Origin of the sequence: Variovorax sp. MHTC-1 (assembly GCF_003984645.1) — a bacterium.
Lineage (GTDB): Bacteria > Pseudomonadota > Gammaproteobacteria > Burkholderiales > Burkholderiaceae_C > Variovorax.
Genome location: NZ_RWKI01000010.1, coordinates 1 through 53,625, shown reverse-complemented (window position 1 = coordinate 53,625; position 53,625 = coordinate 1). Strand labels below are relative to the sequence as shown.

The window sequence follows — 53,625 nt, the reverse complement described above, 5'->3', positions numbered from 1 at the left end:
TGGCAGCGCCTGGGCTACCCCTTCGCCTCGCTGACGCCTTCGTACGCCAGCGCGATCGGCGCTTCGGGCGACCGGCCCGCGGCGCTTGCGGAACTGATGGGCATCCTGGTCAACGACGGCGCGCGGCTGCCGGTGCAGCGCGTCGGCGCGCTGCACTTCGCACGCGATACGCCCTACGAGAGCCGGCTCGAGCAGCGCGGCCCCGCCCTGCAGGTGCTGCCGCCCGAGGTGGCCGCGACAGCACGCCGCGCGCTGTTCTCGGTGGTGCGAGAAGGCACGGCGCGGCGCCTCAAGAGTACGTTCGTGGACGGCGACGGCCGCGCAATCGAGGTCGGCGGCAAGACCGGCACCGGCGACCACCGCTACGAACTCAGGGGACGCGGTGGCCAGGTGATCGCCGAGCGCAAGATCGGCCGCTCGGCCACCTTCGTCTTCATGATCGGCGACCGCTACTACGGGACGATCCTGGCGTACGTGCGCGAGCCGCACGCCGCGCGCTATCGCTTCACGAGCGCGCTGCCGGTGCAGCTGCTGAAGTCGCTGGGGCCGCAGTTGCTGCCGGTGCTCCAGCGCAACGGATGCGGCGAGAACGGGCGCTCATGATTTCCTGAGGTGGCGGCTCTGGTCGTAGGTGGGCTGCGGCGGCAGATCGGCCAGGTGCCGCGTGTCCGCCCAGTCGACGATCTCGATGCGTTCCGGCGTCGCGGCATCGGCCATGCGGATGCGGTTGAAGCCCGCATTGGGAATTTCGCTGCGGCGCGGCCCGTTCAGGCCCAGCCCGCGCGCGGTGCGCCAGACCATGTCGAGCACACCGCCATGCGTGACCACCAGCACCTTCTGCCCCGCATGGGCGGTTGCGATGCCGCCCAGCGCCTCGATGATGCGCGCATGGAACTGGCGCGCCGACTCGCCTTCGGGCATCGCATGGTCTTCGCGGAACTGGAGCCAGTCCTCCCAGGCGCGCGGATGCAGGCTCTGGATCTCGTCGGCACGCATGCCTTCGACGATGCCGAAGTGCTGCTCTCGCAGCGCGACCGATGTGATGACGTCGAGTTCGAGCTGGCGCGCAGCCGGCGCCGCCGTCTGCTGCGCGCGCATCAGGTCGCTGCTGATCAGGTGCTGCACCGGTTCGCCTGCGAGCCGCAGCCCGAGCCGGCGCGCCTGCTCGTGTCCAGTGTCGTTGAGGGGAACGTCGATGTGGCCTTGAAAGCGGAGTTCGCGGTTCCAGTCGGTTTCGCCGTGGCGGATCAGGATGATTTCGGTGGGCATGGTCTGGCCTCTATTGTCCTCGCAGCAGATGTCAGCAATTCGGCAGCCGCCTCATTGCCTCGTATCGCGGAGAATCCGGCGATGTCCCGTCTTGTCCTGTTGCCCGGCCTCGCCTGTGACGAGCGCCTCTGGGAGGCGCAGCTGCCTGCCCTGCCCGCCGCGCTCGACGTGCATGTGAGCGATGCCCACATGCGCCACGATCGCATCGAAACCATGGCCGAGGCCATGCTGCGCGAGCATGCCGGCCCGCTGATCCTCTGCGGCGCCTCGATGGGCGGCATGATCGCGATGGAGGCCGCGCGACAGGCGCCGGAACGCATCGCAGGGCTCGCGCTGCTCGGCACCAATGCGCGGCCGGAAACGCCCGACATGTACGCGCTGCGCGAATCGGCGATCGAGCTCTTCGAGCAGGGCGAGGCGCGCGACGTGATCGAGTTCAACGCGGGCTTCGCCTTTCATCCGACACAGGCCGGCGACAGGGCGCTGGTGCGGCGCTATGTCGAACTGGTACTCGACGCCGGCGCGCAGCAATTGATCCGCCAGAACCGCGCGCTGATGGAGCGCCCCGATGCGCGCTCGCATCTGGCTTCGCTGCACTGCCCGGTGCTCGTGGTCTGCGGCGACGGCGACCGGCTCACACCGCCGGAATGCTCGCAAGAGATAGCGCAGATCGTGCCGCATGCCGAGCTCGTGTGGGTGGCGGACTGCGGCCATATGCTGACGATGGAGAAGCCCGCCTTCGTCAACGCTGCGCTGATTCCGTGGCTCGAGCGCTTGCTGCCGGCAAAGGCCTAGCTCAACTGCCCGCCGCTTTCGCGCACGTCCTCGCGCACTGCGAGCGCGGTGGCGATCGCGATGCGCAGCGCCGCGACGATGGTATCGAGCGCCATGCTCGGTGCGGCCGGAAAACGCGCCGCCTGTTCGGGCAGATAGGGAATGTGGATGAAGCCGCCGCGCATGCCCGGCACCGGCCGTGTCGCGATACGGTGCATGAGGCCGAAGAAAAGGTGGTTGCAGACGAAGGTGCCCGCCGTGTTCGAGACCGCGGCCGGGATGCCTGTGGCGCGCAGGTCGCGCACGATCGCCTTGATCGGCAGGCTCGAGAAATAAGCGGCCGGCGCGCCCGCCACCACCGGAACGTCGATCGGCTGGCAGCCTGCGTTGTCGCAGATGCGCCCGTCGTCGACGTTGATCGCGATGCGCTCCGGCGTGATCTCGCTGCGGCCGCCGGCCTGGCCGATGCCGAACACCAGCTGCGGCTGCAGTTCGTCGATGGCGGCATCGAGCTCGGCGAGCGCTGCGCCGAACACGCAGGAGATGCGGCGCGCATGCACCGCGGCGCCTTCGCAGCGCCAGCCGTCGAGCGCGCGCACCGCTTCCCACGAAGGATTGAGCGCTTCCTTGTCGAAGGGCTCGAAGCCGGTCAGCAGTACGTTCACGGCGCGTGACGATGCTCAGGCCGTGGCGGCGACCGCAATGCCCTCGGCCGCGAGGCGCTCGCGGATGCGCTTCGCGAATTCCAGCGCATGTGCGCCGTCGCCGTGCAGGCACACCGTCTGCGCATTGACGCCGACCACCGTGCCGTCGATGGCGGTCACCTTGTGGTCGCGCACCAGGGAGAGCGTCTGCGCCAGCGACTGCTCTTCGTCCTCGATCAAGGCGCCGGGGCGGCTGCGCGGCACCAGGCTGCCATCGGGCATGTAGCCGCGATCGGCGAACACCTCCTCCACCGGCTTGAGGCCGGCGCGTTCGGCGGCGCTGATCATGCCGCTGCCCGCGAGTCCGAAGAAGCGCAGGCCGGGATCGAAGCGCCGCACCGCCTCGCAGATCGCCTCGGCCAGCACCGGCTCCTTCACCGCCTGGTTGTAGAGCGCGCCATGCGGCTTGACGTGCGCCAGCGTGCCGCCTTCGGCCTTGACGATCGCCGCCAGCGCGCCGACCTGATAGAGCACGCCGGCAACGATTTCTTCGGGCGGCAGATTCATTTCGCTGCGGCCGAAATTCTCGCGGTCGGGGAAGCTCGGGTGCGCGCCGATCGCCACGCCGTTGGCGATGGCCCAGCGCACGCACTGGCGCATGGTCTTGGCATCGCCCGCATGCCAGCCGCAAGCGATGTTGGCCGAGCTCACGAGGCGAAGCAGCGCTTCGTCGTTGTCGCAGCCTTCGCCGAGGTCGGCGTTGAGGTCAATCTGCATGGCTTTCTCCTTAGAGGGAATTTTGCGCTGTCGTGCGCCAGCCTGCAGACGCCAGGGCTTGCGCCACCTGCGCCAGGTAGCGCTGCTGCTCGGCCCAGGCTTCCAGCGCCGCGGCCGCATCGACCTGCGCGAGCCGCAGCCGGCCGTTGAGCGGCGCCCGTGCGAGCTTCCAGAGGTCGGCCCGGATGACGACGCCGATGCGCGGGTAGCCGCCGGTGGTCTGCGCATCGCCCATGAGGATGATCGGCTGCCCCGAGGGCGGCACCTGGATCGTGCCGGGAATCACCGCCGAGGACAGCATGTCGGCGCTGCGCTTGCGCTTGAGCTCCGGTCCCTCGAGCCGATTGCCCATGCGGTTGCTCTGCGACGTGGTGCGCCAGGGCTCGCCCCACAACAGCTCGCGCGAGGCCATGGTGAACTGCTCGAATTCGGGGCCGGGCATGACGCGCAACAGCAGCGCGCCGTCGTCCTCGTGCTCCCACTCGGGCGCGCGCAAGCCGAAGGCGCGCCGCGCCAACTGCGCCGCATCCAGCGCCGGCAGACCCAGGGGCAGCTGGTCGCCCTTCTTCAGCGCGCGGCCCAGATGACCGCCGAAGCCGGCCTTCAGATCGGTACTGCGCGAGCCGATGACCAGCGGCACGTCGATGCCGCCTGCAATCGCCAGCCAGCTGCGCAGCCCTTTCTTGGAACTCCACTGGTTGGCACTTCCGAGCTTGAGCACCTGGCCGGCCGCCACCGGGATGCTCCAGCAGGGCCAAAGCGGCGCGCCGTCGAGCCGGGCGCCGAAGTCGTCGCCGGCCAGGGCGATGCGAGTGGGCGACTCGAAGCGGATCTCGCAGCCCCCCATCGTGAGCTCCAGGCCGGCCGCGCCGTCGTCGTTGCCGACCAGCCGGTTGGCCAGCGTGAGGGCCAGCGCATCGAGCGCGCCGCCCGGGCAGATGCCCTGCTGGCGATGGCCATAGCGGCCCAGGTCCTGCACCGAGGCCAGCATGCCGGGGCGCAGGATCGCGATGCCGCCGCTCGCCGACATCAAACCTCGACGCTTTCCACGAAGAAGCGCACGCGGTCGCCGGGGCGCAGCAGGGTCGGCTCGTCCGCACGCGGATCGAAGAGCTCGAGCGAGGTTCGGCCGATCAGTTGCCAGCCGCCGGGCGAGACCAGCGGATAGATGCCCGTCTGCTCGCCGCCGATGCCGACCGAACGGGCCGGCACCGCCACACGCGGTTCGGCGCGCCGCGGCGTCGCCAGTTCGGGCGCAAGCCCGCCCAGGAACGCAAAGCCGGGCAGGAAGCCGAGGAGGTAGACCACGTACTCGCCGGCACTGTGGCGCCGCACGACCTCGGCCGGCGTCAAACCGGTGTGCGCAGCCACGTCGGCGAGGTCGGGGCCGGCCTCGCCGCCATAGGCGACCGGAATCTCGATCTCGCGCCCCTGGATCGAGGTCGCAGCCAGTTGCGGCCACGCGGAAAGCACCTGCATCTCGAGTTCGGCGGCATCGATCTGCTCCGGATCGAACAGCAGGCTCAGGTTGTTCATGCCGGGCAGGACTTCATGGACGCCGCGCCACTGCAGCGCTTCGATCGCCAGTGCCCAGATCTGTTGCTGCTGTGCCAGCGTCGCCGGTGCGGGGAGTTCGCACAGCAGTGCGGCATCACCCAGCGCGTGGAGACGGGGCAGCATCATTCGCGGCCGAGACTCCGCACCTTGGCCATCAGGCTGTCCTGGACGTTGGGCGAAACGAACTTGTCGACCTCGCCGCCGAGCATCGCGATCTCGCGCACGAAGGTGCTCGAGATGAACTGGTATTTGTCGCTCGGCGTCAGGAACACCGTTTCCACATCCGGCATCAGGGAGCGGTTCATGCCGGCGAGCTGGAACTCGTAGTCGAAGTCGGTCACCGCGCGCAGGCCGCGGACCATGGCCTTGCCGCCGCGCGCGACGACGAAATCGCGCAGAAGTCCCGAGAAGCTTTCGACGGTGACTTGGTCGCTGTACGGCTGAACCGCCGTGCGCGCCATGTCCATGCGTTCCTCCAGCGTGAACAAGGCCTTCTTGTGATGGCCGGCCGCCACCGCGACGATCACCTTGGCAAATAGCTGGGTCGCTCGGCGCACCACGTCTTCATGACCGAGCGTCATGGGGTCGAAGGTGCCGGGATATACCGCGATCACGTTGCTGGACATGGTGGCTTCCTCCTCGTGCAGTTGATGCGGCCTGATCCGGCGGATTATGCAGTGCTGTCAGTCGCAAGTATCAAGAGATGCGCATGCACCGCGCCGGCCTTGAGATAGCGATAGGCCGCGAGCCCCAGCGCGGCCAGCTCCTCGTCGCTCCAGCGGCGAGCGGCTTCGAGGTAGACCACGCCATCCGGCCGCAGCGCGCGTGCCGCGGCGCGCAGCGCGGGCTCGTAGAGCGCGGCGTTCTCGAAGGGCGGATCGAGGAAGACCGCGTGCATGCTGCCGGCCGGCGTACGTTCGAGCAGCGTGACGCCGTTGCCGCGCTCGATGCGCACCGCTTCGGCTGCCAGCTTGCCCTTCAGGGCCTGCAGTTGCGCCACCAGCGCCGCGTCCTGCTCGCACAGCAGCACCGAAGCGGCGCCGCGCGATGCGGCTTCGAGACCCAGCGCGCCGGTGCCGGCGAAGGCGTCGATGCAATGCCAGCCCGGCAGCTCGCCGCCGCCGGCGCCCGCCAGGCTCGCAAGCCAGTTGAACAGCGTTTCGCGCACGCGATCGGGCGTGGGACGCAGGCCGGGCTTGTCGGCCACGGCAAGGCGCGTGCGCCGCCATTGGCCGCCGATGATGCGGATGACATGAGGCGCCTTCGCGAGCTTGGGCGAGGCTGCGGGAGTGGTTCGGGGTGTCGCTTTCACGCGCAGAGCTTAACGGCTGCCGCGCATGCGCTCCACGCCTTCAGTGCTTGCCGCCCACCACCACCGTCACCATCCGCTCGGGCTGCAGCTTGCGCGCGAATGCGGCCTTGACGTCGGCCGCGGTGACCGCGTTCATACGCGCAGTCCAGGTATCGAGATAGTCGAGCGGCAGGTCGTTCCACGCGATGTTGGACACGTTGCCGAGCAGCTTGCGGTTGCTGTCGAGCAAGAGCGGGAAGCCGCCGATCAGGTTGTCCTTGGCAGCCTTGAGTTCGGCCGCGGTCGGCCCCTCGGCGACGAACTTGGCGACCACCTCGCGCGCGACCTTCACCGCGTCCGCGGCCTGGTCGGGCCGGGTCTGGAAGCCGATGCGAAAGGCGCCCGCATGCAGCCCTGGCGAGAATCCGCTGTACACACTGTAGGCCAGGCCGCGCTTCTCGCGCACTTCTTCAGTCAGGCGCGAAACGAAGCCGCCGCCGCCGAGCACGTAGTTGCCGAGCGTGAGCGCGAAATGGTCCGGATCGCTGCGCGCGTAGCCGGGCTGGCCGATCCACACGTGCGCCTGTGCCGAATCGAAGGGCAGCCGTTCGTCCTTCGCCGCGGCGAGCGGCGCGACCTGCGGCACGGGCGGCAATGCGGCGCAGTCGCCAGGCTGCGTTGCCGCGGGCAGGCGCGACAGCAGCGTGGTCGCGATAGCGTCCGCCTGCGCGCGCGTGACCGCGCCGACGATGCTGAGCTTGGCGCGGCAGGGCAGGATGAACTGCTCGTAGCGCTGGCGCATGGTGGCGACGTCGATCCGCGCCAGCGTGGCCTCGGTCGTGTCCTGGCCATAGGGATGCGCGCCGTAGACCGCTTGCGAGAAGGCGCGGCCGGCGATGGTCGCGGGCTTGGTGTTGGCTTCGCGGATCGACGCGTTGAGCTGTTCGCGCTCGCGCTTCCACACGTCTTCGGGAAAGGCCGGTTCGCCGATTTCGCGCGAAGCCAGCTGCACCGCCTTGTCGAGCAGCGCCGGCTCGGACAGCGTGCGCAGCGAAAAGCTCATGCGGTCGGAGCCCGCGCTGGCATCGAAGTTCGCGCCCAGATCGGCCCAGGCTTCGCCCAGCGCGTTCTCGTCCATCGCCGGGTCGCTGCCACTGGCACGAATACCCTTCTCGACCATGCCGGCCGTGACGCCGGCCAAGCCGGCCTGCGCCGGCGGATCGCGCCGGCTGCCGGCGTCGAAATCGATCTGCACGTCGACAATCGGCAAGGCGTTGGTGGCCACGAGGTAGATCTTCGCGCCGTTCGGGAGCGTCCAGTGCTCGATCGGAATGGCGGCATGGGCGATGGCGCCGACGAGAACCGCTGCGCCCGCCAGCACGGCACGCACCAGGGTCTGTTTCTTGAGAGTCAGCATGAAGCGAGGCCTTTCAGCGCAGGTCGCCGGCCGGCGCTGCAAAGCCGCGCGGGCGGCGGTTCATCTCGTTCGGCAACGGCCGCAATGCGGCGGCGGTCAGCTGGTCGTCGCCGAAGTACTTGGCAGCCACCGCCTGCACCTCCTCGGCAGTGATGGCCTGCAGCCGCGCGATGATGCGTGCGCTGGCGTCCATCGGCAGGCCCTGGATCCAGTTGCTGCCGAGCTCGCGCGCCTGGGCCATCACCGAATCGAGCTTGTAGGTTTCGCTCGCCACCCATTGGGTCTTGACGCGCGCCAGCTCGGCCGCGCCGATGCCCTCGCGCGCGATCAGCGCCACCTGCGCGCGCAGCGCGGCCTCGACAGCTTCCGCGCTCTTGCCCGCGGCAGGCACGCCGTCGAGCACGAAAAGTTGCGGGCCGCGGCCGACGAAGCCCGCGTACGCGCCGGCCGAGTCCGCCACGCGGTCCGGGCCCTGGGTCAGCGCGCGGTCGAGCCGGGCGCCGGGATAGCCGTCGAGCACGGCGGACAGCACCACCAGCGCATAGGGATCGCTGGCGGCGTCGAACTGGTCGGTGGCCGGTATCTGCGGCACACGAAAGGCGAGCGTGACATAGGCTTGCTCGGCCGGCGCCTTGAACTCGATGCGGCGGATCCCGCGCTGGGTCGGCTCGATGCGCGGCTTGCGCTCGGGCACCGCGCGGGCCGGGATGCGGCCGTAGTACTTCTCGGCCATGGCGCGCACTTTCTCGACGTCGACATCGCCCGCCACCACCACGGCTGCGTTCGCCGGCACGTACCAGCGCTGGAAGAAGGCACGTGCGTCGGCCGGCGTCATGGCGTCGAGATCGCTCATCCAGCCGACGATGGGCCTGTGGTAGGGCGAGGCGATGAAGACGGCGGCGTTCTGCTGCTCGCCGAGCAGGGCGCGCGGCTGGTCGTCGGTGCGCAGGCGGCGCTCTTCTTTGACGACCTCGATCTCGCGCTTGAATTCGTCGTCGGGCCACTGGTTGTTCGCGAAGCGGTCGGACTCCAGCTTCATCACCTGCTCCAGCTTGTCCGCCGGGATCTGCTGGTAGTAGCCGGTGTAGTCGCGCGTGGTGAAAGCGTTCTCGCGCCCGCCGAGCGCGGCGACGCGGCGCGAGAAGTCGCCGGCCTTCAGTTCCTTGGTGCCCTTGAACATCATATGTTCGAGCACGTGCGCGACGCCCGAGGTACCGTCGACTTCGTCGATCGAGCCGACACGCACCCAGAGCATCTGCACCGCGGTCGGCGCACGCCGGTCGGGCTTGACGATCAGGGTCATGCCGTTGGCGAGGGTGAACTGCCGGGCTTGGGCGGGAGCGGAGGCGGCCGGCGGGGTTTGCTGCGCCAGTGCAGGCAGGATCGGCAGCGCGAACAGCACCGAGGCCAGCACCGCACCAAACGCAGCACGGCGTGGCGAGGGGTGTTTCATAGAATGGGTCGGATTGTAAAAACCCCCCAATGTTCAGTTTCTTCAAGAAAAAGCCGCCGGCCGAGAGCCCTGCCCCGGCACCTGCGGCTTCGCCGGCCCCGCCGGCGCCGCCGGCCGCCGAGCCGCCGCTGCCCGCCAAGTCGGTCTTTTCACCCTCGAGTTGGTTTGGCGCCAAGCCGCCGGCCGCCGAGCCGCTGCCTGCCCCTGTGGCCGTGCCTGCACCGCCGCCAGGCGAAGCGCCGCCGGCCGAAGCCGAGCAACGCAGCGGCTGGCTCGGCAAGCTCAAGACCGGCCTGCGCAAGACCGGCAACAGCATCACCGCAGCCTTCGTCAACGCGCAGATCGACGATGCGCTCTACGAGGAGCTCGAAGCCGCACTGCTGATGGCCGACACCGGCGTCAAGGCCACCGAGCACTTGCTGGAAGACCTGCGCCGCCGCGTCAAGAGCAACATGGCGACCGAGGCCTCGCAGGTGAAGCTGCTCCTGGCCGACGCCATCGCGGACCTGCTGAGGCCGCTGGAGAAGCCGTTGGTGATCGGCGAGTTCACGCCGACCGTGATCATGGTGGCCGGCGTCAACGGGGCGGGAAAGACCACCTCGATCGGCAAGCTCACCAAGCACCTGGCCAACGAAGGCGCCTCGGTGCTGCTGGCCGCGGCCGACACCTTCAGGGCGGCGGCGCGCGAGCAATTGCTGGTCTGGGCTGACCGCAACACGGTCGAAATCGTGAGCCAGGAGGGCGGCGATCCGGCGGCCGTGAGCTTCGACGCGGTCAACGCCGGCAAAGCGCGCGGCAAGGACGTGGTGCTCGTCGATACCGCCGGCCGGCTGCCGACACAGCTGCATCTGATGGACGAGCTGAAGAAGATCAAGCGCGTCGTCAACCGGGCCGACGCGAGCGCGCCGCACGAGGTGCTGCTGGTGATCGACGGCAACACCGGGCAGAACGCGCTGGCCCAGGTCAAGGCTTTCGACGAGACGCTGGGCCTGACGGGCCTGGTCATCACCAAGCTGGACGGCACGGCCAAGGGCGGCGTGCTGTGCGCCATCGCCCGGGAGCGGCCGATTCCGGTCTACTTCATCGGCATCGGCGAAAAGCTGGAGGACCTGGAAACTTTCAAGGCGCGCGAGTTTGCGCAGGCCTTGATGGGCTAGCGCCCGCGTCCCTGCTTCTGGCATCATCTTTCGGGGCCGCAGAGCCCGCCAGGAGACTGCCATGCACATTGCCGACACGCCCTTGGCCGGCAGCGACCGCAAGGTCGACCGCCTGCTTGCCCACTACGGCGAAAGCCACCAGAACCCGACGAACGAGGCGATCCACATGATCGCCATCCCGGCGATCATGTTCAGCATCGTCGGCTTGCTGTTCGCGCTGCATCCCTGGGTGGCCTACGCCTTCGTCGCCGCCAGTCTCGTCTACTACGCGACGCTGCGTTCTCCGGCCTTCCTGGCCACGATGCTGATCGGCACCGTGCTGCTACTGGCCGTGGTGCATGCGATGGGGGATCTTGTTTTGCCGGTTTCGGCCGTTATCTTCGTCGTGGCGTGGATCTTCCAGTTCATCGGCCACAAGATCGAAGGCAAGAAGCCGTCTTTCTTCGAGGACATCCAGTACCTCTGGGTTGGCCCCTTGTTCGTGTTGTCGCGGCTCTTCTTGCGGCTCGGCCTGCGCTGGTAGACGGGGAAACCTTTGCCGGTCATCACGATCACACACCGCCCCACCCAAACGAGGACGGCGCTCAAATAGCCTGGACCTATCAACCCCATTGGGAATGGGTGGGAACCCTAGGCTTAGCACTCGCTCAAATCGAGTGCTAATATGCCCGCCAACGAAGGAGTTTCCCCAATGACAACCCTGTCCGGAGCGTCTTCCAACCAGCTTGCCGTGGCCAATCCGTGGTCGATGGTGCCTCCGCTGGGCAACCTGGACGCTTACATTTCGGCAGCCAATCGCCTGCCCTTGCTCACGCTCGAAGAAGAGCAGGGTTTCGCTCGCCGTTTGCGCGACCACAACGATCTTGAAGCTGCGGGCGCGTTGATCCTCTCGCACCTGCGCCTCGTGGTTTCGATCTCCCGCCAGTACCTGGGTTACGGGTTGCCGCACGGCGACCTGATCCAGGAAGGCAATGTCGGCCTGATGAAGGCGGTGAAGCGCTTCGACCCCGATCAGGGCGTGCGGCTGGTCAGCTATGCGATGCACTGGATCAAGGCCGAGATCCACGAGTACATCCTGAAGAACTGGCGCATGGTCAAGGTCGCGACGACCAAGGCCCAGCGCAAGCTGTTCTTCAACCTGCGCTCGATGAAGCAGAGCTTCAAGGCCGATTCGGCCGCCGGCGACGGCGACACGCACCGCGACACGCTGAGCGCTGACGAGGTCTCGCAAATGGCGACCCGCCTGAACGTGAAGCCCGAAGAAGTGCTGGAGATGGAAACGCGCCTGTCCGGCGGCGACGTTCTGCTCGATCCAAGCCCTTCGGACGACGGCGACGAGGGTTTCGGCCCGATCGCGTACCTCGCCGACGCCTCGCAGGAGCCGACCGCCCAGCTCGAATCGCGGCAACGCGACCGGATGTCGACAGACGGCATCTCGACCGCTCTGGAAGCGCTAGACGACCGCAGCCGCCGCATCGTGGAAGAGCGCTGGCTCAAGGTCAACGACGATGGCTCGGGCGGCATGACGCTGCACGATCTGGCCGCGGTGTACGGCGTGAGCGCCGAGCGCATTCGCCAGATCGAGGTGGCGGCCATGAAGAAGATGAAGAAGGCGCTGGTGGACTTCGCCTGAGGCGCTGCTGCTTCGATCCCCGACCACGCCCGGCCCTGCCGGGCTTTTTCGTTGCTTCGCCAGCGTCCGCGGTCAGGACTTGAGCAGCGCCTTCAAGTCGGACACCATCGCAGGCACGCCGGCGCCGTAGCGCGCATACAGCCGCAGCCGGCCCTCGGTGTCGTAGACGAAGCTGGCCGCCGAGTGGTCCATGGAATAGCTGGTCGGCGTCTTGCCCTCGACCTTCTTGTAGTAGACCTTGAAGTCCTTCGCCAACGCCGGCAGCTGCTCGGGCGTGGGGATCAGCGCGACGAAGGCCGGATCGAAGGCGCCCATGTAGGCCTTCATCACCGCCGGCGTGTCTCGCTCCGGATCGACCGTGACGAACAGCACCTGCAGCTTGTCGCCATCCGCGCCGAGCTGCTGCTTGACTTGCGCCATCTCGCTCATGGTGGTCGGGCAGACGTCCGGACACTGCGCAAAGCCGAAGAACAGCACCACCACCTTGCCCTTGAAGTCGGCCAGCGTGCGCAGCTTGCCGTCGGCATCGGTCAGCGAAAAGTCCTTGGCGTAGTCGGCACCCGTGATGTCGACCGCATTGAAACTCGGCCTGGACTCGGTGCAGGCCGCGAGATTCACGCCCGCCGCGGCCGCGAGGCCGGTCCAGGCCATCAACCGAAGTGCGTGCCGCTTGTTCATGAGTTCGTTCATCGCAGGTAGTGGTCGATCAGCAGCGCTGCGAACAGCACGCTCAGGTGGACCAATGAAAAACGGAAGGTCTTGCGCGCGAGCGCGTCGGAGTAGTTGCGCCACAACGCGAAGGCATAGCCCGTGAAGCCGATGCTCACGCCGATGGCGACCGCGAGGTACAGCCAGCCGCTCATGCCGTAGATGAAGGGCATCAGGCAGGCGGCAAAAAGGATGAAGGTGTAGAGCAGCACCTGCAGCCGCGTGAACTCGTTGCCGTGCGTCACCGGCAGCATCGGCAGGCCCGCCTTGCGATAGTCCTCGACGCGGTACAGCGCCAGCGCCCAGAAGTGCGGCGGCGTCCACAGGAAGATGATGAGGAAGAGGATCAGCGCCTCGGGCCCGACCTCGCCCGTCATCGCGGCCCAGCCCAGCACCGGGGGCATGGCGCCGGACGCGCCGCCGATCACGATGTTCTGCGGCGTCAGCGGTTTGAGGATCACGGTGTAGACCACGGCATAGCCGACGAAGGTCGCGAAGGTCAGCCACATCGTGAGCGGGTTCACCGCAAACCACAGCACGGCCGAGCCGGCAGCGCACAGCGCGGCCGAGAACACCAGGGCCTGCCGGTCGCTCAGCTGGCCGCGGGCGGTGGGCCGCCAGGCCGTGCGCTTCATCTTCGCATCGATGCCCTTCTCGACCAGGCAATTGAAGGCCGCCGCCGCGCCGGCCACCAGCCAGATGCCGATGCAGGCCAGCGCTCCGCGCTGCAGGTCGGCCAGGCCAGGCACGCCAGGCACAGCGAGCACCATGCCGATCAGCGCGCAGAACACGATCAGCTGCACCACGCGCGGCTTGGTCAGCGCATAGAACTGGCGCAGCACGCTGGCGGTGCTCGGGCTGTGGATCGATGCAGGCGTGGTCATGCGGCCTCCATCTTGCCGCGCGGAGCGCGAGTATTCGCCGGCACAGGCATGCGCTCGCGCCGGCTTTCACACAGCGTCCAGGTCAGCACCACCGCGAGCGCGGCGGCACCGCCGGTATGAAGAACCGCCGCCACCAGCGGCCATCCGAGCAGCACATTGCCGAGGCCGGTCGCGAGCTGCAGCAGCGCCAGGCCGGCCAGCCATTTCGCCTGCGCGCGCAGCGGCGCGATGCGGCGCAGTTGCCAGAACAGCATGCCGATCGCGGCGAACACCAGGTAGGCCATCAGCCGATGGACGTAGTGGATGGCGGTCAGCGCCGCGAAGTCGATCGGTGTGCCGCTGGCGGATTCGCCGAGCGAACGCCAGATCTGGAAGCCCTGCGTGAAGTTCATCGGCGGCCACCAGCTGTTCTGGCACATCGGGAACTGGGTGCAGGCGAGCACCGCGTAGTTGGTGCTGACCCAGCCACCAAGCGCGATCTGCAGGACGAGCAATGCAGTCACTGCGATTAATAGCCTGCGCAGCCCCGGCGGCACGGCCGTGGGCAGCCGTTCCGCCGCCGCCTGCCGGTAGCGCACGGCCTGGATGCACAACAGCGCCAGCAGCACCACGGCGCCCAGCAGGTGGAGGGTGACGATGGCGGGATAGAGCTTCCAGGTCACGGTCAGCGCGCCGAAAGCGCCCTGCAGGCAGACCCAGACCAGCGTGGCGGCCGGCCACCAGGCGCTCAGCGGCCGTTCGCGCGCATGCTGCGCATCGTGCCGCTGGCGCCAGCGCGCGCGCCAGGTGGCGACAGCCAACGCGAGGATCAGCACGCCGACGCCGGTGGCCAGGTAGCGATGAACCATTTCCACCCATGCCTTGCTGTGCGTCACCGGACCGGTCGGCTGCGCGGCCTCGGCCATCGCGATGTGGTGGCTGGCGCCGAACGGGCTGGCATTGCCGTAGCAGCCTGGCCAGTCGGGGCAGCCGAGGCCCGAATCGGTGAGCCGCGTGAAGGCGCCGAACAGCGTGAGATCGAAGGTCAGGAAGAGCGTGAGCACAGTCAAGGCGTAGAGCCGCCGGGCCGGCCCGGCGCCGGTATTGCGCCGCCAGACCCAGGCCAGCGGGCCCAGGGCAAGCAGCACCCCCACGCCCATGAGCCAGGCGATCGGCGTGAGGTCGTAGAGCGAGCCGGTTTCCATGATGGTCGGCTAGCGGCCGGGCTCGTCCCAGGATGCGGAGGCGCGCAGGAGCCGATCGAGATCGCGCTTGGCCCGGCTGGCACCGGCCGCATCCATGCGAGCGGGGAAACGCATCATCCAGTTGCCGATCGGATCGACCACATACAGATGCTCGGCCAGCGCGTGGCCTGAGGCGGGCGCGAGCCACTGCGCCAATTGCGCAGCCGGCACGCGCAACACCGTAGCGCCATGCAGGCCGTTGTTCAGGCGCTCAGGGACTGGCGCAGCATCGCTGACGAGCCAGACGCGGTCGAGCCGGTCTTTTTCGCGGCCCAGGCTCTCCCGCAACTGGCGCTGCAGATAGAGCTGCTGCTCGCACAGTGCATCGCAGGCCGCATCCGCCACGGCGACCAGCAGCCACTGGCCTTTGAGCGTCGACAGGCGCACGGGCATGCCATCGCGCGTGGTCGCGACCAGGTCGGGCAGGCTGCGCTGCGGATCGACGAGTTCGCCGTAGACGCGCCGGCCCTCGGGCCGGATCACGTAGTAGGTGAAGTACGAAGCGATCACCGGCGCGGCGCAGCACAGCATGACCAGGATCATCTTCCAGCGGCCGATCACGGTCCGCCGCCCTTCCGCGCCGTCCAGCGCCTGGCGCGGCGAGGGCATCGAGTGCACGGTCAGGCCGAGCGGCTCGTCAGCTGCGGCGGAGATGGCGCGCGCGGCGGTAGGGGGAGATGAATTGAAACCAGACATAGAGGAATACCACGAGGGTTGCGAGCCCGAACCACTGGAACGCATAGCCGTAGTGCTTTTCGACACCCAGCGCGGGAGCCGGCCAGTCACGCTGCAAGCCCTCGGAAGCCGGTCCGGCCTGCTGCAGCGACACATCGGTCCGCAGCGGCAAACCGGTTTCGGCACGGAACGCTTCAAGGTCGAGATTCTGCCGGATGGGCGAAGACCCCGCGCCCGGCTGCGCCTGCGCCCCCGGCGCGGCCTTGCCCAGTTCGAGCAGGTGGGAGGGTGGCGGCTCGATCCTGCCGGTCACCTCGACCAGGCCGGCCGGCGTGTCGATCGGCGCGAGCTGCGCCCGATCATTGAAATTGCGCTGCACCCAGCCGCGCTGCACCAGCACGGTCTGATCGCTGCCTTCAACGGCGAAGGGAGTCAGCACGTAGAAGCCGGGCAAGCCATGCATTTGCCGGTTGTCCAGGTAGACCGTGTATGGCGCCAGCCAGAGCCCGCGCAGCCGCACCGGCCGATGCAGGGCCGAAGTGGCCTTGTCGAGCGCCAGGAAGGCCTGCTGATCGAGCGGCGGCAAGCTTTGCTGCGCATCGATTTCTGCCTGCAATGCCTCCTTCTGCGCAGCGCGGGACAGCTGCCAGCGACCGAGCGAAACAGTCGCCGCGAGAGTGAGCACGGCAGCCACCGTCACGAGCCAGAAACGCCCTCCGCCCGAGCTGCGCACGGGAGGCCGAAAGTCATCGTTCAAGTCAGGGGGCGGGTCGGGCCGCCGATAATGGGGGTCATGAAATACCTTGTCGCCCTCGCCTTCGTCGGCATCCTGGCGAGCCTCGGATTTGCGCTGTTCTTCATGCTGCGGGACGGCCGCGAGGGGCGCGCCAAGAGCGGCGGCATGGTGCGTGCGCTCACCGTTCGGATCGGACTCTCGGTGGTTTTGTTCCTCTGCCTGCTGGCGGCCTGGAAACTCGGCTACATCCAGCCGGGGGGATTGCCTCTCGGCAAGTAGGTTGTGCTCGTTCCACAAGCACCATGAAAAAAGCGCCTTTCGGCGCTTTTTTGTTGTGCCGTTGCGGATGCTCAAAGCCAGTAGACCAGGAAGTACAAGCCGAGCCACACCACGTCGACGAAGTGCCAGTACCAGGCGGCGCCTTCGAAACCGAAGTGGCGCTCCGGCGTGAAGTGGCCGCTGCGAAGCCGCAGGGTGATGAACAGCAGCATCAGCATGCCGATGAACACGTGCAGGCCGTGGAAACCGGTCAGCATGAAGAAGGTGGAACCGTAGGCGCCCGAACTGAGCTTGAGGTTCAGATCGGTGTACAGGTGGTAGTACTCGTAACCCTGCACGCCGAGGAAGGTCACGCCGAGCAGCACGGTGAGCCACATGAAGCGCACAGCCTGGGCACGGTGGTTGGCACGCAGCGCGTGGTGGGCAATCGTGAGGGTCACGCCCGAGCTCAGCAGCAGCGCCGTGTTGATGGTCGGCAGCCAGAAGGGGCCGACCGTCTGGAAGGGCTCGACGATATCGGCCGGCGAACCCGTGGCACCGGCGGCCATGGTGGGCCACACGGCCTTGAAGTCGGGCCACAGCAGGGCGTTGTCGAGGCTGCCGAGCGAGGGCAGCGCGTGCGTGCGGGCCCACCACAGCGCCGTGAAGAAGGCGCCGAAGAACATCACTTCGGAGAAGATGAACCAGCTCATGCTCCAGCGGAACGAGAGGTCGACCTTGTGGCCGTACTGCCCGCCTTCGCTTTCGCTAATCGACTGGCGGAACCAGACGAACAGGGTGCCGAGCCACAGCAGCATGCCCGCCAACAGGGACCATGCGCCCCACTGGTGCCCGTTGATCCACTGGGCGGCGCCGAAGATGACGAAGAGCAGGCCGATCGACGCCATGACCGGGTACGGCGAGGGCGAAGGCACGAAATAGTAGGGCGTGGTGCCGTGGGTGCTTGAACTCATATCAGGTCCTGGCTTTCTTCTCTCAATTCAAATCTGTGGGGCAGGCTTTTCTTGTCAGGGCGCAACGACGAACTTCACCAGGAGGATCAGCCCGACGACGAAGACCACCGCCGCGACGAAGCCGACGGCAACGATGTGCAGCGGCGTGAGCTTGGCGATGTCTTCCTGGTAGTCGCTGTTCTTGCGCACGCCGAAGAAGCCCCAAGCGACCGCCTTGACGGTGCGCCAAATGGAGCCTTTGCGTGCCGGTTCGGTCGCGGTCATGAACGCGGCTCCGCAGCCGTTGCCGCCGCATTGGCCGCCACCGGGGCGGGCGGCGTCTTGCCGCCGACCTCGAAGAAGGTGTACGACAGCGTGATCGTCTTGACGTCCTTGGAGATCTTCGGATCGATCACGAAGGCGACCGGCCACTGCTTCTTCTCGCCCGCATCGAGCGTGTACTCGTTGAAGCAGAAGCACTCGAGCTTGTTGAAATAGGGCGCGGCCTGCTGCGGCGCGTAGCTCGGGATGGCCTGAGCGGCCATGCGGCGGTTCTGCACGTTCTGGAACTCGTACATCACGGTATGGAGCTCTCCAGGGTGCACCTGCATCGAGCGCTGCGCCGGCTTGAAATCCCAGAGCCCGCGCACGTTGGCGTCGAACTCGACCGTGATGGTGCGGCTGGTATCGACCTGCGTGTTGTCGGGCAGCCGCACGTTCTTGCCGCCGCTGGCGCCGCCCGGCACCGCGAGCTCGGACAGCGAGAGGACGTTGACGCCGGTCAACTCGCAGATGGCGCGGTACATCGGCACCAGCGCATAGCCGAACGCGAACATGCCGGCCGCGACGACGGCCAGCTTGCCGACCATGCGGACGTTCTCGCGGCGGATGCGCTGGCCGATGCCCATCTCAGTGTCCGATCCAGACCATGCGGACGATGAAACCGATGAAGAACAGCACCGCGATGGAGCCCAGCGTGAGCCCCATGCGTCGGTTGTTCCTCTTTTGTTCAGGTGTCATGACGCGATGCCTCTCAGCCGATCACCTTGGTGGCGGTGGGGTCCAGCTTCGGCGGGTTCTCGAAGGTATGGAAGGGTGCAGGCGATGGCACTTCCCATTCGAGGCCTTCGGCAGCTTCCCAGGGCTTCTGCGACGCCTTCTCGCCCTTGCCGAGCATGGTGGGCAGCACGATGAAGAAGAAGAAATACACCTGCGCCAGGCCGAAGGCAAAGGCGCCCACGGAAGCCACCGCGTTGAAGTCGGCGAACTGCATCGGGTAGTCGGCGTAGCGGCGCGGCATGCCGGCCAGGCCCAGGAAGTGCATCGGGAAGAAGGTGATGTTGAACGAGATCAGCGACCACCAGAAGTGGACCTTGCCGCGCGTTTCGTTGTACATCACGCCGGTCCACTTGGGCGCCCAGTAGTAGTAGCCCGCGAACATCGCGTAGAGCGAGCCGGCCACCAGCACGTAGTGGAAGTGCGCCACCACGTAGTAGGTGTCCTGCAGCTGGGTGTCGATCGGCGCGACGGCGAGGATCAGGCCGGTGAAGCCGCCCATGGTGAACACGAAGATAAAACCGACCGCGAACAGCATCGGCGTCTCGAAGGTCATCGAGCCCTGCCACATGGTGGCGATCCAGTTGAAGATCTTCACCGCCGTCGGCACTGCGATCAGCATGGTCGCGTACATGAAGAACAGCTGGCCGGTAAGCGGCATGCCGGTCGTGAACATGTGGTGCGCCCAGACGATGAACGACAGGATCGCGATCGACGAGGTGGCGTAGACCATCGAGGCGTAGCCGAACAGGCGCTTGCGCGAGAAGGCCGGCACGATCTGGCTGACGATGCCGAAGGCCGGCAAGATCATGATGTAGACCTCGGGATGGCCGAAGAACCAGAAGATGTGCTGGTACATCACCGGATCGCCGCCGCCGGCGGGATTGAAGAAGCTGGTGCCGAAGTGGCGGTCGGTCAGCGTCATGGTGATGGCGCCGGCGAGCACCGGCATCACGGCGATCAGCAGGTAGGCGGTGATGAGCCAGGTCCAGCAGAACATCGGCATCTTCATCAGCGTCATGCCGGGGGCGCGCATGTTAAGGATGGTCACGATGATGTTGATCGAGCCCATGATCGAGCTCGCGCCCATGATGTGCATCGCGAAGATGCCGGCGTCCATCGAGGCGCCCATCTGCAGCGTGAGCGGCGCGTAGAGCGTCCAGCCCGCGGCGGGTGCGCCGCCCGGCATGAAGAACGAACCCACCAGCATGATGGCCGCCGGGATCAGCAGCCAGAAGCTGAAGTTGTTCATCCGCGCGAAGGCCATGTCGGAGGCGCCGATCTGCAGCGGAATCATCCAGTTCGCGAAACCGACGAAGGCCGGCATGATCGCGCCGAACACCATGATCAGGCCATGCATGGTGGTGAACTGGTTGAACAGTTCGGGGTTGACCACCTGCAGGCCGGGCTGGAACAGCTCGGCGCGGATCAGGAGCGCGAGCACGCCGCCCACCATCAGCATGGCGAAGGAGAACAGCAGGTACAGCGTGCCGATGTCCTTGTGGTTGGTCGCGAAGACCCAGCGGCGCCAGCCGGCCGGCGCGCCATGGTGATCGTCGTGGGCATGGCCGCCGTGGGCGTGACCGTGGGGGTCGAGGACTGCGCTCATCTTGATATTCCTTGCAAACTCTTCGTCGTGGCGTCGTGGCGTCGCGGTGGCAGGGGCTTACTTGCCGCGCTGCGCCAGCACTTCGGCCGGCTGCACCAGTTGACCCGTCTTGTTCGACCAGCTGTTCTTGGTGAAGCTCACCACGGCCGCGATGTCGGTATCGCTCAGTTGTTTCCACGCGGGCATGGCGCCGTTGCCCGCGCCGTTGAGCACGATGTGGATCTGCTTGTTGTGATCGGCATCCACCACGAGGGCCGAGCCGTCCAGCGGCTTGATCGGGCCGGCGCCCTTGCCGTTGGCCTGGTGGCAGGCGGCGCAGTTGGCCGCGTAGACCTTCTCGCCGCGGACCAGGAGCTCCGGCAGCGTCCAGACCTTGCTCGGATCGTCCTGCTTGGCGGCCGCTTCCTTGCGCTTGGCATCCACCCAGGCGGTGTAGTCGTCGGCCGAGACCACCTTGACGTGGATCGGCATGTAGGCGTGCTCCTTGCCGCAGAGTTCCTGGCACTGGCCGTAGTAGTCGCCCACCTTCTCGGCGCGGAACCAGGTGTCGCGAACGAAGCCCGGGATCGCATCCTGCTTGAGGCCGAGCTGGGGCACGGCGAAGGCATGGATCACGTCGTTGGCGGTGGTGATGATGCGCACCTTGGTGTCGACCGGCACGACCATCGGGTTGTCGACCTTGAACAGGTAGTCGTCCGGCACGTCACCCTTGGCGCCCGAATCCGACAGCGCGCGGTGCGAGCTGTCGAGCGTCGAGATGAAGGCCAGGCCCTCGCCTTCGCCCTTGATGTAGTCGTAGCCCCACTTCCACTGGTAGCCGGTGGTCTTGATGGTGAGGTCGGCGTTGGTGGTGTCCTTCTGGGCCACCAGCACCTTGGTGGCCGGCAGCGCCATCAGGATCACGATGACGAAGGGCACGATGGTCCAGATGACTTCGACCACCACGGATTCGTGGAAGTTGGCGGCCTTGTGGCCGACCGACTTGCGGTGCTTCCAGATCGAATAGAACATGACCGCGAACACCGCGATGAAGATCACCGTGCACAGGATCATCATCGCGTTGTGCAGGAAATACTGCTCGGCGGCAATCTTGGTGACACCGGTCGGCAGATTCAACTGACGCACCGACGGGCCGCCGGCCAAGTCGTTGACCGCGTGCGCCGCGCCGCTGAATGCCGCGCCGGTCGCCAGCAGCAGATTCGCCGGCCAGTGCTTGTTGCGCCAAATGCTCTTCATCGTGTTCACTTCTTCATTTCCTGTTAACCCACCGGTCCCCACGGTGCCGCACTGCGCCGAGCCTCAGGCGCCGCGCAATGCCATGCGAATCTCGCGCGCCAGCGCCGCACGCAACTCCGGGCGCACGTAGCGCCCCACCCTGACCGAACGACCCTGACCCGAAACCTCGATCAGCGAGCGATCGCTGGCCTCGGGCTCGACCCGCACCTGGTGCGGCAAGAATTCCGTGCGCTCGTAGTGCCCGCCGTTTTCGAGCTCGACCACCAGCCGGCCGCCCTGCAGCGCGATCTTTTCGCCGTCGGTCGCATGCCGCGCATACAGCAGGAACGCGAAGCCCACGGCGGCCAGTTCGAGCCACGCGAAGGGCAGCACGAGCAGCGCGCCATGCAGCCAGAAGACGGTTCCGATACCAAGCGACACCACGCACAGCGACGCATAGAGCCAGCCGAGCTGGCTCGGCGTGACCGAGCAGTTGCGCTTCAGGAACCAGTGGATGCTCTGGCCTGAGACAGTGGCAAAACGAAACACGGAATTCGACACGGGCGAGTTCAGCAAATCGGTGCGTCGAAACGATGTCAAACCCATGTCCGACAGGCCTCGATCACGGGACAATACCCGGGAGTTCACGCAGCGCCGGATTGTAGCGGGTCGGGCAGGCGCGGCTCAGCCGCCCGGACGGCCGCGCTGGAGCATGGAGCGCATCTCGCGCAGCGAGACCGCGCTTTCGGCCGCCAGCGCCACCCGCGGCGCGGGTTTGAAGGCATGGCCGTAGATGATCTCGAAGGTCAGCGCGATCCGGCCGGCGCCTTCCGCGGAGAGCGCGAAATCGGGCAGCGCCCGGCGCAGCGTCCGGTGCCAGGTCTTGCCGCGCAGCGCGGGGAAACGCGCCGGATGAAGGTTGCGTCCGAGCGTACGCAGCTCGGCGAACGCCGCCTCGGCGCTGGGCCAAGTCAGCATGATGCGCTCCATGTCCATCACCGGCTCGGCGAAGCCGGCACCCACGAGCATGTCGCCCCAGTCGTGCATGTCGGTGAATTCGTGGCTGGGCGGGGGCCAACCGAAACGCTGGTGCAGCACGCGCAGTTCGCGCAGGGTGTCGGGCCCGAAGCAGGAGAACATCAGGAAGCCGTTGGTCGCCACCAGGCGGTGCCAGCGGGCGATCAGGGCTTGCGGATCGGCCGCCATGTGCAGCGCCATGTTGGCCCACAGCAGGTCGACGCCCTCTTCAGGCGGCGGATCGAAGCTCGGGTGCCCGCCCTGCCAGCGCCGCGCGCTCCACCAAGGCGCCACCAGCGCCTGGCCGGTGGCCGGCACCAGGGCCGCTTCCGGCTCGATCACGAAGGACTTGGCATCGCGATAGCGGCGCGCCACCTGCAAGTGCACCTCGAGGCCGCCGTGCAGCGGCGCCCAGTCGGCCCAGCTGCGCGGCCGGGCCTTGATCCATTGCAGCCGGTCTTCCATGCGGCGGCCGATTTCTTCGTGCAGCCACGGCGAGCCCGAGGCCGGCGCGAGCCGGCTCCAGCGTGCGGCCGCCTTGGCGTCGATGGTCGGCGGGCGCTGTGCGGGGGCGGATTCCATGGGGCGCTCAGTATATTGAGCCATGTTCAAGCCGTGGATCGAACGCCCTTTCTCCTCATTGCTCAACCGCCTACCGAGCCAGTGCGCCGTGTGTCGCGCCTGGCCCTCGCGGCCGGTATGCGACGGCTGCGTGACGCGCTTCGCTCCGCCCGTTTCGCGCTGCGCAACATGTGCGCTGCCGATGCCGGCCGGGGTTGCGCAGTGCGGCGACTGCATCCTGCACCCGCCGCCGCTCGATGGCTGTCTGGCAGCTTGCGCCTACGTCTGGCCGTGGCCGGAATGCATCGCCCAGTTCAAGTTCCGTGGCGACGCGGGCTGGGCCGCGCCGTTCTCGACGCTGCTGCGCAGTGCACCGTGGGTCGAGCCGGCCCTCGAGCAGGCCGACCTGGTGCTCCCGATTCCGCTGGCGCCGGCACGGCTGCGCGAGCGCGGCTTCAACCAAGCGCACGAGCTGGCACGCCGGCTGGCGCCGCGCAAGGTCGACGCGACGCTGCTGCTGCGCACCCGGGAGACGACCGCGCAGAGCGGCCTCACGCGGGCGGAGCGGCTGCGCAACCTGCGCGGCGCCTTCGCGCTGGAACCGTTGCGCGCGGCGGCGGTGCAGGGCCGGCGCATCGTGCTGGTGGATGACGTGATGACGAGCGGGGCCTCGCTGTTCGCGGCCGCGCAGGTGCTGCGCACCGGCGGGGCTGCGCACATCACGGCCATCGTTCTCGCGCGCACCGACCCGCCTGCGGGATAGCCCGACGCTCTGTTCTGCGTGGCCCCGCTCCCCCCGAGGGGCGCTGGTCGCATTGGACGGTGCTGCCTCGACCTGACGACAATCGCCCCATGTTCCACATCGTCCTGGTCGAGCCCGAAATCCCGCCCAACACCGGCAACGTGATCCGACTCGCCGCCAATACCGGCTGCACCCTGCATCTGGTCGAGCCGCTCGGCTTCTCGATGGACGACCGGCTGCTGCGCCGCGCCGGGCTCGACTATCACGAATACGCCGAAGTGCGGCGCCATGCGAGCTGGCAGATGCTGCTCGATGCCGAGCAGCCGCCGTCCGAACGTCTGTTCGCGCTCACGACGCGGGGCACGCGCACGGTCCACGACACCGCCTTTCGCCCCGGCGACTGGCTGGTCTTCGGATCGGAAACGCGCGGCCTCGCGCCGGAACTGCGCGAAAGCTTTGCCCCGCCGCAGCGACTGCGGCTGCCGATGCGCGAAGGGCAGCGCAGCCTGAACCTGTCGAACGCGGTGGCGGTGACGGTGTTCGAGGCGTGGCGGCAGAACGGCTTTGCCTGAGCGCTGCCTCAGCGGAAGCGGCGCACCACCGACTCGGCGACGCAGGCAGGCTTGGACGCGCCTTCGAGCTCGATGGTGGTCTCCCAGACCATCTGAAGCCCCTCACCGGGAATCGGCTCGGCGCCGAGCAGCTTCATGCGCCCGCGCAGGCGCCCGCCCACCGGCACCGGCGTCATGAAGCGCACCCGGTTGAGCCCGTAGTTCACGCCCATGCGCGACTCGACCACCTCGAACGCCGTCTCGTAGAAGCGCGGCAGCATCGACAGGGTCAGGAAGCCGTGCGCGATCGGCCCGCCGAAGGGGCCGGCCTTGGCCCGCTCGACATCCACATGAATCCACTGGTGGTCGCCGGTCGCCTCGGCGAACTGGTCGACCTGCTCCTGCGTGACGGTGATCCAGTCGCTGACCGCGACTTCCTGGCCGACGCAGGCGGCGAGATCCTGAAGGGTCTGGAAGGTCTTTTTCATGCGCTTCACTCTATCCGGCCGATGGCGCGGCCGCTGTAGCTGGAGTGACAGGCTAGGCGTCCAGCCACTTGCGGATCGGCTCCCACTGCTCGAGATCGCGCTGCACGCGCCCCGGCGCGATGTCGAACAGCGTGAGCCCGCGCGCGGCGAGTTGCACGTAGTTCTGCGTGTCGCGCAGCTCGCCCAGCACCGGCACGCCGAGTCCATCGATGAATTCCCGCAGGCGGTCGGCCGCCAGCGTGCGCGCATCGACGCGCATGCCGATGACGCCGATTTGCGTCTTGCCGGCATGGCGGTGCGCCAGCAGCTTGTCGAGGAAGTCGCGCGTCGCGTAGATGTCGAAGATGCTCGGCTGCAGCGGCACCAGCACCTTGTCGGCCACGGCCACCACGTCCTTGAAGCGCGCACCGTGCAGGCCGGCGGGCGTGTCGACCACGGCATGCGTGGTGCCGCGCGGGGGCCTCACGACGCCGCCGTCCTCCGACGCCTCCCAGGTCCTGATCGCGCGGGCATGGGGCGAGCGCAGGCCGAGCCAGAGCCGGGAGGACTGCTGGCGGTCGATGTCGCCCAGCATCACCGCATGGCCGCGGCTCGCGAAGTAGCCCGCAATATTGGTTGCAAGCGTGGATTTGCCGACCCCGCCCTTGGGATTGGCGACCAGGACCACCGGCATGACAGGCTCCTCGGATGCGAAAGACAGGCGCCATGGTAGCCGCGCGCCGAGTGCGCTATGTTCGGCGCCTATGACGACAACAACAGGCCCGGGAAGCCCTCCACGCAGCATCTACCTGCTCGCCGCACATCCCCACTGGCGCGATTCGCGCGCCAACCTCGCGCTGCTCAAGGCGGCCCGAGAGGTGCCCGGCGTCGACGCCAACGACCTCTATGCCAGCTATCCCGACTACGCGATCGACGTCGAGGCCGAGCAGGCCCGCCTGGCGCGCGCCGACCTGCTGGTGCTGCTGCACCCGATCCAGTGGTACTCGATGCCGCCGCTGCAGAAACTCTGGCTCGACGAGGTGCTGAGCTACGGCTGGGCCTACGGCGGCGGCTCGGCGCTGGAAGGCAAGGACTGCTGGCTGGTCGCGACCACCGGAGGGCCGGAGCGCAGCTACCACCCGCAGAGCTACAACCGCTACTTCTTCGATGCCTTCCTGCCGCCCTACGAGCAGACCGCCGCCCTGTGCGGCATGCGCTTCCTGCCGCCGCTGCTGTTCCACGGCGCGCGCAGGGCGACGCAGGAAGAGCTGCTGGCGCACGTCCAAGTCTTCGAGGACCGGCTCTCGTCCTATCCGAACTGGCCGGAGCTGGAGGACATGGAGGGATGCCCGAGCTGCGTGGTGCCCGCCACCGACAGGCCGCACGGACAGCAAGAGGCCTGAGCATGGAACATGCCCCGGGCTGGCTCATCAATTCCTTGATCTATCTGGGCGCCGCCGTGCTGGTGGTGCCGCTGTCGAAGGCGCTCGGCCTCGGCGCCATCATCGGCTACCTGGCGGCCGGCATCTTCATCGGCCCCTGGGGGCTGGGCCTGGTCAGCAACGTGGTGGACATCCTGCATTTCGCCGAGTTCGGCGTGGTGCTGATGCTGTTCCTGGTCGGCCTCGAACTGGAGCCCAAGCGGCTGTGGAGCCTGCGCCGGCCGATCTTCGGCTGGGGCTCGGCCCAGGTGCTGGCCTGCGCCGTAGTGCTGTTCCTGGCCGGCTGGGCGGCCGGGGCGAGCTGGCGCGTGGCGCTGGTGGCGGCGCTGGGGCTTGCGCTGTCCTCGACCGCGATCGCGCTCCAGGTGCTGGGCGAGCGCAATCTGCTGCCGACCGCGAGCGGCCAGGCCGGCTTCTCGATCCTGCTGTTCCAGGACGTGGCCGCGATCCCGATCCTCGCGCTGCTGCCCCTGCTGGCGGTCGGCTCCGACACCGGCGTGGCCATCACCGGCACCGACCGCGCGCTCGAGGGCCTGAAGATCGTCGCGGTCATCGGCGGCATCGTGCTCGGCGGCCGGCTCGCGGTGCGGCCGATCCTGCGCTGGATCGCGCGCAGCAACACGCCCGAGATCTTCACCGCCGCCTCGCTGCTGCTGGTGGTGGCGATCGCGGCGCTGATGCAGTTCGTCGGCCTGTCGATGGCCCTCGGCGCCTTCCTCGCCGGCGTGCTGCTGGCGGAAAGCGAATACCGGCGGGAGCTCGAAACCGACATCGAGCCGTTCAAAGGCCTGCTGCTCGGCCTGTTCTTCATTGCGGTCGGCATGAGCATCGATTTCGGCGTGCTGATCGCACAGCCGGGGCTGATGGCCCTGGTAGTGATCGGCTTCATGCTGTTCAAGTTCGTCGTGATCTACACGCTGGCCAAGCTGCTGGGCCTGCCCTACCAGGAACGGCCGGTGTTCACGCTGCTGCTGGCGCAGGGTGGCGAGTTCGCCTTCGTCGTGTTCCAGGCGGCCGGGCCCAACGTGCTGCCGCCGGGCGTCGCCTCCTTCCTGGTCGGCGCGGTCGCGCTCTCGATGCTGGTCTCGCCGCTCTTGCTGGTGGCGCTCGACAAGTGGGTGCTGCCGCGCTACAGCGCGGGCAGCCCGGTCTCGATGGACGAGATCTCCGAGCAGCAGGATGCCAAGGTGCTGATCTGCGGCTTCGGCCGCTACGGCCAGATCCTCGGACGCATGCTGAGTGCGCAAGGCCTGACGCTCACCGTGCTCGACCACGACCCCGACACCATCGAGAGCTTGCGCGAGCTCGGCTTCCGCGTCTTCTACGGCGATGCGACCCGGCTCGACCTGCTGCGCACCGCCGGTGCCGCCACTGCCCGGGTGCTGGTGGTGGCGGTCGACGACATCGAGCAGTCGCTGACCATCGTCGACCTCGCGCGCGAGCATTTCCCGAACGCGCGCATCGTGGCGCGGGCGCGCAACGTCGGTCATCTGTTCCAGCTGCTCGACCGCGGCGTGGAATCCATCGAGCGCGAGCTGTTCGAATCGTCGCTACGCAGCGCGCGCTCGGTGCTCGAAGGACTGGGCTGGCCGGCGCACGAGGCGCGCGAGGCCGCGATGCGCTTTCGCCGCCGCAACATCCAGCTGATGTACGAGATCTACCCGCACTACAAGGACCGCGCCAAGCTGATCGCGGTCTCCAAGGAGGGGCGCCAGCAATTCCAGGAGCAGCTGGCGCGCGAGCGCGAGGAGCGCAAGAAGCGATCCGGCCGCGACTGGGACCTGCTCGAAGAAGACGAGCGCGCCTAGCCTCCAGGCCCGGCGCCGGGCCGCCCCAAGGCGGCCGCGGCCCCCTCGGGGGGCAGCGAGTACACGAAGTGACGGAGCGTGGGGGCTCGTTAACTGTCGAGCTTCAGCAGCCGCACCGCGTTGCCCTTGAGGATGCCCGGCATCACCTCGGGTTTGAAGCCGGCATCCTCGAAATCCTTCATCCAGCGGTCCGGCGTGATCAGCGGATAGTCGCTGCCGAACAGGATGCGGTCTTTCAGCAGCGTGTTGGCGTACTGCACCAGCTGCTTCGGAAAGTACTTGGGGCTCCAGCCCGACAGGTCGATCCAGACGTTGGGCTTGTGCGTCGCCACGCTGAGCGCCTCGTCCTGCCAGGGGAAGCTGGGGTGCGCCATCACGATCTGCATGTCGGGGAAGTCGATCGCGACGTCGTCCAGGTGCATCGGGTTGCTGTATTCCAGACGCAGGCCGCCGCCGCAGCGCATGCCCGAGCCGATGCCGCTGTGGCCGGTGTGGAAGACCGCCGGCAAGCCGTACTCGTTGATCACCTCGTAGATCGGCCAGGCCATCTTGTCGTAGGGGTGATAGCCCTGCACCGTCGGATGGAACTTGAAGCCCTTGACGCCGTGCTCCTCGACCAGCCGCCGCGCCTCGCGCGCGCCCATCTTTCCCTTGTGCGGATCGATGCTGGCGAAGGCGATCATGATGTCGCTGTTCTTCTGCGCCGCGTCGGCGATCTCCTCGTTCGGGATGCGGCGCCGGCCCATGTTCGACTCGGCGTCGACCATGAACATCACCAGCCCGATCTTTCTTTCACGGTAGTAGTCGATGCTCTCCTGGATGGTGGGGCGCCGGCTCGACCGGAAATATTTATCCGCCGCGCGATCGTATTCCTCGCCATAGTTGTCGAAGGGATTCCAGCAGCTCACTTCGGCATGCGTGTGGGTGTCGATGGCGATCAGGTTCTGATGGTCCATGGCGTTGTCTCCAATGCGGGTAAGTACCAGTGTCCAAGGGCGAAGTGCGGCTTGAATTAGTTATTATCCATAACCATAATCGATCATGCTCCGGAGCGCAACCATGACCCATCCTGCCGACCTTCAACTCGAAATCCGCGACGACATCGCGATCATCCGCCTGACTCGCGCAGCCAAGCGCAATGCCCTTTCCGACGCGCTGATCCTCGCGCTGCGCGACACCTTCCAGAACCTGCCCTCCAGCGTGCGCGCCGCCGTGATCGACGGCGAAGGCCCGCACTTCTGCGCCGGCCTCGACCTCTCCGAGCTGAAGGAGCGCGACGCCGGCCAGGGCCTGCACCATTCGCGGCTCTGGCATGCGGCGCTGGACCTCGTGCAGTACGGCCCGGTGCCGGTGATCGCGGCGCTCCACGGCGCGGTGGTCGGCGGCGGGCTCGAGCTCGCAAGCGCCTGCCACATCCGCGTGGCCGACAGCACCGCCTTCTATGCCCTGCCCGAGGGCTCGCGCGGCATCTTCGTCGGCGGTGGCGGCTCGGTCCGCATCCCGAAGTTGATCGGCACCGCCCGCATGACCGACATGATGATGACCGGCCGCGTCTACAACGCCGAAGACGGCGAGCGCGCCGGCTTCGCGCAGTACCTGGTCGCCGAAGGCCAGGCCCTGGACAAGGCGATCGAACTGGCGAAGCGCGTCGCCACCAATGCACCCCTGACGAACTACGCGCTGATGCACGCGCTGCCGCGCATCGCCGAGCAGCCGGCCGACCACGGCTTCTTCACCGAGGCGCTGATGGCCGGCATCGCCCAGAGCGCCCCAGAGGCCAAGGAGCGCGTGCGCGATTTCCTCGAAGGCCGCGCCGGCAAGGTGAGCAGGGAATGAAGGCCGTCCGCTACCGCCCGTTTGCCTTCGGCGTGCACCAGGTGCGCCTCAGCGAAGGCGCGCCCGGCGTGCGCTACCTGGAGGCCGCCGAGCCCCTGCAGGACTATGCGGTGCGCATCACCGACCGGCTGGTCCACTGGGCCGAAGCCGCGCCCGAGCGCAGCTTCATGGCGCGCCGAGAACAGCTGCCGGACGGCAGCACCGGCGACTGGCAACACCTGAGCTATGCGCAGGCGCTCGCGGGCGCACGCAGCATCGGGCAGGCACTGCTCGAACGCGGGCTCGGCGCCGAACGCCCGGTCATGATCCTGAGCGAAAACAGCCTCGAGCACGCGCTGCTGGCGCTCGGCTGCGTCTACGCCGGCATCCCCTACTGCCCGGCCTCGCCGGCCTATTCGACCGTCAGCCAGGACTACGAGAAGCTGCGCCACGTCTTCGACACGCTGACGCCCGGGCTGGTGTTCGCCAGCGACGCCGCGCGCTTCGGCCGCGCCATCGCGGCGGTGGTGCCGCCCGATGTCGAGGTGGTGCTGCACCGCGGCGAACTTCCGGACCGCGCCGTCACTGGCTTGAGCAGCCTGCTCGCGACGCCCGCCACAGCAGCGGTCGATGCCGCCATGGCCGCCACCGGGCCGGACACCATCGCCAAGTTCCTGTTCACCTCGGGTTCGACCAAGATGCCCAAGGCGGTCATCAACACGCAGCGCATGTGGTGCGCCAACCAGATGCAGATCGCCCAGTCGATGCCCGCGCTGGCCGAGGAGCCGCCGGTGCTGGTCGACTGGCTGCCATGGAACCACACCTTCGGCAGCAACCACAACGTCGGCATCACGCTCTACCACGGCGGCACGCTCTACATCGACGACGGCAAGCCCACGCCCGCGCTGATGGGCGAGACGCTGCGCAACCTGCGCGAGATCGCGCCCACCGTCTACTTCAACGTGCCGACCGGCTTCGAAGCGATCGCCCACGCCATGCAGACCGACGCGCAGCTGCGCAGAACGCTGCTGTCGCGCGTACGCATGTTCTTCTATTCCGGCGCCGGGCTGGCGCAGCCGGTCTGGGACAGCCTGCACGCCATCCAGGAGGCCGAGATCGGCGAACGGATCGTCATGGCGACCGGCCTGGGCATGACGGAGTCGGGGCCGTCCGCGATGTTCATCAACAGCCCGGACGTGCGCGCCGGCGACGTCGGCGTGCCGACGCCCGGCATGACGCTCAAGCTGATCGAGGTCGACGGCAAGACCGAGGTGCGCTATCGCGGCCCGAACGTCACGCCGGGCTATTGGCGCGCCGCGGAGGAGACGCGCGCCGCCTTCGACGAAGAGGGCTTCTTCTGCACCGGCGACGCGGTGAATTGGATCGACGAAAGCAACATCCACCGCGGCCTGCGCTTCGACGGCCGGATCGCCGAAGACTTCAAGCTCGCGACCGGGACCTTCGTGAGCGTCGGGCCGATGCGCGCCAAGATCATCGCCGCCGGTGCGCCTTATGTGCAGGACGTGGTGCTGACCGGCATCAACCTGAAGGAAGTCGGCGCGCTGGTCTTCCCGACGCAGAAGGTGCGCGAGCTTGCCGACCTCGGGGCCGAGGCCACGATGCAGCAAGTGCTCGAAAGCGCCGCGGTGCAGGCGTACTTTCAAGGCCTGGTCGACGAACTCGCGAGGTCCGCCACCGGCAGCGCCAACCGTATCGCGCGCCTGGCGCTGGTGTCCGAGCCACCCTCGATCGACAAGGGCGAGGTGACCGACAAGGGGTCGATCAACCAGCGTGCCGTGCTCAAGCACCGCGCGGACGCGGTGGAGGCGCTGCACGCCGGCACCCTCCCCTGCACATTCACACCCGAAGGAGACAAGCCATGAAGATCGAAGGACAAGCCGCCCTCGTCACCGGCGGCGCATCGGGCCTGGGCGAAGCGACCGCGCGCGAGCTCGCGCGGCTTGGCGCCAAGGTGGCCGTGCTGGACGTCAACACGGCCCTGGCCGAGAAGGTCGCAGCAGAGATCGGCGGCATCGCCTGCGCCTGCGACATCACCAACACCGACAGCGTCAACGCCGCGCTCGACAAGGCCGCCGCCGCGCACGGCCCCGCGCGCATCCTCATGAACGTGGCCGGCATCGGCAGCGCCAAGCGCATCGTCGGCAAGGACGGCAATCCAGCGCCGCTCGAAGACTTCGTGCGCGTAGTCAACGTCAACCTGATCGGCGCCTACAACATCAGCCGCCTCTACGCGGCGCAATGCGCCAAGCTCGATCCGCTCGACGGCGGCGAGCGCGGCGTCATGCTCTTCACCGCCTCGGTCGCGGCCTTCGACGGCCAGGTCGGCCAGCAGGCCTACAGCGCCTCGAAGGGCGGCCTGGTCGGCATGACACTGCCGATGGCGCGCGACCTGGCCCAGCACGGCATCCGCGTCTGCACCATCGCGCCGGGCCTGTTCGCGACGCCGCTCCTGAAGGAACTGCCCGAAGCGATCCAGCAATCGCTGGCCGCATCGATCCCCTTCCCGCCGCGCCTGGGCAAGCCCTCGGAGTTTGCCGAGTTGGCCTGCCACATCGTCGCCAACGGCCACCTCAACGGCGAAGTCATTCGCCTCGACGGCGCCCTGCGCATGGCGCCGAGATAGTGGACCACCCCCAGGCTTCGCGCACTTCGTGTCGCTTCGCCAACCCCCTTCGAGGGGGCGCCGCCAGCGGCCCGGCGAAGCCGGTTCCGCGGCGGCCCCCGAACAAACCCAGCCCAACGAACTTCGTGACGACCTACTGACTGAAGGAGACAAGCCATGACCACCCGACGCCATCTCATCCAGACCCTCGGCGGGGCAGCCGCGCTCGCCGCCCTGCACCCGCTGGCCGCGCTGGCCCAGACCATCGAGCAGGTGAAGATCCTCTACGGCTTCCCGGCCGGCAGCGCCGGCGACAGCGTGGCGCGCCGCGTCGGCGAAAAGCTCGCAGGCTCGGCCTACACGCGCAACTCAGCGGTGGTCGAGAACAAGCCCGGCGCGGGGGGGCGCATCGCGCTGGAGCTGCTCAAGTCGGCGCCCGCCGACGGCAGCGTGCTCGCGCTCACGCCCTTCTCCTGCACCTCGATCTACCCGCACATCTACAAGAAGCTCAGCTACGACCCGCTCAAGGACCTCGCGCCGGTGTCGATCGCCGCCGTGATGCACCACGGCCTGGCGGTCGGGCCGCTGGTGCCGGCCAGCGTGAAGAACGTCAAGGACTTCCTGGCCTGGGCCAAGGCCAATCCCAACGAGGCCAGCTACGGGTCGCCCGCGGCCGGCTCGACGCCGCACTTCATCGGCGCCCTGCTCGGCATCAACAACGGCGTCGAGCTCAAGCACGTGCCCTACCGCGGCTCGATTCCCGGCGTGACCGACGTGGTGGGCGGCCAGATCGCCTCGATGGTGACGCCCAGCGGCGACTTCATCGCCAACCACAAGGCCGGCAAGCTGCGCCTACTCGCCACCTCCGGCAAGGCGCGCTCGCCCTTCTCGCCCGAGGTGCCCACCTTGGCCGAGCAGGGCTTCCCGGAGCTGACGACCGAGGAGTGGTTCGGCTTCTACGCGCCGGCGAAAACGCCTGCCTCGACGATCGCCGCCGCCAATGCGGCCATCAACGCCGCGATCAAGGAGAAGGCCGTGATCGACAGCCTGGCGGTGGTCGGCCTGATCGCCCAGGCCTCCACGGTCGAGGAGATGGCCCGCTCGCAACAGGCAGAGTTCGAACGCTGGGGTCCGCTGGTCAAGAAGGTCGGCTTCACGGCCGAGTCCTGATCCGGGATGGACTATCGGCCCCGTCCGGACGAAACGCGCTTCCTGCTGGAAGCCGTGCTCGGCGCGACGCCGCGCCTGCGCGCGCTCGCGCTCTTCGCAGAATTCGACGAAGCGCTGCAGGCGCAGGTGCTCGACGAGGCCGGCAAGTTCGTCACCGAGGTCATTGCGCCGGTCAACCGCACGGGCGACGAAACAGGCTGCCGTTTCGCCGGCGGCGAGGTGCACACGCCGCCCGGCTTTCGCGCGGCCTACCAGGCCTTGAGCCAGGGCGGCTGGCTGGCGCTCTCGGCGGCGCCCGAGGACGGCGGCCAGGGCCTGCCCGCCGTGCTCGAGGCGATCCTGTTCGAATGGCTCAGCGCGGCCAACCTCGGCCTCACGATGGCGCCCGGGCTGCTGCACGGCGCCTACGAATGCATCAGGCATCACGGCAGCGAGGAACTGAAGCAGCGCTACCTCTCGAAGATCGCGAGCGGCGAATGGCTCGCGACCATGTGCCTGACCGAGGCCCATGCCGGCAGCGACCTGGGCCAGGTGCGCACGCGCGCCGTGCCGCAGGCCGACGGCAGCCATCGCGTGACGGGCGGCAAGATCTTCATCTCGGGCGGCGAGCACGACCTCACCGAGAACATCGTCCACCTGGTGCTGTGCCGCCTACCGGATGCGCCGGCCGGGCCCAAGGGCCTGTCGCTGGCGCTGGTGCCCAAAGTGCTGCCCGACGGCACGCGCAACGCGGTGCACTGCGAGCGCATCGAGGAAAAGATGGGCCTGCACGGCAGCCCGACCTGCGTCATGCGCTTCGACGAGGCCACCGGCTGGCTGATCGGCGAACCGAACCGCGGGCTGGCCGCGATGTTCGTGATGATGAACGCGGCGCGGCTGCATGTCGCGCTGCAAGGCATCGGCCTGCTCGACGCGGCCTGGCAGAAGGCCGATGCCTATGCGCACGAGCGGCGCCAGATGCGCGCCCCCGGCTCGGCGCCGGCCAGCCGCGGCGCCGAGCCGGCCGATCTGATCGCCGAGCATCCGGCGATGCGCCGCATCCTCGAGACGCAGCGCGCCTGGATCGACGGCGCGCGGCTCCTCGCCTACCGCACCGCGCTGCAGCTCGACATCGCGCGGCACGATGGCGATGCCAAGGCGCGGGAACGCGCGCAGCGCTGGTGTGCGCTGGTCACGCCGGTGCTCAAGGCGGCCTGCACGCAGCAGGCTTTTCAGGGCGCCAGCGAATGCCTGCAGGTCTTCGGCGGCCACGGCTATGTGCGCGAGTGGGGCATCGAGCAGGTGCTGCGCGATGCGCGCGTGACCATGATCTACGAGGGCACCAACGAGATCCAGGCCATCGACCTGCTGGTGCGCAAGGTGCTGGCGGATGGCGGCGCCGGCATGTCGGCGCTCCTGATCGAACTGCGCGACGAGCTCGATGCCTCGCGCGAGATCGAAGCCGAGGTGCAGCGCCGGCTTGCGCAGCTGCGCTACCTCGGCACCACGGTGGTCATGGCGGCGGATGCCGATCCGGCCCTGCCCTATGAAGTGGCCGACGATTACCTGCGGGTCGTCATGCTGACCATGCTGGCCTGGGCGTGGGCGCGTATCGAGCGGGCGGCGCCGCAGGAAGCACGCTGGTCCAGGCCGGCGGCTGCCTTCCGCCGCTGGGTGCTGCCGGAGTTCGAGATGCGCCTGGGCATCGTCAAGCGCGCCTGCGAAGCCGTTGCACAGGCTGGCACCTAGGCGACGGCCGCCGGTGCACGGGCCGCCCAAGCCAGTTACCCTCCGAGCATGGCAGTCTCCAGCAAGAAATCCGCTTCCGCCGTCGCCGCCGCGCCACCGCGCCCCGATCAGCTCGATACCCGTGTGCTCGAAGCCCTGGTCGGCTACAACGCGCGGCGCGCCTGGCTGGCCGTGAGCACGGTGTTCGCGGAACGCATGGCGGCCTACGGCCTGAAGCAGGTCGACTTCTCGGTGCTCTCGCTGCTCGCGCACAACCCGGGCGCCACCTCGCGCCAGCTGTGCGCCACTCTCGACATCCTGCCGCCCAACCTGGTGAGCCTGATCTCTGCGATGGACAGCCGCGGCCTGATCGAGCGCCGCCCCCATCCGCACGACGGCCGCGCGATCGGCCTGTACCTGACGCCGGCGGGCGTTTCCCTGGTGCGCGACGCGGAGCGGACGGTGGTCGAACTGGAGGCGGAGGCCAGCGCACGCCTCACGACGCGCGAGCGCGAGACGCTGATCCGCTTACTGCAGAAGATCTATCACTGATCCCTGGAGGCTCAGAAGCGCTCGGTGAGCACCAGCACCTGGTGCGCCGCGCCGGCGACCACGGCGGGATTCGGGTAGTAGAGCTCGCCATCGATGTCGTTGCGGGAAAAGGCGTTACGCGCCTCGAAGTAACGTTCCCGGGCCGCCTCGAACACCTGCCGCCGCCAGGAAGGCTGCGCGGCTTCGATGCGGGCCCAGTGTGCGGGCGTGAGCGTGGGGCACAGCGGAACGGGTGCGGCCCGTTCCCGCAGCAGCAGCTCGCGCGCCTCGCTCGTCAGGGGATCGAACTCCAGGACTTTTTCGCGCCGGCGCGCCAGAAGGTTGGAAAGAAGGGTCGCGGCAAAGAGGCTGAGCAAGGCGAGGACGATCGCAAAGTCCATGGCGAGTCAAAAAACGTGGGTGTCGATTACCAGAACTTCCACCACGGGGCGGCGGCGGAAGAGCGCGCCGGCGGCAGCGGCTGCAGGCCGGTGTCGCGGATACGGCGGCGCTGTTCGGCTTCGAGCGCCTGGGCCATGCGGTGCGCCAGCTGGTCCCCCTGCATGGCGCGAATGCGCCACTCGGCAGCAAGGTTTTGCAGCTCGGAATCTTCGAGCTTGGCGGGCGTCGTCATCTGTTCGGACATCCCGAAATTCTGCCCACGCCAAGGGGCGGCGGCAATCGTAGAGCTTTGCATTACACGGCCGCGCAGGCGTATGTCAACTTCGTGTCACGAGAAGAATCCGTCCCAGCTCAGCTTGAGGCCGGTCAGCAGCATGCCGAGGTAGACGAAACGGTAGAACCAGACCGCATCGATGCGGCGCGCGATCCGGATGCCGAGCCAGACGCCGAGCGGCGCGAGCGGCAGCAGCACCAGCGAAGTCGCCATGTTGCGCCAGTCGAGCAGGCCCAGCCAGGCATAGGGAATCCACTTGCTCAGGTTCACCACGAAGAAGAAGTAGGCCAGCGTCGCGGTGTAGGCCACCGGGGTGAGCCGCAGCGGAATCACGTAGGCATTGACCGGCGGGCCGCCGGCGTGGGCAATGAAGCTGGTGAAGCCGCCGATCGCCGTCAGCACCGCGCCGGCCGTCTTCGACGGCGGCGGAGCATCCGAGCGCGGCGGGAACACCATGCGCTGCGCCAGAAAAAGCAGCGTGAAGATGCCGACGATGCCGGCCACCGTGTGCGCCGGAAGCACCCGGAACAGCAGCGTGCCGACCACCGTGCCGACGAGCCCGAAGGGAATCAGGAACAGCAGCAGCGAGCGGTCGAAGTCGCGGCGGAAGGCGGCGATTCCCAGCAGGTCCATCAAGAGCAGCACCGGCATCAGGATCGCCGCCGCCTGGGGCACCGTGACGGCCAGCGCCAGGACGGGCACCGCCAGCGAGCCGAAGCCGGCGCCGAAGCCGCTCTTGCTGACGCCGAGCATCAGCACGGCAGGAACGGCGACCGCATAGAAATGCGGGTCGGTGATGATGGGGAGCGCCATGGGGAAGAAGAGAAGAGCGGCCGCGCCGCGCGGGCGGGTGCGCCGAGCGTAGCAGGATGCGGCAGCGGCCGCCTTCACCCAAAAAATGTGCGTAAACGCACCGACTCGCGCTGCCGAAGTTCGCAGACTCGACGGTCTTTACGTCTCATCAAAGGATCACTCAATGAATACCCAGGCCCTGATGGCCGCGACAACCCCCATCGGCGGGCTGCGCGAGGATGCAGGCAAGCTCCTGCTGCGCGCATCGGTCGCGCTGCTCGTGCTGCTGCACGGCATCGACAAGCTCGCGAAAGGGCCGGGCTTCGTCGTCGGCGCGCTGGAACGCGCCGGCCTGCCGGGCGGCATCGGCTACCTGGTGTACGTGGGCGAGGTGCTGGCGCCGCTGCTGATGCTCGCCGGCCTCTGGACGCGCGCCGCGGCCGGCATCGTCGCCATCAACATGGTGGTCGCGATCGGTTTGGTGCACATGAGCGGCCTGTTCGCGCTAGCCAAGCAGGGCGGCGGCTGGGCGCTCGAACTGCAGGGCCTCTACCTGGCCGGCGCCCTGGCCGTCGCGCTGCTGGGCGCGGGCCGCTTCAGCCTGGGCGGCGCCAAAGGCCGCTTGAACTGAGGCCTGCCGATCAGCCAGGCTCGCCGCGCACCTCGGCCACCATGCGGGCCAGGCGTTCGGCATCGGTCACGACCAGGGCCCGGCCTTCCTTGGCCAGCAGGCCCTCGCGCACCAGCACGTTGAGCTCGCGCGTGACCTGCTCGCGGTTGGTGCTGATCTGGCTGGCCAGCTCGGCATGGCGCGGCGCCGGTTCCAGGCGTGCCCGGTTGTCCGCGATGCCGGCGGCGCGCGCCATGCGCAGCAGCTCGGCATGCAGGCGGTTCTGCACGCCGAGGGTGCTGAGGTCGATGACGCGCTCGGACAGCTGGCGCACCAGTTGGGTCAGCCGGCGCATCACGCGCTCGGCCACCAGCGGCTCGTCGCGCAAGAGCGCCATGAAGGCCGTCCGCTCGAGGCTGGCGACGACGCAGGGCTCGAGCGTCAGCACATCGGCCGAGCGCGGCCCGCCGTCGATGGCAGCGATGTCGCCGATAGGCTCGCCTTCGCCGCAGTCGCGGAAAGTGACCTGCCGCCCGTTGGCCGAGTAGGTCGTGATGCGCGCCCGCCCCGCTACGAGGAAGTAGACCTCGCCATCGTCCTGCGTGCGCAACAAGAGCGGCTTGCGCGCCGCCACGCTGTGCCATCGGCTCGCCTGGGCAAGCAGCTCGAGGCGGCGGTCGGACAGGCCTTCGAACAGCGGGATCTTCCGCAGCGCGAGGCTGGAGCGGTGAGGGGAAGAGGTCATGCAGGGTCGGCAGGCGCGCGCATTATGCTCGGGTGCCGCTTGGAGCCCGCCCATGGACAGTCGTTCCCCCATCCTCTTGCGCCTTCCTTCGCGGCGCAACCTCCGATGGACGAGCGGCGTGGTCCTGATGGGCTACGTGGCGGCGCACCTGGGCAACCATGCGCTGGGCCTCGTTTCGCTGGCGACCGCCGAAACCGCGCTGCAGGCCATCTCCACCTTCTGGCACGGCCTCGCGGGCAGCCTGCTGCTGTACGGCGCGGCGGCGGTGCATGTGGTGCTGGCCGCTGTGGCCCTGTGGGAGCGGCGCAGCCTGCGCATGCCGTCCATGGAGGCGGTGCGGCTGCTTCTGGGCTTCTCGCTGCCGCTGCTGCTGGCCGCTCACCTGACGGCGATGCGCTGGGCCCACGAAGCCTTCGCGATCGACGCTTCCTACGCCCGCGTGATCCGCGGCCTCTGGAGCCCGGGCGCTGCGAGCTTCCAGCTGGCCATGATGCTGGCCGCGTGGACGCACGGCTGCCTCGGGCTGCACCTGGCGCTGCGCGTCCGCCCGGCCTACCGGCGGCATTTCCATCTGCTCTTGGCGGCAGCCGTGCTGCTCCCGGTGCTCGCCGCCCTTGGCTTCCTCGCGATGGGCCGCGAGCTGCAATGGACCGGCACGCTGCCGGCCCAGATGCCGACGGCAGCGCAGAAAGCAGCGCTCGACGCGACGGAGCAGGACGTCAAGTGGTTCTATGCGCTGGCACTGCTGGCCCTGCTCGCTGCGCGCCAGCTGCGCGCCTGGCATGAACGGCGGCCGCGCAAGGCATCGATCGAGCTGCGCTACCCGGACCGCACGGTCCGCGTGCCGCGCGGCTGGAGCGTGCTCGAAGCCAGCCGCGCGCACGGCATCGCCCACCTGTCGGTCTGCGGCGGACGCGCGCGCTGCTCCACCTGCCGCGTGCGCGTGCTCGGGCCGGCCTCGCATGTGGAAGCGCCGGGCCATGACGAGCGCCGCACGCTGGAGCGGGTGCGTGCACCGGATGACGTGCGGCTGGCATGCCAGCTTCGCCCGCACGGCGATCTGGCGGTGACGCCCCTGTTCGCGCCCCGCCTCGGCGCCGGCGCCCAGCCCGGCCGCCTGGGCCGCGAGCACGACGTCGCGATCCTCTTCGTCGACCTGCGCCGCTGGTCGGGCCTGTCGGAGCGGCAATGGCCCTTCGACCTGGTGTACGTGCTCGACCGCTACTTTGCGATCGTCGGCGCCGCGGTGCGCGAGTGCGGCGGCGTGCCGAACCAGTTCATCGGCGACAGCGTGATGGCGATCTTCGGGCTCGACGTCGCCCTGCCGACTGCATGCCGCCAGGCCGTGCGTGCGGCCGCTCTGATCGGCGAGCGCATGGACGCATGGAGCGCCGGCTTCGAATCCCAGTTCGGCCATCGCCTCGATTTCGGCATGGGCCTGCACGCGGGGCGCGCGGCCGTGGGCGAGGTGGGCTACCTGGAGACCACCACCTTCACCGCGGTGGGCGAAGTGGTCAACACGGCGAGCCGGCTGCAGGACCAGTCCAAGCTGGCCGCGGCCCGGCTCGTGATCTCGGTCTTCGCAGCCGAGCAGGCCGGCATCGCCGACGCGCTGGGCGAGCCGGAAATGGTGACCGTGCGCGGCCGCTCGAAGCCGCTCGCGGTGCTGCACGTGCCGCGGCCGCAGCTTGAAAAAAGCGTGCGCTAACGCACTGCCCGAAACGCGGCCGGAATCCACACTGCTTTCCACGGTGGCGGCGATCCCCGCAGCCACCTGAAGCAGTGAAAGGACTCGATCATGCAAGCCAAGCAACTCCTGGGCATCTCCGCCCTTCTTCTCGCCGGCGCCGCGTCGGCCCAGACCGTGCCGGCCGAAGCCTGGGTCGGCGCACCGATCGCGATCACCGGCAGCACGATGAGCCGCAGCGAGGTCACGGCCGATCTGCAGCGCTCGATGAGCGTGGCGCGGACACCGCAGGAACAGTGGGTCGGCACGCCGGCCACCGCCACCATCGCCGTCGGCGCAATGAGCCGGGCCGAAGTGCTGGCCGACCTGAGCCTCTACAACAAGGCAGGCCTGGGCGACTATGCGCGCATCGACAGCCCCGACGCGACCGGCCCCGAGTATGCGCGCCGCATGGCCGCCTACCGGCAGGCGCGCAACAGCGATGCCTACATGGCCGAGGTGCAGCGCATCGAAGGCATTCGCGGCAGCGCGATGGCGAGCGCGCGCCGGCAGAACGGCCCGTCCGCCGAGTGAACGGGCGCCAGTCGTCCGCCAGGCAGGTGCCGGCCGTCCAGCCGAAGAGCCGCTCGAGCGCGCCGTTGGCGCGGAGCAGGACGCTCAGGCCGGCGCCACCTGCACCGTGGCGGCCTCGGCGCCTTGCGAGATCGCGAAGCGCACCGGCAGGAAGCGCTCGATCACCGCGCAGTTGGTACGCGTGTGCGGCGTCACCTCGCTGCAGCTGAAGGCCGCGGCTTTCCTGGACTGCCACACGGCGAGCGCCAACAGCAGCGCGAGCTGGTCCGCCAGGTGGGCGCCGACCGCAGCCCCGCTTTTCTGAAAGGCGCGCACTTCCTTCACGAGCCGGTGCGCCACCTGCTCGGCGGAGAGCGTCTTCTCGCCGAAGGCGGTGAAGACCTCGGTGACATGCTCGTAGGCGAAGACGGCCATAAGCGCGTTGCCCGGCCCTTCGTTCTGCCGCGCCACACCGTGGCGCAGCTGCTCGACGGACCAGCCCATCGCGCTGCCGAGCGTGCCGAGCTCGCGCACCGCGACATGGCGCGCAAGCCCCGGCGCAAGGCACTCGCCGTGCGCCGCCTGCAGCGCGCCGCGCGCCAGCAGATCGAAGGGCCTGAGCGGTCCGGCGCTGGGCACGATGGTCGCTTCGACCGCGCCGCCTCCGGCCGGGTAGAAGCCGCAGCGGTGCAGCACCAGCTGCAGGTCCGCGCCCAGGCTGCGCACCAGCGGCGCATAGGCCAGGTCGAGAAAATGAAAGGGCGGCGCCATCGGGTTGTGCGTGCCGCCCGCGAGCGAGACGCGGCTCGGCGCATCGGCCAGCAGCAGCGCGGGCAGCACCGTCTGCAGCACCAGCATGCAACTGCCCGCGCTGGCGACCGAGAAGCGGTAGTCGCCGGCGCGCACCGTGCCGGGCACGAAGCGCAGCCGCTGCGAACCGAGCTCGGCACTCTCGACCTGCGCACCGCTCAGCTCCGCCGCCGCCAGCACGCAGGCCAGGTGCTGGCGCATCAGCCCCGGCTTGGGCCTCCCGGCGCGAATGCGATCGATGGCCAGCGGCTGCCCCGTGACCATCGCGAGCGCCAGGCCGGTGCGCAGGATCTGGCCGCCGCCCTCGCCTTGGGAGCCGTCGAGTTCGATCATCCAGCCTGCTCCGGCGCGCGCCGCGCCACACGACGCGCCTGACGGCAGGCGCGGCAGCGCACTGCGGTGCTGTCGATATGGCCATGCGCCACTTCGTACCACCACTTCTGCTGCTTGGCCGTCCAGACTTCTTCAACGCCGCAGTCGCGGCAGGTGAAGGGGCGGTCGAGGTAGTAGCTCGGCAGCAGGCCGTAAGTGTTGTTGTGGCGCGCCAGCACCTCCAGATCGGCCGGCTCCATGCCTGCGAGATGCAGGCCGTCGGGCAGCCCCCGCGCATCGTGCCGATCTGCGGCCAGCGCCGCCAGCGCCTGCGCGGCACGTTCGAGGCGCCGTTCCTTGATCTCGGCGCGTCGCTGCTTGTTGCTTTTCATGATCGTGATATCGAAGTCGGATGGTCAGATGACGTGGAATGCACGCAGGTGGTAGTCGGTCAGTTCCGGAAAGCCATACGGCAGCAGGCCCTTCGGGCGTCCGTTGGGCAGAAGGCGAGCTTTCTGGTTCCAAAGCGCTGCCAGCCTGGCGCTCTGTGCAGCGCGCGGCTGGACATAGCAATTCGCCATGGCCCTGATCCACACATGCAGTTCGTTCGTGATGGCATCGGCAAGCCCGCCCGCGGGCGCTTCGCCGTGCAGAAGCTCCAGGACGAACAGCAGCCGGTCCCATGGCGATCCGCTGCGAAGCATGGCGATGACGTCGATCGCCAGTTCGCGGCGCGCCAGTCCCAGACGCATCAGCGCATCCGGCGACGGCAAGGGAGCGCCGCGGCGGACGTGCTCGACCGCGAGCCTGCGCACCTTCGGCGATTCATCGGCCAGGATCTCCATCAGTTCCATCTCCACCCTGCCGTTATCCGCCGCGCAGAGCACCAGCCAGCGCGCCAGGCGCCGCAAGGGTACCGTCGGCGAGGCCATCAATGGCCGCGCCAGCAACAGCGCCTGCGGATCGTCGAGCAGGAACAGCACATGCAAGGCCGCGACCCGCAATCGATCGTCGCTCGCCTGCTGAGCGAGGATTGCTTTTGCATGGCGGGCGAGCTCATCCCTCTCACCGGGCAGAGCGCCCACAGCCAACGAGCGCACGGCCGCGCTTCGGTCCATGCACATCGCGCGGACCAGAGACCGCACGTCGAAGTCCGCAGCGGCGAGAAGCTCGCGCATGGCGGTGGTTCGAACGCGCGGCAAGCGCGAACGGCAGGCAGCCACGAGCAGTTCGCGACGATGCGAAGGCTCCTGCAACCTGCTCGCAGCCTCCAGGCCCAGTTGCGCGGTCGGCAGGTCGTTCGAGCGAACACCTCGCTGCAGGATGCCCAGGAGTTCGGATTCGTCATGCGACTGCTTCAGGCGCAGCGAGAACATCCAGCGTCGCATCGCGTTGTCCGGCGAGCGCGCATGGCGTTCCAGTGCATCGACATTCCGTGCCAGGAAAGCCTCGATGGCATCCGTTGTTTCGCGTAGATCGATCCTGCGCACTCGGTAGACATACGCGATCGCGGGCAACGCGTGCGCCCAATGCTCAATGAATTCGTCGCGCATGAAGACCGCAAGGCCTTGTCGAGCAGCATCCGATACCTGCTGCACCCAGTCACCGGTGCACACCAGCAAGGGGGCAATGGCCCGTGGATCGGCTCGGCGCGCCAGTTCCACGACCGCCGCTTCGCGCTGGTAGCCGTTGAACGAACGGGCGAGCTCCATCAGCGCATCGAGTTCGAGCATCGAACAATCTGCATCCGGCACCGCCTCGACCCTTGTTTTCCACCACTTCATCGCTCTGATCCTCCATGAGGCGCCAAGAGATTGCGCCTTCCCTCTCCGCCGGGGCGATGGACAAAGTCCTCGCCCTACCCCTTCACGCACACCACCTGCTTGAGCGTGTACACCACCTCCACCAGGTCCTTCTGCGCCTCCATCACCGCGTCGATGTCCTTGTAGGCCATCGGGATCTCGTCGATCACATCGGCGTCCTTGCGGCATTCCACGCCCTCGGTGGCGGCGATCTGGTCGGCCACCGTGTAGAGCTTCTTCGCCTTGGTGCGGCTCATCTTGCGGCCGGCGCCGTGGCTGCAGCTCATGAAGCTCTCGGGGTTGCCCTTGCCGCGCACGATGTAGCTCTTGGCGCCCATGCTGCCGGGGATGATGCCGAGCTCGCCGGCCTTGGCGCTCACGGCGCCCTTGCGCGTGACGAACACGTCCTCGCCGAAGTGCGTTTCGCGGCTCACGTAGTTGTGGTGGCAGTTCACCGCTTCCACGTGCGCCTCGAAGGGCTTGGCGACGACCTTGCGCGCGGCCGCGACCACGCGCTGCATCATCACTTCGCGGTTCGCGCGCGCGAACTTCTGCGCCCAGCCGACCGCACGCACGTAGTCGCCGAAGTACTTGGCGCCTTCCTCGAAGTACGCCAGGTCCTGGTCGGGCAGGTTGCGCTGGTGCTGCTCGGCATCCTTCTTCGCGAGCTCGATGAAGTGGGTGCCGATGGCATTGCCGACGCCGCGCGAACCCGAGTGCAGCATGAACCACACGGCGCCCTGCTGGTCGAGGCAGACCTCGATGAAGTGGTTGCCGGTGCCCAGCGTTCCCAGGTGCTTGTGGTTGTTGGTGTTCGCGAGGCGCGGGTAGTCCTCGCAGATGGCGTCGAATTCGTCGGCGAGCTTCGCCCACGCGGCATCGGTTTCGTCGGGCGGGGTTTCCCATGCGCCCTTGTCGCGGCCCTGGCGCTTCGGGTTGGAGCCATGCGGCACGGCCTTCTCGATCGCGGCGCGCAGCGGCCCCAGGTTGTCGGGCAGATCGTTCGCCTGCAGCGTGGTCTTGCACGCCATCATTCCGCAGCCGATGTCCACGCCGACCGCAGCCGGAATGATCGCCCTGAAGGTCGGGATCACCGAGCCCACGGTCGCACCGATGCCGTAGTGCACGTCGGGCATGGCCGCGATGTGCCTGAACACGATCGGCAGGCGCGCCGCATTCTGCAGCTGCTGCCGCGCTTCGTCTTCGACGGGCACGCCGCGGGTCCACATCTTCACCGGGACGCCGTTCTCGACCTCGTGCAGTTCGTAGTTCTGTTGCATGACTTCTCTCTCTCTCGTTCGGGAGGGTGCCGATTGCACCCTCCCCGACTCACGCCACAACGGCGCTTGCCGTCTTGTCTGCGAAGAGTGTGCCAACCCGAGGGCTGCAACGCCACCAAAGACCAAGTCGTTGATGGAAAAGGATTTATTGCGGCGAGCCCGATGGCGCCCATGGACAGCGGACCTCGGATGACTAGAATGCTCGCTAGTTTTTTATCTCCATGAAACCCATCGTCGTCATCGGCTTCCTCGGCACCCAGCTCGACGCCGGCCAGGGCGCCGGCCGCTGGGAGAAGTGGCGCCCCACGGTCTCGCTGACGCAGCACGAGGACATGGTGATTGCGCGCATGGAGCTGCTCTACACGTTGCGCCACAAGGCGCTCGCGGAAAGAATCCAGGCCGACATCGCCACCGTCTCGTCCGAGACCGAGGTGAGATTGGTCGAGCTCGAGATCGCCGATCCCTGGGACTTCGGCGAGGTCTACACCCGCCTCTACGACTGGGCGCGCGCCTACCCCTTCGACGCCGAGCGCGAGCAGTACTGGACGCACATCACGACCGGCACGCACGTGGCGCAGATCTGCATGTTCCTGCTCGCGGAGTCGCGCGCGATCCCGGGCGTGCTCGCGCAGACCGCGCCGCCCAAGCGGCAGCAGGCCGGCGATCCGGGCGCCTGCACGCTGATCGACCTCGACCTCTCGCGCTATGACGCGATCGCGCAGCGCTTCGAAGCCGAGCAGCGCGACGCGGTCGCCTTCCTCAAGAGCGGCATCGCGACGCGCAACCCGCGCTTCAATGCGCTGATCGACGAGATCGAACGCGTTGCCGTGCGCTCGCGCGCCCCGATCCTGCTCGTCGGCCCCACCGGAGCGGGCAAGTCCTTCCTCGCGCGGCGCATGTTCGAACTCAAGAAGACGCGCCACCAGATGGCCGGCGCCTTCGTCGAGGTGAACTGCGCCACACTGCGCGGCGACGGCGCGGCATCCACGCTCTTCGGCCACAAGAAAGGCGCCTTCACCGGCGCGGCGGCCGAGCGCGCCGGCCTGCTGCGAAGCGCGCACCAGGGCGTTCTCTTCCTCGACGAGATCGGCGAGCTCGGCGCAGACGAACAGGCGATGCTGCTAAAGGCGATCGAGGAGAAGCGCTTCTTTCCGATGGGTTCGGACCGCGAAGTCGAGAGCGACTTCCAGCTGATCGCCGGCACCAACCGCGACCTGCGCGCCGACGTGGCCGGCGGGCGCTTTCGCGAAGACTTGTTCGCGCGCATCAATCTCTGGACCTACGATCTGCCGGGCCTTGCCCAGCGCCCGGAGGACATCGAACCCAACGTCGATCATCTGCTGGCGCTCTACGCCGCCGAGAACCACCGCGTGGCACGCTTCAACGCCGAGGCGCGCACCGCCTACCTGCGCTTCGCGCGCAGCGGCGAGGCACTCTGGAGCGGCAACTTCCGCGATCTTTCCGCCAGCGTGACGCGGCTCGCCACGCTGGCCGACGGCGGGCGCATCGCCGGCGAACTGGTGCAGGCCGAGATCGCGCGGCTGCGCTGGCTCTGGAAACGCGCCGCGCCTTCGAGCGCGCAGGACGCGGTCGACCTCGGCGCGCTGCTCGGCGCCGAACGCGAGGCGGCGCTGGACCTGTTCGACCGGCTGCAGCTCGAGGCGGTGGTGCGCATCTGCCGCGACGCGCGTACTCTCTCCGATGCCGGACGACAGCTGTTCCAGGCTTCGCGCGGCCAGCGCACGGTGGTCAACGATGCCGACCGCCTGCGCAAGTACCTGGCCAAATACGGACTCCAATGGAGCCAGCTCGCATCCGGCTGATGCCGACCACGCCATGAAGCACTTCGACGAGCACCGCACCCGCAGCGCGCTGCATTTCACCCGCCTGGTGCCCGCCTTGCGCGACGCCTTCGCCGGCGCAGTCAGCGTGCCGCCTCGCCATGTGCATGCCATCGAAGCCGGCGCCGATCGCGGCACCGTGCTGATCATGCCGGCCTGGAGCGAGGCGGGCTACCTCGGCATCAAGACCATCAACATCTTTCCAGGCAACAGCGCGCACGGCCTGCCCGGCCTGCACGCGACCTATGTGCTTTACGACGCGCACACCGGCGTGCCGCTCGCGCTGATGGACGGCAACGAGATCACCGCGCACCGCACGGCGGCGGCTTCGGCGCTCGGCGCTTCCTTTCTCGCACGCTCGGATGCGCGGCGCCTGCTCGTGCTCGGCACCGGCCGCGTCGCGCGCCTGCTGCCGGCCGCGCATGCCAGCGTGCGCGCGATCGACGAAGTGCAGGTGTGGAACCACCGGCCCGAGGGCGCGGAAGCGCTGGCCGCGCAATGGCGCAGCGAAGGCTGGAACGCGCAGGCCGTGAGCGACCTCGAGGCTGCCGTGCGCAACGCCGACATCGTGAGCTGCGCGACACTCGCCACCTCGCCGCTCGTTCGGGGCGAATGGCTGTCCCCTGGGTCCCACCTCGATCTGATCGGCAGCTTCACACCGCAGATGCGCGAGGCCGACCCGGCCTGCTTCGCCGGTGCGCGGACCTTCGTCGACACCGATGAAGCGCTCTCGAAGGCCGGCGATCTGCTCGATGCGATCGCGGCCGGCACGCTTTCGCGCGAGGGCGTCCAGGCCACGCTCGCCGAGCTGTGCCGCGGCACGCGCGGCGGACGCGCCGACGACAGCGAGCGCACCATCTTCAAGGCCGTCGGCAGCGCGCTCGAAGACCTCGCGGCGGCCACGCTGGTGTGGCAGCAGGAGGCTTAGTCGAGCGAGACGTTCGCCTTTTTGATCACCTCGCCGAAGCGCCGGGTCTCGCTCTGCACGAACTGGTTGAACTGCTCGCGCGTGGTCGGGAAGGGCTCGTAGCCGAAGCTCTTGAACTTCTCCTGCACATCGGCTTCGGCCAGTCCCTTCTCGATGTCGCGCTTGATCTTGTCGGTCACCGCAGCAGGCAGGCCCTGCGGCACCGCGATTGCGTTCCAACCGGTGACCTCGAAGCCCTTGGGGCCACCCGATTCGGCGACCGTCGGCACGTCCGGGAAGGCCGCGACGCGTTGGGGCGCCGCCGCTGCCAGGAAGCGCAGCTTGCCGGCGCGCTGCAGCGGGCCGGCCGTCGCGCTGGTGCCGAGCGCGAAGGCGAGCTCGCCGGTCGAGACCGAGGTGTAGAGCTGCGTGGTTTCCTTGTAGATCACGTGCTCCATCTGCGTGCCCGTGGCCGATTCGAAGAGTTCGGAGCCCAGGTGCACCGGGTTGCCCACCGACCAGGAGCCGTAGTTGAGCTTGCCGGGGTTGGCCTTGGCATCGGCGATCAGGTCGCCCACCGTCTTGTACTTGCTGTTGGCCGGCACGGTGAAGAAGAAGTAGGCCTTGAACAGCGGCAGCAGCGCGTCGAAGTCCTTGGCCGGGTCGTACGGCAGCTTCTTGAACAGCGCCGGATAGGCCGCGAGGTGCACGTTGTCGAGCACCAGCAGGTCGTGCCCGTCCTTGGCGCCGCGCTTCCAGGCATCGATGGCGATGAAGCCGTTGCCGCCGGGCCGGTTCTCGACCACCACCGGCTGGCCCCAGGCGCGCGACAGCTTGTCGGCCACCAGGCGCGCCACGCCGTCCGGGCCGCCGCCCACCGGGAAGGGCGTGATGATGCGCACCGGCTTGGACGGGAATTGCTGCTGCGCGCCGGCGGCCGCGGGCAGCAAGGCGCCGGCGGCCAGGGCAAGCGCTGCCGCCGCAACGCTGCGGCGCGAGATCGGGGATCTGAAAAGCAAGGAAGTCTCCTGCGTTATCGAAACAGTGCGGCGTCGAGCGAGGCGCATCAGACGCGTTCCAGGATGACGGCGATGCCCTGCCCCACGCCGATGCACATGGTGCACAGCGCATAGCGGCCGCCCTGCTTGTGCAGCTGATTCACCGCGGTAGTCGCGAGGCGCGCGCCGCTGGCGCCCAGCGGATGGCCGAGCGCGATCGCGCCGCCGTTGATGTTGACGCGCGCATCGTCGTCCTTCAGTCCCAGAAGGCGCAGCACTGCCAGGCCCTGTGCGGCGAAGGCTTCGTTGAGCTCGATCACGTCGATCTGGTCGAGCGTGAGGCCGGTGAGCTTCAGCACTTTCTCGGTGGCCGGCGCCGGGCCGATGCCCATCACGCGCGGCGGCACGCCGGCGGTGGCCATGCCGACCACGCGGGCGCGCGGCGTGAGGCCGTACTTGGCGGCATGCGCCTCGTCGGCCAGCAGCAGCGCGCAGGCGCCGTCGTTCACGCCGCTCGCATTGCCGGCGGTCACGGTGCCGTCGGGCCGCACCACGCCCTTCAACTTGGCCAGCGCCTCCAGGCTGGTGTCGCGCGGATGCTCGTCCTTGTCGACCACGATCGCATCGCCCTTCTTCTGCGGCACGCTGACCGGCACGATCTCGGCATCGAAGAAGCCCGACTTCTGCGCCGCCACGGCGCGCTGCTGCGAGGCCAGCGCCATGCGGTCCTGCGCTTCGCGCTCGATCTTGTAGTCGGTGGCCACGTTCTCGGCTGTCTCGGGCATCGAGTCGATGCCGTACTGCGCTTTCATGAGCTTGTTGACGAAGCGCCAGCCGATGGTGGTGTCGTAGACCGTGTTGGCGCGGCTGAAGGCGCTCTCGGCCTTCGGCATCACGAAGGGCGCGCGGCTCATGCTCTCCACGCCGCCGGCGATCATCAGGCCGGTCTCGCCGGCCTTGATGGCGCGCGCCGCGGTCCCGACCGCGTCCAGCCCCGAGCCGCACAGGCGGTTGATGGTGCCGCCGCCGACTTGCAGCGGCAGGCCGGCGAGCAGCGCCGACATGCGCGCGACGTTGCGGTTGTCCTCGCCGGCCTGGTTGGCGCAGCCGTAGAGCACGTCGCTGACGGCCTGCCAGTCGACGTCCTTGTTGCGTTCCATCAGCGCCCTGAGCGGCACGGCGCCGAGATCGTCGGCGCGCACGCTCGCGAGGGCACCGCCGTAGCGGCCGAAGGGAGTGCGAACGGCGTCGCAGATGAAGGCTTGGTTCATGGTGTGTCTCTCGTCGAAGTTGTCGTCAGATGGCGATCGGCAGGCCGACCAGCTTTTCGAGCTCCGCATGCTCGAGGCCTTCGACCTTGTCGATCAGCTTCAAGCCGGAAGGCGTGCATTCCAGGGTGGCGAGGTCGGCGTACACGCGCTTCACGCAGCCGATGCCGGTCAGCGGGTAGCTGCATACCTCGACGATCTTGCTCTCGCCCTTCTTGGTCAGCAAATCCATCATCACCCAGGTCTGCTTGGCGCCGATGGCCAGGTCCATCGCGCCGCCGACCGCGGGGATGGCGCCTTCCTCGCCGGTGCTCCAGTTCGCGAGATCGCCCGTGGCCGAGACCTGGAAGGCGCCGAGCACGCAGATGTCGAGATGGCCGCCGCGCATCATCGCGAAGCTGTCGGCATGGTGGAAGTACGCGCCGCCCGGCAGCAGCGTGACCGGCTGCTTGCCGGCGTTGATGAGGTCGTAGTCTTCCTGGCCTTCGGCCGGTGCCGGACCCATGCCGAGGATGCCGTTCTCGCTGTGCAGGATGACCTCGCGGCCGGCAGGCAGGTGGTTGGCGACCAGGGTCGGCTGGCCGATGCCGAGGTTGACGACGGCGCCGTCGAAGATGTCCTGCGCGACGCGGGCGGCGAGCTGGTCCTTGGTGCGGCGTTGGTAGCTGGCGGTCATCTCAGATCTCCATCGAATTGATGCAGCACGCGGTGAATTCCGCGGCAAGCGAAGCGAAGCCCGTTCGGGAGACACCGCGGAACCGGCTTTGCCGGGCCGCTGGTGTCGCCCCCTCGAGGGGGGAGGTGGCTACACGAAGTGAGCAAGCAACGGGGGTGGGCTTCATTTTTTGAAGCCGCCGGCTTGCGTCGCCACACGGTCGATCTTGACGATCTGGTGAACGAAGATGCCGGGCGTGACGATGGCTTCTGGGTCCATCTCGCCGAGCTCGGCGATCTCGTGCACGGTGGCGATGGTGCGGTCCGACGCCATGGCCATCACGGGACCGAAGTTGCGCGCCGCCTTGCGGTAAGCAAGGTTGCCCCAGCGGTCGCCGCGCTCGGCCTTGATCAGCGCGACATCGCCGCGGATCGGGTACTCCAGCACGTATTGCTTGCCGTCGATCTCGCGCGTCTCGCGCTCGCCGGCCAGCTGGGTGCCGAAGCCGGTCGGGCAGAAGAAGGCGCCGATGCCGGCGCCGGCCGCGCGGATGCGCTCCGCCAGATTGCCTTGCGGCACCAGTTCGAGCTCGAGCGTGCCGGCGCGGTAGAGGCCGTCGAACACATGGCTGTCGGCCTGGCGCGGAAAGCTGCAGATGATCTTGCGCACGCGCCCGGCCTTCAGCAGCGCGGCCAGGCCGGTGTCGCCGTTGCCGGCATTGTTGTTGACAACGGTGAGGTCGCGGGCGCCCTGCTCGATCAGGCCGTCGATGAGCTCGCCGGGAATGCCGGCGGTGCCGAAGCCGCCGATGAGCACCGTGGCGCCGTCCTTGATGCCGGCCATGGCATCGGCGACCGAGCGCGCGATCTTGTTGATCATGTATCTGTCTCCGGGGTGGAAAGAAGCGAAACACCCCGGGATGCAAATATGTTCGCATACCGAACAAGTGTTCGTATAATGAATTCTAAGGAGGATCGACCCCGATGGCAACCCAAAAGAAGCAAGCCGACCCACCGACGCCCGGCGACAGCTACGTGCAGTCCTTCGCGCGCGGCCTGCAGGTGATCCGCTCCTTCAGCGCCGGCGCGCCGCGCCAGACGCTGAGCGAGGTGGCGGCCGCGAGCGGCCTCACGCGTGCGGGTGCGCGCCGCATCCTGCTCACGCTGCAGACGCTGGGCTACGTCGGTTCCGACGGCAAGCTCTTCGCGCTGACGCCGCGCATCCTCGACCTCGGTTTCGCTTACCTCTCGTCGATGCCGATCTGGAACCGCGCCGAGCCGGTGATGGAAGCGCTGGTGCAGCAGGTACAGGAGTCGTGCTCGGCGGCGGTGCTCGATGCCACCGACATCGTCTACGTGATGCGCGTGCCGACGCACAAGATCATGCGCATCAGCCTCGGCGTGGGCTCGCGCCTGCCGGCCTACTGCACCTCGATGGGCCGCCTGCTGCTGGCCGACCTGGACGACGAGGAAGTGCGCGCGCGGCTCGAAGCCTCGACGCTCGAAGCCTTCACGCGCCACACCCTGACCGACATCGACGCCCTCTTTGCCAAGGTCGTGCAGGCGCGGCGCCAGCGCTGGTGCCTGGTCAACCAGGAGCTGGAGGAAGGCCTGATCTCGATCGCCGCGCCGATCGTCGACCGCGCCGGCCGCATGGTGGCGGCGCTCAACATCAGCGGCCAGGCCAACCGCACCAGCGCGAAGGTGATGCAGGAGACCATGCTGCCGGCGCTGCTGGCCGCGGCGGTGGAGGTTTCGCGGCTGCTTTGAGGCCGGCGGCCCGATGCATGAAAACGATGGCGCGCAACTCGCCGCGCTGGCAAAATTCAGCGCGGCTGGTTGCCGCCTCCGGTACGCGTTCATCGATAGCAGGGGAGACCCCATGTCCACCGCGCCTGTCCAGATTGCGCTCGAGCCATTGGCGATACCGGAACTGCCGGCCGTGCCGAAGGTGAGCATCGCCATCATCTGCTTCAACTACGGCCGCTTCCTTGCCGAGTGCCTGGAAAGCTGTCTCGCCCAGACCCTCCCCGCGGACGAAATCGTCGTCGTGAATGACGGCTCGACCGACGACACCGCGGAGGTGCTGAACGGCTATGCGGCGCGCCTGCCGCAGATCCGGGCGATCCACCAGTCGAACGGAGGCATCTGCGCGGCGACGAATGCCGCGCTCGCCGCATGCTCCGGCGACGTGATGGTCCTGCTCGACGCCGACGACACCATGGTGCCGGAGCGCATCGAAAAGGTGCTCGCCGCGTTGCGCGGCCGCGTGGACGGGCATCGCCCCGGATGGGTCCACCACAGCATGATGCGTTTTTCCGAGCTGCAGCCCCGGCTGGGCCTCGCGCCCTACTATCCCGGCGGCAAGGGGCCCGAGGGCTGGCTCGCTGCGGAAGCATTGAAGGCCGCCTCGACCCCCGTTCTCGCATTGACTTCGGCGCTCGCCTTCAGGCGCGAGGTCCTCTCGGCCATCGGCCACTTGGACAGCGACCGGCTCATGTACCAGGACCTGCAGCTTTGCACCGCCGCCACGCTGCTGAGCCCGACCGCCTGGATTCCCGAACCGCTGACACGCTATCGCATTCATCTCACGTCGATTTCGTCGGGGTCGATGGTCTCGCTGGAGCAGATCAGGAAAACGCTGCAACGGGCCCGGCGCTTCGATGTCTGGCTGCGCAACCAGCTCGAGAAGATCAAGCCCGGCGCGGCTTCCTTGTGGCGGCCGCTGGACGATCAAGGGGGCTATCTCTGGCTCAGCTTCCTCGAACGCTGGCTGTCCGGGGAGGGCAAGGACCTCGTGCTGCTGTGGAAGGTGCTGCGCCATCCGGACACCCGCCGCGGACCCCGCCAGTACCGCATCTACTACTACGGCAGCGTGCTGCTTCCCAGGGACCTGTTCGTCTCGTATTCGCAGCTGATCTTCGGCAGCAGCCCCGCCAAGCTGATGTTGAGAAAATTCCTGCGCCGG

The 53,625-nt window shown here is 68.2% G+C and carries 60 protein-coding genes (1 of these 60 only partly in view); 23 read left to right on the top strand and 37 right to left on the bottom strand.

The window, feature by feature from the left end:
• A protein-coding gene (locus tag EJI01_RS17915) for a transglycosylase domain-containing protein (protein ID WP_126838492.1) crosses the window boundary here: on the top strand, positions 1–603 show its 3' portion. The gene continues 2,403 nt to the left of window position 1, outside the view; 603 of the gene's 3,006 nt are visible here — the last part of the coding sequence; the start codon falls outside the window, past its left edge; its stop codon occupies positions 601–603.
• Here EJI01_RS17915 and EJI01_RS17910 read toward each other — a convergent pair.
• Entirely contained in the window at positions 598–1,269 is a 672-nt protein-coding gene (locus EJI01_RS17910) for a histidine phosphatase family protein (RefSeq protein WP_126838491.1), read from the bottom strand. The genes EJI01_RS17915 and EJI01_RS17910 overlap by 6 nt on opposite strands.
• Before the next feature lie 81 nt (positions 1,270–1,350).
• Here EJI01_RS17910 and EJI01_RS17905 point away from each other — a divergent pair, with 81 nt between their 5' ends.
• Positions 1,351–2,064, top strand: a complete 714-nt coding sequence (locus tag EJI01_RS17905) for an alpha/beta fold hydrolase (protein WP_185878961.1) — start codon at positions 1,351–1,353, stop codon at positions 2,062–2,064.
• On the opposite strand, the gene pcp is transcribed toward EJI01_RS17905, so the two are convergent.
• Genes pcp through EJI01_RS17865 form a run of 8 tightly spaced genes read right to left on the bottom strand, consistent with a single transcriptional unit; the run spans position 2,061 to position 9,182 of the window.
• Complete coding sequence (gene pcp, locus EJI01_RS17900; RefSeq protein WP_126838490.1) at positions 2,061–2,708, bottom strand: pyroglutamyl-peptidase I; 648 nt, start codon at positions 2,706–2,708, stop codon at positions 2,061–2,063. The genes EJI01_RS17905 and pcp overlap by 4 nt on opposite strands.
• Positions 2,709–2,723: 15 nt before the next feature.
• Positions 2,724–3,464 (bottom strand): 5-oxoprolinase subunit PxpA, encoded by a 741-nt coding sequence (pxpA, locus tag EJI01_RS17895; protein ID WP_126838489.1) that lies wholly within the window; start codon positions 3,462–3,464, stop codon positions 2,724–2,726.
• A gap of 10 nt (positions 3,465–3,474) precedes the next feature.
• Positions 3,475–4,494: a biotin-dependent carboxyltransferase family protein gene (locus EJI01_RS17890; RefSeq protein ID WP_126838488.1), complete on the bottom strand. Its 1,020-nt coding sequence runs from the start codon at positions 4,492–4,494 to the stop codon at positions 3,475–3,477.
• Entirely contained in the window at positions 4,494–5,147 is a 654-nt protein-coding gene (pxpB, locus tag EJI01_RS17885) for a 5-oxoprolinase subunit PxpB (protein WP_185878960.1), read from the bottom strand. Before pxpB ends, EJI01_RS17890 begins: the two co-directional genes overlap by 1 nt.
• Complete coding sequence (gene coaD, locus EJI01_RS17880) at positions 5,144–5,647, bottom strand: pantetheine-phosphate adenylyltransferase (RefSeq protein WP_126838487.1); 504 nt, start codon at positions 5,645–5,647, stop codon at positions 5,144–5,146. The genes pxpB and coaD overlap by 4 nt, the downstream gene beginning before the upstream one ends.
• Positions 5,648–5,691: 44 nt before the next feature.
• Complete coding sequence (locus EJI01_RS17875) at positions 5,692–6,333, bottom strand: RsmD family RNA methyltransferase (RefSeq protein ID WP_409513965.1); 642 nt, start codon at positions 6,331–6,333, stop codon at positions 5,692–5,694.
• A 40-nt stretch (positions 6,334–6,373) separates the two neighbouring features.
• Positions 6,374–7,729 carry a M16 family metallopeptidase gene (locus EJI01_RS17870; RefSeq protein WP_126838485.1) on the bottom strand — a complete coding sequence of 452 codons (1,356 nt, stop codon included), beginning with the start codon at positions 7,727–7,729 and terminating at the stop codon, positions 6,374–6,376.
• A gap of 13 nt (positions 7,730–7,742) precedes the next feature.
• On the bottom strand, positions 7,743–9,182 hold the full coding sequence (locus EJI01_RS17865) for a M16 family metallopeptidase (protein WP_126838484.1): 1,440 nt from the start codon (positions 9,180–9,182) through the stop codon (positions 7,743–7,745).
• Between the two features lie 29 nt (positions 9,183–9,211).
• Here EJI01_RS17865 and ftsY point away from each other — a divergent pair, with 29 nt between their 5' ends.
• The 3 genes from ftsY (at position 9,212) to rpoH (ending at position 11,972) form a co-directional block, all read left to right on the top strand.
• Positions 9,212–10,339, top strand: a complete 1,128-nt coding sequence (ftsY, locus tag EJI01_RS17860; protein ID WP_126838483.1) for a signal recognition particle-docking protein FtsY — start codon at positions 9,212–9,214, stop codon at positions 10,337–10,339.
• A gap of 61 nt (positions 10,340–10,400) precedes the next feature.
• Positions 10,401–10,862: a DUF962 domain-containing protein gene (locus EJI01_RS17855; protein WP_126838482.1), complete on the top strand. Its 462-nt coding sequence runs from the start codon at positions 10,401–10,403 to the stop codon at positions 10,860–10,862.
• Between the two features lie 168 nt (positions 10,863–11,030).
• Entirely contained in the window at positions 11,031–11,972 is a 942-nt protein-coding gene (gene rpoH, locus EJI01_RS17850; RefSeq protein WP_126838481.1) for an RNA polymerase sigma factor RpoH, read from the top strand.
• A gap of 72 nt (positions 11,973–12,044) precedes the next feature.
• On the opposite strand, the gene EJI01_RS17845 is transcribed toward rpoH, so the two are convergent.
• The 5 genes from EJI01_RS17845 to EJI01_RS17825 are packed head-to-tail and all read right to left on the bottom strand — an operon-like array spanning position 12,045 to position 16,156.
• Entirely contained in the window at positions 12,045–12,650 is a 606-nt protein-coding gene (locus EJI01_RS17845) for an SCO family protein (protein ID WP_126838581.1), read from the bottom strand.
• A gap of 8 nt (positions 12,651–12,658) precedes the next feature.
• Positions 12,659–13,564 (bottom strand): heme o synthase, encoded by a 906-nt coding sequence (cyoE, locus tag EJI01_RS17840; protein ID WP_126838480.1) that lies wholly within the window; start codon positions 13,562–13,564, stop codon positions 12,659–12,661.
• Entirely contained in the window at positions 13,561–14,751 is a 1,191-nt protein-coding gene (locus tag EJI01_RS17835; protein WP_126838479.1) for a COX15/CtaA family protein, read from the bottom strand. Before EJI01_RS17835 ends, cyoE begins: the two co-directional genes overlap by 4 nt.
• A 6-nt stretch (positions 14,752–14,757) precedes the next feature.
• A complete protein-coding gene (locus EJI01_RS17830; protein WP_126838478.1) occupies positions 14,758–15,483 on the bottom strand; it encodes a hypothetical protein in 726 nt (241 codons plus the stop codon).
• A complete protein-coding gene (locus EJI01_RS17825; RefSeq protein ID WP_260602502.1) occupies positions 15,425–16,156 on the bottom strand; it encodes an SURF1 family protein in 732 nt (243 codons plus the stop codon). Before EJI01_RS17825 ends, EJI01_RS17830 begins: the two co-directional genes overlap by 59 nt.
• 90 nt (positions 16,157–16,246) lie before the next feature.
• Here EJI01_RS17825 and EJI01_RS17820 point away from each other — a divergent pair, with 90 nt between their 5' ends.
• A complete protein-coding gene (locus EJI01_RS17820) occupies positions 16,247–16,477 on the top strand; it encodes a twin transmembrane helix small protein (RefSeq protein ID WP_093109057.1) in 231 nt (76 codons plus the stop codon).
• Positions 16,478–16,548: 71 nt separating this feature from the next.
• On the opposite strand, the gene EJI01_RS17815 is transcribed toward EJI01_RS17820, so the two are convergent.
• The 8 genes from EJI01_RS17815 to EJI01_RS17785 form a co-directional block, all read right to left on the bottom strand.
• Positions 16,549–17,430, bottom strand: coding sequence for a cytochrome c oxidase subunit 3 (locus tag EJI01_RS17815; protein WP_126838477.1), 882 nt, complete (start codon positions 17,428–17,430; stop codon positions 16,549–16,551).
• 54 nt (positions 17,431–17,484) lie between these two features.
• Positions 17,485–17,694, bottom strand: a complete 210-nt coding sequence (locus EJI01_RS17810) for a DUF2970 domain-containing protein (RefSeq protein WP_126838476.1) — start codon at positions 17,692–17,694, stop codon at positions 17,485–17,487.
• A complete protein-coding gene (locus tag EJI01_RS17805; protein WP_126838475.1) occupies positions 17,691–18,317 on the bottom strand; it encodes a cytochrome c oxidase assembly protein in 627 nt (208 codons plus the stop codon). The genes EJI01_RS17810 and EJI01_RS17805 overlap by 4 nt, the downstream gene beginning before the upstream one ends.
• 1 nt (position 18,318) lies before the next feature.
• Complete coding sequence (locus EJI01_RS29070; protein WP_221885687.1) at positions 18,319–18,429, bottom strand: cytochrome oxidase small assembly protein; 111 nt, start codon at positions 18,427–18,429, stop codon at positions 18,319–18,321.
• Positions 18,430–18,442: 13 nt separating this feature from the next.
• Positions 18,443–20,074: a cytochrome c oxidase subunit I gene (ctaD, locus tag EJI01_RS17800; protein WP_126838474.1), complete on the bottom strand. Its 1,632-nt coding sequence runs from the start codon at positions 20,072–20,074 to the stop codon at positions 18,443–18,445.
• A 57-nt stretch (positions 20,075–20,131) separates the two neighbouring features.
• Positions 20,132–21,310, bottom strand: a complete 1,179-nt coding sequence (gene coxB / locus EJI01_RS17795; protein ID WP_126838473.1) for a cytochrome c oxidase subunit II — start codon at positions 21,308–21,310, stop codon at positions 20,132–20,134.
• A 63-nt stretch (positions 21,311–21,373) separates the two neighbouring features.
• On the bottom strand, positions 21,374–21,850 hold the full coding sequence (locus EJI01_RS17790) for a DUF2244 domain-containing protein (RefSeq protein ID WP_126838472.1): 477 nt from the start codon (positions 21,848–21,850) through the stop codon (positions 21,374–21,376).
• A gap of 123 nt (positions 21,851–21,973) precedes the next feature.
• Positions 21,974–22,888 carry a biotin synthase gene (locus EJI01_RS17785; protein WP_126838471.1) on the bottom strand — a complete coding sequence of 305 codons (915 nt, stop codon included), beginning with the start codon at positions 22,886–22,888 and terminating at the stop codon, positions 21,974–21,976.
• A gap of 22 nt (positions 22,889–22,910) precedes the next feature.
• Here EJI01_RS17785 and EJI01_RS17780 point away from each other — a divergent pair, with 22 nt between their 5' ends.
• Both EJI01_RS17780 and EJI01_RS17775 read left to right on the top strand, forming a co-directional pair.
• Entirely contained in the window at positions 22,911–23,630 is a 720-nt protein-coding gene (locus EJI01_RS17780; RefSeq protein WP_126838470.1) for a ComF family protein, read from the top strand.
• Between the two features lie 89 nt (positions 23,631–23,719).
• Positions 23,720–24,181 carry a tRNA (cytidine(34)-2'-O)-methyltransferase gene (locus EJI01_RS17775; protein WP_126838469.1) on the top strand — a complete coding sequence of 154 codons (462 nt, stop codon included), beginning with the start codon at positions 23,720–23,722 and terminating at the stop codon, positions 24,179–24,181.
• 8 nt (positions 24,182–24,189) lie between these two features.
• Here the strand turns inward: EJI01_RS17775 and EJI01_RS17770 are convergent, their stop codons facing one another.
• Both EJI01_RS17770 and EJI01_RS17765 read right to left on the bottom strand, forming a co-directional pair.
• On the bottom strand, positions 24,190–24,648 hold the full coding sequence (locus EJI01_RS17770; protein ID WP_185878959.1) for a MaoC family dehydratase: 459 nt from the start codon (positions 24,646–24,648) through the stop codon (positions 24,190–24,192).
• Between the two features lie 52 nt (positions 24,649–24,700).
• Entirely contained in the window at positions 24,701–25,321 is a 621-nt protein-coding gene (locus EJI01_RS17765; RefSeq protein WP_126838467.1) for a ParA family protein, read from the bottom strand.
• 70 nt (positions 25,322–25,391) lie between these two features.
• On the opposite strand from EJI01_RS17765, the gene EJI01_RS17760 reads away from it, so the two are divergent.
• Together EJI01_RS17760 and kefC are read left to right on the top strand one after the other, a co-directional pair.
• Positions 25,392–26,030 carry an NAD(P)H-dependent oxidoreductase gene (locus EJI01_RS17760; protein ID WP_126838466.1) on the top strand — a complete coding sequence of 213 codons (639 nt, stop codon included), beginning with the start codon at positions 25,392–25,394 and terminating at the stop codon, positions 26,028–26,030.
• Between the two features lie 2 nt (positions 26,031–26,032).
• Positions 26,033–27,877, top strand: a complete 1,845-nt coding sequence (gene kefC, locus EJI01_RS17755) for a glutathione-regulated potassium-efflux system protein KefC (RefSeq protein ID WP_126838465.1) — start codon at positions 26,033–26,035, stop codon at positions 27,875–27,877.
• 89 nt (positions 27,878–27,966) lie between these two features.
• Here the strand turns inward: kefC and EJI01_RS17750 are convergent, their stop codons facing one another.
• Positions 27,967–28,833 (bottom strand): amidohydrolase family protein, encoded by an 867-nt coding sequence (locus tag EJI01_RS17750; protein ID WP_126838464.1) that lies wholly within the window; start codon positions 28,831–28,833, stop codon positions 27,967–27,969.
• A 103-nt stretch (positions 28,834–28,936) separates the two neighbouring features.
• Here EJI01_RS17750 and EJI01_RS17745 point away from each other — a divergent pair, with 103 nt between their 5' ends.
• From EJI01_RS17745 to EJI01_RS17715, 6 genes are all read left to right on the top strand, one after another.
• A complete protein-coding gene (locus EJI01_RS17745; RefSeq protein ID WP_126838463.1) occupies positions 28,937–29,713 on the top strand; it encodes a crotonase/enoyl-CoA hydratase family protein in 777 nt (258 codons plus the stop codon).
• Complete coding sequence (locus EJI01_RS17740) at positions 29,710–31,575, top strand: feruloyl-CoA synthase (protein WP_126838462.1); 1,866 nt, start codon at positions 29,710–29,712, stop codon at positions 31,573–31,575. The genes EJI01_RS17745 and EJI01_RS17740 overlap by 4 nt, the downstream gene beginning before the upstream one ends.
• Positions 31,572–32,336 (top strand): SDR family NAD(P)-dependent oxidoreductase, encoded by a 765-nt coding sequence (locus EJI01_RS17735; protein WP_126838461.1) that lies wholly within the window; start codon positions 31,572–31,574, stop codon positions 32,334–32,336. Before EJI01_RS17740 ends, EJI01_RS17735 begins: the two co-directional genes overlap by 4 nt.
• A 156-nt stretch (positions 32,337–32,492) precedes the next feature.
• Entirely contained in the window at positions 32,493–33,485 is a 993-nt protein-coding gene (locus EJI01_RS17725) for a Bug family tripartite tricarboxylate transporter substrate binding protein (RefSeq protein ID WP_126838460.1), read from the top strand.
• A 6-nt stretch (positions 33,486–33,491) separates the two neighbouring features.
• Positions 33,492–35,213, top strand: a complete 1,722-nt coding sequence (locus EJI01_RS17720) for an acyl-CoA dehydrogenase family protein (protein ID WP_126838459.1) — start codon at positions 33,492–33,494, stop codon at positions 35,211–35,213.
• 48 nt (positions 35,214–35,261) lie between these two features.
• Entirely contained in the window at positions 35,262–35,744 is a 483-nt protein-coding gene (locus tag EJI01_RS17715; protein ID WP_126838458.1) for a MarR family winged helix-turn-helix transcriptional regulator, read from the top strand.
• Between the two features lie 11 nt (positions 35,745–35,755).
• On the opposite strand, the gene EJI01_RS17710 is transcribed toward EJI01_RS17715, so the two are convergent.
• The 3 genes from EJI01_RS17710 to EJI01_RS17700 all read right to left on the bottom strand — a co-directional run bounded on the left by EJI01_RS17710 (position 35,756) and on the right by EJI01_RS17700 (position 37,212).
• Positions 35,756–36,124, bottom strand: a complete 369-nt coding sequence (locus EJI01_RS17710) for a hypothetical protein (protein WP_126838457.1) — start codon at positions 36,122–36,124, stop codon at positions 35,756–35,758.
• Positions 36,125–36,150: 26 nt separating this feature from the next.
• Positions 36,151–36,369 (bottom strand): hypothetical protein, encoded by a 219-nt coding sequence (locus EJI01_RS17705; RefSeq protein ID WP_126838456.1) that lies wholly within the window; start codon positions 36,367–36,369, stop codon positions 36,151–36,153.
• Between the two features lie 84 nt (positions 36,370–36,453).
• A complete protein-coding gene (locus EJI01_RS17700; protein WP_126838455.1) occupies positions 36,454–37,212 on the bottom strand; it encodes a sulfite exporter TauE/SafE family protein in 759 nt (252 codons plus the stop codon).
• A gap of 163 nt (positions 37,213–37,375) precedes the next feature.
• Between EJI01_RS17700 and EJI01_RS17695 the strand changes: the two genes are divergently transcribed.
• The gene (locus tag EJI01_RS17695; protein ID WP_126838454.1) at positions 37,376–37,822 is read left to right on the top strand and encodes a DoxX family protein; all 447 of its coding nucleotides are present in this window, start codon (positions 37,376–37,378) and stop codon (positions 37,820–37,822) included.
• 10 nt (positions 37,823–37,832) lie between these two features.
• On the opposite strand, the gene EJI01_RS17690 is transcribed toward EJI01_RS17695, so the two are convergent.
• A complete protein-coding gene (locus EJI01_RS17690) occupies positions 37,833–38,546 on the bottom strand; it encodes a Crp/Fnr family transcriptional regulator (RefSeq protein WP_126838453.1) in 714 nt (237 codons plus the stop codon).
• A gap of 52 nt (positions 38,547–38,598) precedes the next feature.
• Between EJI01_RS17690 and EJI01_RS17685 the strand changes: the two genes are divergently transcribed.
• Complete coding sequence (locus EJI01_RS17685) at positions 38,599–40,254, top strand: adenylate/guanylate cyclase domain-containing protein (protein WP_126838452.1); 1,656 nt, start codon at positions 38,599–38,601, stop codon at positions 40,252–40,254.
• Positions 40,255–40,344: 90 nt separating this feature from the next.
• Positions 40,345–40,806, top strand: a complete 462-nt coding sequence (locus tag EJI01_RS17680) for a hypothetical protein (RefSeq protein WP_126838451.1) — start codon at positions 40,345–40,347, stop codon at positions 40,804–40,806.
• An 84-nt stretch (positions 40,807–40,890) separates the two neighbouring features.
• On the opposite strand, the gene rtcA is transcribed toward EJI01_RS17680, so the two are convergent.
• From rtcA to EJI01_RS17660, 4 genes are all read right to left on the bottom strand, one after another.
• Positions 40,891–41,928, bottom strand: coding sequence for an RNA 3'-terminal phosphate cyclase (rtcA, locus tag EJI01_RS17675; RefSeq protein WP_126838450.1), 1,038 nt, complete (start codon positions 41,926–41,928; stop codon positions 40,891–40,893).
• Entirely contained in the window at positions 41,925–42,299 is a 375-nt protein-coding gene (locus tag EJI01_RS17670) for a zinc-ribbon domain containing protein (RefSeq protein WP_126838449.1), read from the bottom strand. Before EJI01_RS17670 ends, rtcA begins: the two co-directional genes overlap by 4 nt.
• 24 nt (positions 42,300–42,323) lie before the next feature.
• Positions 42,324–43,691: a HEAT repeat domain-containing protein gene (locus tag EJI01_RS17665; RefSeq protein ID WP_126838448.1), complete on the bottom strand. Its 1,368-nt coding sequence runs from the start codon at positions 43,689–43,691 to the stop codon at positions 42,324–42,326.
• A 74-nt stretch (positions 43,692–43,765) separates the two neighbouring features.
• Positions 43,766–44,989 carry an RtcB family protein gene (locus EJI01_RS17660; protein WP_126838447.1) on the bottom strand — a complete coding sequence of 408 codons (1,224 nt, stop codon included), beginning with the start codon at positions 44,987–44,989 and terminating at the stop codon, positions 43,766–43,768.
• 221 nt (positions 44,990–45,210) lie between these two features.
• Between EJI01_RS17660 and rtcR the strand changes: the two genes are divergently transcribed.
• Both rtcR and EJI01_RS17650 read left to right on the top strand, forming a co-directional pair.
• Positions 45,211–46,812, top strand: a complete 1,602-nt coding sequence (gene rtcR / locus EJI01_RS17655; protein ID WP_126838446.1) for an RNA repair transcriptional activator RtcR — start codon at positions 45,211–45,213, stop codon at positions 46,810–46,812.
• Between the two features lie 13 nt (positions 46,813–46,825).
• On the top strand, positions 46,826–47,758 hold the full coding sequence (locus EJI01_RS17650; RefSeq protein WP_126838445.1) for an ornithine cyclodeaminase family protein: 933 nt from the start codon (positions 46,826–46,828) through the stop codon (positions 47,756–47,758).
• Here EJI01_RS17650 and EJI01_RS17645 read toward each other — a convergent pair.
• The 4 genes from EJI01_RS17645 to EJI01_RS17630 form a co-directional block, all read right to left on the bottom strand.
• The gene (locus tag EJI01_RS17645; protein WP_126838444.1) at positions 47,755–48,804 is read right to left on the bottom strand and encodes a Bug family tripartite tricarboxylate transporter substrate binding protein; all 1,050 of its coding nucleotides are present in this window, start codon (positions 48,802–48,804) and stop codon (positions 47,755–47,757) included. The two genes, EJI01_RS17650 and EJI01_RS17645, sit on opposite strands and share 4 nt — an antisense overlap.
• A complete protein-coding gene (gene pcaF, locus EJI01_RS17640; RefSeq protein ID WP_126838443.1) occupies positions 48,804–50,006 on the bottom strand; it encodes a 3-oxoadipyl-CoA thiolase in 1,203 nt (400 codons plus the stop codon). Before pcaF ends, EJI01_RS17645 begins: the two co-directional genes overlap by 1 nt.
• Before the next feature lie 25 nt (positions 50,007–50,031).
• Positions 50,032–50,679, bottom strand: a complete 648-nt coding sequence (locus EJI01_RS17635) for a 3-oxoacid CoA-transferase subunit B (RefSeq protein ID WP_126838442.1) — start codon at positions 50,677–50,679, stop codon at positions 50,032–50,034.
• A 162-nt stretch (positions 50,680–50,841) separates the two neighbouring features.
• On the bottom strand, positions 50,842–51,537 hold the full coding sequence (locus EJI01_RS17630) for a 3-oxoacid CoA-transferase subunit A (RefSeq protein WP_126838441.1): 696 nt from the start codon (positions 51,535–51,537) through the stop codon (positions 50,842–50,844).
• A 104-nt stretch (positions 51,538–51,641) separates the two neighbouring features.
• Here EJI01_RS17630 and EJI01_RS17625 point away from each other — a divergent pair, with 104 nt between their 5' ends.
• Both EJI01_RS17625 and EJI01_RS17620 read left to right on the top strand, forming a co-directional pair.
• On the top strand, positions 51,642–52,427 hold the full coding sequence (locus tag EJI01_RS17625; RefSeq protein WP_126838440.1) for an IclR family transcriptional regulator C-terminal domain-containing protein: 786 nt from the start codon (positions 51,642–51,644) through the stop codon (positions 52,425–52,427).
• A gap of 112 nt (positions 52,428–52,539) precedes the next feature.
• A partial coding sequence (locus EJI01_RS17620) for a glycosyltransferase (RefSeq protein WP_185878958.1) occupies positions 52,540–53,625 on the top strand: 1,086 nt, incomplete at its 3' end.

Excerpts from the sequence above, each read along its gene's own strand:
- EJI01_RS17770 (WP_185878959.1), bottom strand. The coding sequence starts at position 24,648 with ATGAAAAAGACCTTCCAGACCCTTCAGGATCTCGCCGCCTGCGTCGGC.
- EJI01_RS17750 (WP_126838464.1), bottom strand. The coding sequence starts at position 28,833 with ATGGACCATCAGAACCTGATCGCCATCGACACCCACACGCATGCCGAA.
- pxpA (WP_126838489.1), bottom strand. The coding sequence starts at position 3,464 with ATGCAGATTGACCTCAACGCCGACCTCGGCGAAGGCTGCGACAACGAC.
- ctaD (WP_126838474.1), bottom strand. The coding sequence starts at position 20,074 with ATGAGCGCAGTCCTCGACCCCCACGGTCACGCCCACGGCGGCCATGCC.
- kefC (WP_126838465.1), top strand. The coding sequence starts at position 26,033 with ATGGAACATGCCCCGGGCTGGCTCATCAATTCCTTGATCTATCTGGGC.
- EJI01_RS17690 (WP_126838453.1), bottom strand. The coding sequence starts at position 38,546 with ATGACCTCTTCCCCTCACCGCTCCAGCCTCGCGCTGCGGAAGATCCCG.
- EJI01_RS17735 (WP_126838461.1), top strand. The coding sequence starts at position 31,572 with ATGAAGATCGAAGGACAAGCCGCCCTCGTCACCGGCGGCGCATCGGGC.
- EJI01_RS17630 (WP_126838441.1), bottom strand. The coding sequence starts at position 51,537 with ATGATCAACAAGATCGCGCGCTCGGTCGCCGATGCCATGGCCGGCATC.
- EJI01_RS17720 (WP_126838459.1), top strand. The coding sequence starts at position 33,492 with ATGGACTATCGGCCCCGTCCGGACGAAACGCGCTTCCTGCTGGAAGCC.
- EJI01_RS17740 (WP_126838462.1), top strand. The coding sequence starts at position 29,710 with ATGAAGGCCGTCCGCTACCGCCCGTTTGCCTTCGGCGTGCACCAGGTG.
- EJI01_RS17660 (WP_126838447.1), bottom strand. The coding sequence starts at position 44,989 with ATGCAACAGAACTACGAACTGCACGAGGTCGAGAACGGCGTCCCGGTG.
- rpoH (WP_126838481.1), top strand. The coding sequence starts at position 11,031 with ATGACAACCCTGTCCGGAGCGTCTTCCAACCAGCTTGCCGTGGCCAAT.
- EJI01_RS17775 (WP_126838469.1), top strand. The coding sequence starts at position 23,720 with ATGTTCCACATCGTCCTGGTCGAGCCCGAAATCCCGCCCAACACCGGC.
- coxB (WP_126838473.1), bottom strand. The coding sequence starts at position 21,310 with ATGAAGAGCATTTGGCGCAACAAGCACTGGCCGGCGAATCTGCTGCTG.
- EJI01_RS17905 (WP_185878961.1), top strand. The coding sequence starts at position 1,351 with ATGTCCCGTCTTGTCCTGTTGCCCGGCCTCGCCTGTGACGAGCGCCTC.
- EJI01_RS17815 (WP_126838477.1), bottom strand. The coding sequence starts at position 17,430 with ATGAGTTCAAGCACCCACGGCACCACGCCCTACTATTTCGTGCCTTCG.
- EJI01_RS17780 (WP_126838470.1), top strand. The coding sequence starts at position 22,911 with ATGTTCAAGCCGTGGATCGAACGCCCTTTCTCCTCATTGCTCAACCGC.
- EJI01_RS17910 (WP_126838491.1), bottom strand. The coding sequence starts at position 1,269 with ATGCCCACCGAAATCATCCTGATCCGCCACGGCGAAACCGACTGGAAC.
- EJI01_RS17700 (WP_126838455.1), bottom strand. The coding sequence starts at position 37,212 with ATGGCGCTCCCCATCATCACCGACCCGCATTTCTATGCGGTCGCCGTT.
- ftsY (WP_126838483.1), top strand. The coding sequence starts at position 9,212 with ATGTTCAGTTTCTTCAAGAAAAAGCCGCCGGCCGAGAGCCCTGCCCCG.
- EJI01_RS17870 (WP_126838485.1), bottom strand. The coding sequence starts at position 7,729 with ATGCTGACTCTCAAGAAACAGACCCTGGTGCGTGCCGTGCTGGCGGGC.
- EJI01_RS17810 (WP_126838476.1), bottom strand. The coding sequence starts at position 17,694 with ATGACCGCGACCGAACCGGCACGCAAAGGCTCCATTTGGCGCACCGTC.
- EJI01_RS17830 (WP_126838478.1), bottom strand. The coding sequence starts at position 15,483 with ATGTCTGGTTTCAATTCATCTCCCCCTACCGCCGCGCGCGCCATCTCC.
- EJI01_RS17645 (WP_126838444.1), bottom strand. The coding sequence starts at position 48,804 with ATGCGCCTCGCTCGACGCCGCACTGTTTCGATAACGCAGGAGACTTCC.
- EJI01_RS17855 (WP_126838482.1), top strand. The coding sequence starts at position 10,401 with ATGCACATTGCCGACACGCCCTTGGCCGGCAGCGACCGCAAGGTCGAC.
- pcaF (WP_126838443.1), bottom strand. The coding sequence starts at position 50,006 with ATGAACCAAGCCTTCATCTGCGACGCCGTTCGCACTCCCTTCGGCCGC.
- coaD (WP_126838487.1), bottom strand. The coding sequence starts at position 5,647 with ATGTCCAGCAACGTGATCGCGGTATATCCCGGCACCTTCGACCCCATG.
- EJI01_RS17820 (WP_093109057.1), top strand. The coding sequence starts at position 16,247 with ATGGGGGTCATGAAATACCTTGTCGCCCTCGCCTTCGTCGGCATCCTG.
- EJI01_RS17765 (WP_126838467.1), bottom strand. The coding sequence starts at position 25,321 with ATGCCGGTGGTCCTGGTCGCCAATCCCAAGGGCGGGGTCGGCAAATCC.
- EJI01_RS17890 (WP_126838488.1), bottom strand. The coding sequence starts at position 4,494 with ATGTCGGCGAGCGGCGGCATCGCGATCCTGCGCCCCGGCATGCTGGCC.
- EJI01_RS17665 (WP_126838448.1), bottom strand. The coding sequence starts at position 43,691 with ATGAAGTGGTGGAAAACAAGGGTCGAGGCGGTGCCGGATGCAGATTGT.
- EJI01_RS17625 (WP_126838440.1), top strand. The coding sequence starts at position 51,642 with ATGGCAACCCAAAAGAAGCAAGCCGACCCACCGACGCCCGGCGACAGC.
- EJI01_RS17865 (WP_126838484.1), bottom strand. The coding sequence starts at position 9,182 with ATGAAACACCCCTCGCCACGCCGTGCTGCGTTTGGTGCGGTGCTGGCC.
- rtcA (WP_126838450.1), bottom strand. The coding sequence starts at position 41,928 with ATGATCGAACTCGACGGCTCCCAAGGCGAGGGCGGCGGCCAGATCCTG.
- EJI01_RS17650 (WP_126838445.1), top strand. The coding sequence starts at position 46,826 with ATGAAGCACTTCGACGAGCACCGCACCCGCAGCGCGCTGCATTTCACC.
- EJI01_RS17845 (WP_126838581.1), bottom strand. The coding sequence starts at position 12,650 with ATGAACAAGCGGCACGCACTTCGGTTGATGGCCTGGACCGGCCTCGCG.
- EJI01_RS17715 (WP_126838458.1), top strand. The coding sequence starts at position 35,262 with ATGGCAGTCTCCAGCAAGAAATCCGCTTCCGCCGTCGCCGCCGCGCCA.
- EJI01_RS17635 (WP_126838442.1), bottom strand. The coding sequence starts at position 50,679 with ATGACCGCCAGCTACCAACGCCGCACCAAGGACCAGCTCGCCGCCCGC.
- cyoE (WP_126838480.1), bottom strand. The coding sequence starts at position 13,564 with ATGACCACGCCTGCATCGATCCACAGCCCGAGCACCGCCAGCGTGCTG.
- rtcR (WP_126838446.1), top strand. The coding sequence starts at position 45,211 with ATGAAACCCATCGTCGTCATCGGCTTCCTCGGCACCCAGCTCGACGCC.
- EJI01_RS17680 (WP_126838451.1), top strand. The coding sequence starts at position 40,345 with ATGCAAGCCAAGCAACTCCTGGGCATCTCCGCCCTTCTTCTCGCCGGC.
- EJI01_RS17785 (WP_126838471.1), bottom strand. The coding sequence starts at position 22,888 with ATGGAATCCGCCCCCGCACAGCGCCCGCCGACCATCGACGCCAAGGCG.
- EJI01_RS17805 (WP_126838475.1), bottom strand. The coding sequence starts at position 18,317 with ATGGGCATCGGCCAGCGCATCCGCCGCGAGAACGTCCGCATGGTCGGC.
- EJI01_RS29070 (WP_221885687.1), bottom strand. The coding sequence starts at position 18,429 with ATGACACCTGAACAAAAGAGGAACAACCGACGCATGGGGCTCACGCTG.
- EJI01_RS17695 (WP_126838454.1), top strand. The coding sequence starts at position 37,376 with ATGAATACCCAGGCCCTGATGGCCGCGACAACCCCCATCGGCGGGCTG.
- EJI01_RS17685 (WP_126838452.1), top strand. The coding sequence starts at position 38,599 with ATGGACAGTCGTTCCCCCATCCTCTTGCGCCTTCCTTCGCGGCGCAAC.
- pxpB (WP_185878960.1), bottom strand. The coding sequence starts at position 5,147 with ATGATGCTGCCCCGTCTCCACGCGCTGGGTGATGCCGCACTGCTGTGC.
- EJI01_RS17710 (WP_126838457.1), bottom strand. The coding sequence starts at position 36,124 with ATGGACTTTGCGATCGTCCTCGCCTTGCTCAGCCTCTTTGCCGCGACC.
- EJI01_RS17725 (WP_126838460.1), top strand. The coding sequence starts at position 32,493 with ATGACCACCCGACGCCATCTCATCCAGACCCTCGGCGGGGCAGCCGCG.
- EJI01_RS17705 (WP_126838456.1), bottom strand. The coding sequence starts at position 36,369 with ATGTCCGAACAGATGACGACGCCCGCCAAGCTCGAAGATTCCGAGCTG.
- EJI01_RS17670 (WP_126838449.1), bottom strand. The coding sequence starts at position 42,299 with ATGAAAAGCAACAAGCAGCGACGCGCCGAGATCAAGGAACGGCGCCTC.
- EJI01_RS17760 (WP_126838466.1), top strand. The coding sequence starts at position 25,392 with ATGACGACAACAACAGGCCCGGGAAGCCCTCCACGCAGCATCTACCTG.
- EJI01_RS17745 (WP_126838463.1), top strand. The coding sequence starts at position 28,937 with ATGACCCATCCTGCCGACCTTCAACTCGAAATCCGCGACGACATCGCG.